Source organism: Aromatoleum buckelii, assembly GCF_012910785.2.
Lineage (GTDB): Bacteria > Pseudomonadota > Gammaproteobacteria > Burkholderiales > Rhodocyclaceae > Aromatoleum > Aromatoleum buckelii.
The window spans coordinates 1-55,295 of the sequence record NZ_WTVH02000007.1 but is presented as its reverse complement, the minus strand read 5'-3'; the positions used below and the strand labels follow the sequence as shown (position 1 = coordinate 55,295).

The 55,295-nt window shown below is 64.8% G+C and carries 44 protein-coding genes and 1 pseudogene; 10 read left to right on the top strand and 35 right to left on the bottom strand.

What is annotated here, in order from left to right; translation table 11 throughout:
* Window positions 1-208: 208 nt before the first annotated feature.
* The 6 genes and pseudogenes from GO608_RS01930 to GO608_RS01905 form a co-directional block, all read right to left on the bottom strand.
* Window positions 209-951 (bottom strand): annotated as a pseudogene (locus GO608_RS01930) (IS5 family transposase).
* Window positions 941-2,206, bottom strand: a complete 1,266-nt coding sequence (locus tag GO608_RS01925; protein WP_169199135.1) for a restriction endonuclease subunit S — start codon at window positions 2,204-2,206, stop codon at window positions 941-943. The pseudogene GO608_RS01930 and the gene GO608_RS01925 overlap by 11 nt, the downstream one beginning before the upstream one ends.
* Window positions 2,203-3,354 (bottom strand): PDDEXK nuclease domain-containing protein, encoded by a 1,152-nt coding sequence (locus GO608_RS01920; protein WP_169199136.1) that lies wholly within the window; start codon window positions 3,352-3,354, stop codon window positions 2,203-2,205. Before GO608_RS01920 ends, GO608_RS01925 begins: the two co-directional genes overlap by 4 nt.
* Complete coding sequence (locus GO608_RS01915; protein WP_169199137.1) at window positions 3,351-4,970, bottom strand: class I SAM-dependent DNA methyltransferase; 1,620 nt, start codon at window positions 4,968-4,970, stop codon at window positions 3,351-3,353. Before GO608_RS01915 ends, GO608_RS01920 begins: the two co-directional genes overlap by 4 nt.
* A 15-nt stretch (window positions 4,971-4,985) precedes the next feature.
* Complete coding sequence (gene hsdR / locus GO608_RS01910; RefSeq protein ID WP_169199138.1) at window positions 4,986-7,388, bottom strand: EcoAI/FtnUII family type I restriction enzme subunit R; 2,403 nt, start codon at window positions 7,386-7,388, stop codon at window positions 4,986-4,988.
* 56 nt (window positions 7,389-7,444) lie between these two features.
* Entirely contained in the window at window positions 7,445-8,608 is a 1,164-nt protein-coding gene (locus GO608_RS01905) for a hypothetical protein (protein ID WP_211159449.1), read from the bottom strand.
* Between GO608_RS01905 and GO608_RS01900 the strand changes: the two genes are divergently transcribed.
* Window positions 8,607-9,548 carry a competence protein CoiA family protein gene (locus GO608_RS01900; RefSeq protein WP_169199140.1) on the top strand — a complete coding sequence of 314 codons (942 nt, stop codon included), beginning with the start codon at window positions 8,607-8,609 and terminating at the stop codon, window positions 9,546-9,548. The genes GO608_RS01905 and GO608_RS01900 overlap by 2 nt on opposite strands.
* Window positions 9,549-9,613: 65 nt before the next feature.
* On the opposite strand, the gene GO608_RS01895 is transcribed toward GO608_RS01900, so the two are convergent.
* From GO608_RS01895 to GO608_RS01865, 7 genes are all read right to left on the bottom strand, one after another.
* Window positions 9,614-11,899, bottom strand: a complete 2,286-nt coding sequence (locus tag GO608_RS01895; protein WP_169199141.1) for a helicase — start codon at window positions 11,897-11,899, stop codon at window positions 9,614-9,616.
* Window positions 11,900-12,021: 122 nt separating this feature from the next.
* Window positions 12,022-13,038: a hypothetical protein gene (locus GO608_RS01890; protein WP_247002764.1), complete on the bottom strand. Its 1,017-nt coding sequence runs from the start codon at window positions 13,036-13,038 to the stop codon at window positions 12,022-12,024.
* 272 nt (window positions 13,039-13,310) lie between these two features.
* Complete coding sequence (locus tag GO608_RS01885) at window positions 13,311-13,655, bottom strand: hypothetical protein (protein WP_169199142.1); 345 nt, start codon at window positions 13,653-13,655, stop codon at window positions 13,311-13,313.
* 107 nt (window positions 13,656-13,762) lie between these two features.
* Entirely contained in the window at window positions 13,763-14,386 is a 624-nt protein-coding gene (locus tag GO608_RS01880; protein WP_169199143.1) for a hypothetical protein, read from the bottom strand.
* A gap of 175 nt (window positions 14,387-14,561) precedes the next feature.
* Complete coding sequence (locus GO608_RS01875) at window positions 14,562-15,659, bottom strand: DUF6094 domain-containing protein (protein ID WP_169199144.1); 1,098 nt, start codon at window positions 15,657-15,659, stop codon at window positions 14,562-14,564.
* Window positions 15,660-16,181: 522 nt separating this feature from the next.
* A complete protein-coding gene (locus GO608_RS01870; protein WP_169199145.1) occupies window positions 16,182-16,835 on the bottom strand; it encodes a DUF3275 family protein in 654 nt (217 codons plus the stop codon).
* Between the two features lie 392 nt (window positions 16,836-17,227).
* On the bottom strand, window positions 17,228-17,734 hold the full coding sequence (locus GO608_RS01865; protein ID WP_169199146.1) for a DUF3577 domain-containing protein: 507 nt from the start codon (window positions 17,732-17,734) through the stop codon (window positions 17,228-17,230).
* Between the two features lie 764 nt (window positions 17,735-18,498).
* Between GO608_RS01865 and GO608_RS01860 the strand changes: the two genes are divergently transcribed.
* The 4 genes from GO608_RS01860 to GO608_RS01845 all read left to right on the top strand — a co-directional run bounded on the left by GO608_RS01860 (window position 18,499) and on the right by GO608_RS01845 (window position 21,398).
* Window positions 18,499-18,861 (top strand): hypothetical protein, encoded by a 363-nt coding sequence (locus tag GO608_RS01860; protein WP_169199147.1) that lies wholly within the window; start codon window positions 18,499-18,501, stop codon window positions 18,859-18,861.
* A gap of 75 nt (window positions 18,862-18,936) precedes the next feature.
* Window positions 18,937-19,818, top strand: coding sequence for a DNA-binding protein (locus GO608_RS01855; protein WP_169199148.1), 882 nt, complete (start codon window positions 18,937-18,939; stop codon window positions 19,816-19,818).
* Between the two features lie 675 nt (window positions 19,819-20,493).
* Window positions 20,494-21,069, top strand: coding sequence for a hypothetical protein (locus GO608_RS01850; RefSeq protein WP_169199149.1), 576 nt, complete (start codon window positions 20,494-20,496; stop codon window positions 21,067-21,069).
* Window positions 21,066-21,398: a helix-turn-helix transcriptional regulator gene (locus GO608_RS01845; RefSeq protein WP_169199150.1), complete on the top strand. Its 333-nt coding sequence runs from the start codon at window positions 21,066-21,068 to the stop codon at window positions 21,396-21,398. Before GO608_RS01850 ends, GO608_RS01845 begins: the two co-directional genes overlap by 4 nt.
* A gap of 17 nt (window positions 21,399-21,415) precedes the next feature.
* On the opposite strand, the gene GO608_RS01840 is transcribed toward GO608_RS01845, so the two are convergent.
* From GO608_RS01840 to guaB, 3 genes are all read right to left on the bottom strand, one after another.
* On the bottom strand, window positions 21,416-22,639 hold the full coding sequence (locus tag GO608_RS01840) for a tyrosine-type recombinase/integrase (protein ID WP_169199151.1): 1,224 nt from the start codon (window positions 22,637-22,639) through the stop codon (window positions 21,416-21,418).
* 314 nt (window positions 22,640-22,953) lie between these two features.
* Window positions 22,954-24,519 carry a glutamine-hydrolyzing GMP synthase gene (gene guaA / locus GO608_RS01835; RefSeq protein WP_169199152.1) on the bottom strand — a complete coding sequence of 522 codons (1,566 nt, stop codon included), beginning with the start codon at window positions 24,517-24,519 and terminating at the stop codon, window positions 22,954-22,956.
* Window positions 24,520-24,576: 57 nt separating this feature from the next.
* On the bottom strand, window positions 24,577-26,037 hold the full coding sequence (guaB, locus tag GO608_RS01830; protein WP_169199153.1) for an IMP dehydrogenase: 1,461 nt from the start codon (window positions 26,035-26,037) through the stop codon (window positions 24,577-24,579).
* Window positions 26,038-26,118: 81 nt separating this feature from the next.
* Between guaB and GO608_RS01825 the strand changes: the two genes are divergently transcribed.
* The gene (locus tag GO608_RS01825) at window positions 26,119-26,607 is read left to right on the top strand and encodes a DUF4124 domain-containing protein (protein ID WP_169199154.1); all 489 of its coding nucleotides are present in this window, start codon (window positions 26,119-26,121) and stop codon (window positions 26,605-26,607) included.
* Between the two features lie 35 nt (window positions 26,608-26,642).
* Here GO608_RS01825 and GO608_RS01820 read toward each other — a convergent pair whose 3' ends face one another.
* The gene (locus GO608_RS01820; RefSeq protein WP_169118314.1) at window positions 26,643-26,966 is read right to left on the bottom strand and encodes an RnfH family protein; all 324 of its coding nucleotides are present in this window, start codon (window positions 26,964-26,966) and stop codon (window positions 26,643-26,645) included.
* A gap of 2 nt (window positions 26,967-26,968) precedes the next feature.
* Complete coding sequence (locus GO608_RS01815) at window positions 26,969-27,406, bottom strand: type II toxin-antitoxin system RatA family toxin (RefSeq protein ID WP_053421874.1); 438 nt, start codon at window positions 27,404-27,406, stop codon at window positions 26,969-26,971.
* Between the two features lie 108 nt (window positions 27,407-27,514).
* Between GO608_RS01815 and smpB the strand changes: the two genes are divergently transcribed.
* Window positions 27,515-27,961, top strand: a complete 447-nt coding sequence (smpB, locus tag GO608_RS01810) for an SsrA-binding protein SmpB (protein ID WP_169199155.1) — start codon at window positions 27,515-27,517, stop codon at window positions 27,959-27,961.
* 81 nt (window positions 27,962-28,042) lie between these two features.
* Here the strand turns inward: smpB and GO608_RS01805 are convergent, their stop codons facing one another.
* From GO608_RS01805 to GO608_RS01780, 6 genes are all read right to left on the bottom strand, one after another.
* Window positions 28,043-29,614 carry a protein adenylyltransferase SelO gene (locus tag GO608_RS01805; protein ID WP_169199156.1) on the bottom strand — a complete coding sequence of 524 codons (1,572 nt, stop codon included), beginning with the start codon at window positions 29,612-29,614 and terminating at the stop codon, window positions 28,043-28,045.
* Between the two features lie 25 nt (window positions 29,615-29,639).
* Window positions 29,640-32,393 carry a DNA ligase D gene (gene ligD / locus GO608_RS01800; protein ID WP_169199157.1) on the bottom strand — a complete coding sequence of 918 codons (2,754 nt, stop codon included), beginning with the start codon at window positions 32,391-32,393 and terminating at the stop codon, window positions 29,640-29,642.
* Entirely contained in the window at window positions 32,390-33,439 is a 1,050-nt protein-coding gene (ku, locus tag GO608_RS01795) for a non-homologous end joining protein Ku (protein ID WP_169199158.1), read from the bottom strand. The genes ligD and ku overlap by 4 nt, the downstream gene beginning before the upstream one ends.
* Before the next feature lie 171 nt (window positions 33,440-33,610).
* Window positions 33,611-35,041 carry an ABC transporter permease gene (locus GO608_RS01790; RefSeq protein WP_169199159.1) on the bottom strand — a complete coding sequence of 477 codons (1,431 nt, stop codon included), beginning with the start codon at window positions 35,039-35,041 and terminating at the stop codon, window positions 33,611-33,613.
* A 4-nt stretch (window positions 35,042-35,045) separates the two neighbouring features.
* Entirely contained in the window at window positions 35,046-36,023 is a 978-nt protein-coding gene (locus tag GO608_RS01785) for an ABC transporter permease (protein ID WP_169199160.1), read from the bottom strand.
* The gene (locus GO608_RS01780) at window positions 36,023-38,194 is read right to left on the bottom strand and encodes an ABC transporter substrate-binding protein (protein ID WP_169199161.1); all 2,172 of its coding nucleotides are present in this window, start codon (window positions 38,192-38,194) and stop codon (window positions 36,023-36,025) included. Before GO608_RS01780 ends, GO608_RS01785 begins: the two co-directional genes overlap by 1 nt.
* 339 nt (window positions 38,195-38,533) lie before the next feature.
* Here GO608_RS01780 and GO608_RS01775 point away from each other — a divergent pair, with 339 nt between their 5' ends.
* Together GO608_RS01775 and GO608_RS01770 are read left to right on the top strand one after the other, a co-directional pair.
* Complete coding sequence (locus GO608_RS01775; RefSeq protein ID WP_247002761.1) at window positions 38,534-39,286, top strand: hypothetical protein; 753 nt, start codon at window positions 38,534-38,536, stop codon at window positions 39,284-39,286.
* A gap of 180 nt (window positions 39,287-39,466) precedes the next feature.
* Entirely contained in the window at window positions 39,467-40,258 is a 792-nt protein-coding gene (locus GO608_RS01770; RefSeq protein ID WP_169199163.1) for an enoyl-ACP reductase FabI, read from the top strand.
* 97 nt (window positions 40,259-40,355) lie between these two features.
* Here GO608_RS01770 and GO608_RS01765 read toward each other — a convergent pair whose 3' ends face one another.
* Window positions 40,356-42,257, bottom strand: a complete 1,902-nt coding sequence (locus tag GO608_RS01765) for a SurA N-terminal domain-containing protein (RefSeq protein ID WP_169199164.1) — start codon at window positions 42,255-42,257, stop codon at window positions 40,356-40,358.
* Window positions 42,258-42,469: 212 nt separating this feature from the next.
* Window positions 42,470-45,052 carry an ATP-dependent chaperone ClpB gene (gene clpB / locus GO608_RS01760; protein WP_169199165.1) on the bottom strand — a complete coding sequence of 861 codons (2,583 nt, stop codon included), beginning with the start codon at window positions 45,050-45,052 and terminating at the stop codon, window positions 42,470-42,472.
* A gap of 285 nt (window positions 45,053-45,337) precedes the next feature.
* Here clpB and GO608_RS01755 point away from each other — a divergent pair, with 285 nt between their 5' ends.
* Window positions 45,338-45,847, top strand: a complete 510-nt coding sequence (locus GO608_RS01755; protein WP_169199166.1) for a phasin family protein — start codon at window positions 45,338-45,340, stop codon at window positions 45,845-45,847.
* Window positions 45,848-45,980: 133 nt separating this feature from the next.
* Here GO608_RS01755 and moaE read toward each other — a convergent pair whose 3' ends face one another.
* From moaE to lpdA, 9 genes are all read right to left on the bottom strand, one after another.
* A complete protein-coding gene (gene moaE, locus GO608_RS01750; protein WP_169199167.1) occupies window positions 45,981-46,457 on the bottom strand; it encodes a molybdopterin synthase catalytic subunit MoaE in 477 nt (158 codons plus the stop codon).
* Between the two features lie 3 nt (window positions 46,458-46,460).
* The gene (gene moaD, locus GO608_RS01745; protein WP_169199168.1) at window positions 46,461-46,715 is read right to left on the bottom strand and encodes a molybdopterin converting factor subunit 1; all 255 of its coding nucleotides are present in this window, start codon (window positions 46,713-46,715) and stop codon (window positions 46,461-46,463) included.
* Window positions 46,716-46,719: 4 nt separating this feature from the next.
* Window positions 46,720-47,925: a molybdopterin molybdotransferase MoeA gene (locus GO608_RS01740; RefSeq protein WP_169199169.1), complete on the bottom strand. Its 1,206-nt coding sequence runs from the start codon at window positions 47,923-47,925 to the stop codon at window positions 46,720-46,722.
* Window positions 47,926-47,928: 3 nt separating this feature from the next.
* The gene (gene mobB, locus GO608_RS01735) at window positions 47,929-48,426 is read right to left on the bottom strand and encodes a molybdopterin-guanine dinucleotide biosynthesis protein B (RefSeq protein WP_169199170.1); all 498 of its coding nucleotides are present in this window, start codon (window positions 48,424-48,426) and stop codon (window positions 47,929-47,931) included.
* Between the two features lie 43 nt (window positions 48,427-48,469).
* Window positions 48,470-49,810 carry a hypothetical protein gene (locus GO608_RS01730; protein WP_247002759.1) on the bottom strand — a complete coding sequence of 447 codons (1,341 nt, stop codon included), beginning with the start codon at window positions 49,808-49,810 and terminating at the stop codon, window positions 48,470-48,472.
* A gap of 32 nt (window positions 49,811-49,842) precedes the next feature.
* Window positions 49,843-51,798: a DNA repair helicase YoaA gene (gene yoaA, locus GO608_RS01725; protein ID WP_169199172.1), complete on the bottom strand. Its 1,956-nt coding sequence runs from the start codon at window positions 51,796-51,798 to the stop codon at window positions 49,843-49,845.
* 185 nt (window positions 51,799-51,983) lie between these two features.
* On the bottom strand, window positions 51,984-52,601 hold the full coding sequence (locus tag GO608_RS01720; RefSeq protein WP_169199173.1) for a class I SAM-dependent methyltransferase: 618 nt from the start codon (window positions 52,599-52,601) through the stop codon (window positions 51,984-51,986).
* 96 nt (window positions 52,602-52,697) lie between these two features.
* The gene (zapE, locus tag GO608_RS01715) at window positions 52,698-53,810 is read right to left on the bottom strand and encodes a cell division protein ZapE (protein WP_169199174.1); all 1,113 of its coding nucleotides are present in this window, start codon (window positions 53,808-53,810) and stop codon (window positions 52,698-52,700) included.
* Between the two features lie 88 nt (window positions 53,811-53,898).
* A partial coding sequence (gene lpdA / locus GO608_RS01710; protein WP_247002757.1) for a dihydrolipoyl dehydrogenase occupies window positions 53,899-55,295 on the bottom strand: 1,397 nt, incomplete at its 5' end.

The window sequence follows — 55,295 nt, the reverse complement described above, 5'->3', positions numbered from 1 at the left end:
ACGGCCGAAGAGCTGACTGACTTACCCCTCAACCACTAACCGCCGCAACTGCCCCGGATCTCGCAGGACTCAGCCCCCGGATCCACTATCGCAAACTGGATCTTCTGCCCCTGCATCACCACGGCCGCATCGACCACCTGCCTCATAGCGGGATGCAGCGGCCAGCCCGAACGAACGGTATTTTAGCTGCCCGGTTACTAGGGCGCGTTCACAGTAGCCGGATGTAGGCACATGCCAGTTGCAAGAAGGCGTTGAACCGATGAACGAGTTTGTCGTAGCGCGTGGCCAGGCGTCGGAACTGTTTGAGTCGGTTGAAGAACCGCTCAACGAGGTTGCGCGCCTTGTAGCGATGCCAGTCGACGTGCCGTTGAGAAGTCCTGTTTCGCCGAGGCGGAATAATGGCTTGTGCGCCGCTGGCTTCAATGGTCTCGATGAAGGCATCGCTGTCGTACCCCTTGTCGGCGATGACCGCGTCGGTCGCAATGGCTTCGATGAGGGCCGCCGCCTGGGTGACATCGGCAACTTGTCCGCCGGTCAGAATCAGCCGCAAGGGGTTGCCGAGCGCATCGACGCAGGCGTGGATCTTGGTGCTCAGTCCGCCCCGCGAGCGACCGATCGCCTGATCGCCAGCGTTTTTTTGGGCGCGCCGGCCGAATGTTGGTGCGCACGCACGACGGTGGAATCAATGAACAGCTCTTCCAGATCGGCCTCTCCACACAGGGTTTGGGCAACGCGATCCCATACCCCGTACTGCTCCCACCGCGAAAAGCGGACATACACCGAGTGCCACTTGCCCAGTTCCGGCGGCAGGTCACGCCAGGGACAGCCGGTTCGGGCGAGGTACAGCACTGCTTCGACAAAGCGACGGTTGTCGGCCGCACGGCCGCCTTTGTCAGTCGGTTTGCCCGGGAGCAAGTCTGCGATCCGAGCCCACTGCGTATCACTCAACATTCGTCGATCCATGGTCAACATCCAAAATCCCGGATGGAAACACAAATCGGCTACTGTGAACAGGGCCTAGGCTCGGACGATAATCCTCAGACGCCGACGGCTCGGCAGAGCTGAACACCCTCTCGAGTGTCGCGGGCACGAGCGCGGCGTTGGCTTCGCGGATGGCGGAGTGCTTGGCCTTGAGGGCCTGGGTCCGTCGATATGCCTCACGTAGCTTCAATTGCGTTTCCATCGACGGAACCGGCATTTCATAGCTCAGAAACGCCGATGGCTGTAGGCGGCGACGGCGAACGTTGGTGCCACCGCTCAGTTCTGCCAACGCAGGCCAGACTTCCGGAGTGCGGAAGTAGATATCTAGCAGTTCGGGCAGGATTTCCTCCGTGTTGACCGAGAACACCGGAAATTCCGGAGAGACAACCATGCCGTCGCATTCCGGCGGCACGACACCCAGCGCGCCCTCCCAGGCCATCAACTTTGGATATGTGAAGTCACCAGTTCGAACAGTTGAGAGCCGCTCGTAAGCAAACTCGCATCCGGCCTTGACGACACTTGGAAATACACCACGACCGAACGAGTAGACGCCTGCAAAACGGTATTGAACGGTTCCATCAACCGTCACGTCTGGCTGCCGCTGAGATAGCAGCTCCGACATTGGCCGCTTCGTCGGATGCTCACCTGGAGGATGAAAAATGTAGGCCCTGACAAGGCGCTCAGCGTCGCGCTCGACGGCTGCCAGATGCGCTTCGACCTGCCGGGTTTTCTCGGCCAACGCCTCGAGGCGGGCAACGAGGGCTTGTTGTTCGGCTAGCGGTGGGAGCGGAACCCGAATTCTCCCCAACTTCTCGACACCCAGCGTCCGATTTCGCCCTGCACCGCCGGGCGACGCTTTCAGCACCTGCTCACGTCCATCCGGAGACGCAGTCAAGTAGAGTTTGAGGAAGGTAGCATTCGCCCTGGCGGGATCAACAACGCAGGTGATGAATCGATGTGATCCGAATCGCCCGGCGTCAGCCGGAACTGCCACTGCAATGGCGCCTTCCCACGCAAAGACATTTGAGAAGAGCAAATCTCCCGGTTCGATCCGAAACAACCGTTTGCTCCCGACATCCGCTCCGGAAAGTGCGGGCTTGTGGAATGTCCCGCGACCAAAAGATCGAATTCCGAGCTCGGGATATGCCGCATCGTGCCTGATTTTGACCGGGCGGCGAACAATCGGCGCAATGTCGCCGAGTGCGACTTTGGGCCACGCCTTCATGCGCCGCCCTCCGCATCACCACTGCGCGCGATCTTCCGCGCCTCCAGCTCGCGCCGCGTCTTCTCCAACTCCGCTTGCAGCAGTTCCACGTCGGGCAGCACGGTCCGGTATTCTGCAGCCATGATCTTGTTCGGCAGCCCGTCCAGAGCGTAGCGAGCCAAGGCGGATTTGGCCCGTGCGCACAGGATCAGGCCAACCGGCGGATTCTCGCCCGGTAGGGTCCAGTGCTCGCGGGCGTAATTGCAGTACATGTGCATCTGGCCAACGTCGGCATGGGTCAGTTGGTTGAGCTTCAGGTCGATGATGACCAGGCAGCGCAGGCGACGATGGAAAAACAGGAGGTCTACCCGAAACCAGCTCTCGTCGATGCGGAGCCGCCGCTGGCGACCAACGAAGGTGAAATCGTTGCCCAGCTCCAGCAGAAAGTCCTCAAGGCGGTGAATGAGTGCATCTTCCAGTTGAGACTCGGAATACTCGTCCTTGAGGTTGAGGAATTCCAGGACGTAAGGGTCTTTGATGGCCTCGTCCGGCGTGACGATGTCGCCGTGCTGGGGCTGGCTGCCCTTTTCCAGCATGGCACGCTTGTTCGTGGACAGCAGCGCCCGCGTGTAGAACTGGCTGCTGATTTGCCGATCGAGCTGCCGTACACTCCACCCGCCGCGCAGGGCTTCGGCTTCGTAGAAACGGCGTTCCTCTTCGGAGCGGGTACGACGCACCAGATGCACATAGTGCGACCACGACAGCGGCAAGGCCTGCGCCAGAAGCTGCGGGGCGATATTCCGAGACACCGTCTCGGATTTTCCGTCGGAGGGCAGTTCGGTGGTATTCCGAGACAGCGCCTCGGAAATCAGCCGGGGCGGATACGCGAGGTAAAAGAGGCGCATCTGCTCCAGGTTGTCGACGCTGAAACCTCTGCCGAAGCGCTGCCCCAAGTCGGCTGACAGGCGCTGCAGCAACTGCTGGCCCCGCTCGGCACGGGCTTCGCCGCCCTGCTCGAACTCGACGATGCGCCGGCCGATCTCCCAGTAGGTCGCCGTCATCAGTGCGTTGACGCTGCGCGCCGCCGCGCGTCGGGCGGCCTCCAGCAGTGCGACGATGTCGCTATGGATAGCGCAGTATTCGGGCTCTGCAGGCGTCACTGCCGTCATCTCTGCACCTCAGCCACCAGCGCTTCGATCTCGCCCAGCAGTCGCATCACCTCAGCCTCGTGGCCGCGCATGGATGCGATCAGGTCCTTGGGGTCGGCATGCTCCAGACCTGCCCTGGCGTTGGGGTTCTTCAAGTCAAGGTTGTAGCCGCGCGCCGCGATATCGGCGGCACTCACCTTCCAGGCCTGCGGGCCTTCCTGGCGGTCGTTCCACCAGACAGTGATCTGAGCGAACTCGTCGAATTGCAGCGGCGCGGTCTTGCTGTACTTCTTGCGCCCCTCGGGCAGCGGCAGTTCGTAATACCAGATGGTCTCGGTCGAGCCGCTGCGCTCGAAGAACAGCAAGTTGGCGGGAATGTCGGTGTAGGGCGCGAACACGCCCTGCGGCAAGCGCACGATGGTGTGGAGGTTGAAGGACTTGAGCAGCTCCTCCTTGACGGCGGCACACACACCGTCACCGAACAAGGTGCCGTTGGGCACGACCACCGCGGCCCGGCCACCCCGTGCAGCCGGTTTGCCGCCAAGCACCGGGGCGCCCGCCACGCGCAGCTTGCGCATGATGAACTGCAGGAAGAGCAGCGCGGTTTCCGCTGTCTGCATGTTGGGCGGGAAGTTGGCCTTGATGCCGACCTCCTCCTCTCCGCCGAAGGGCGGATTGGTGAGGATGACGTCCACCCGCTCGCTGTGACCGATCTCCGCGATCCGGCGATCGAGCGTGTTGCCGTAGGCGATCTGCGGTGCCTCCAGGCCATGCAGCAGCAGATTCATCTGCGCCAGCATGTAGGGCAAGGGCTTGGCTTCCTGGCCGTATAGGGTGTCACGCTGCAGCGTGCGGCGCTCTTCCGGCGTGGTCACCTGCGGGGCGATGTGGTCGTAGGCTTCGACCAGAAAACCGCCGGTCCCACAGGCCGGATCCAGGACTGTCTCACCTAGCCGCGGGTCGGTAACCCGCACCATGAAGCGCACTAATGGACGCGGCGTGTAGAACTCGCCCGCATCACCAGCGGCATCGCGCATCTCGCGCAGCATGGATTCGTATAGGTGCGAAAGGGTGTGGATCTCCTCGCTGGACGAGAAGTGGATGCCGTTGATCTTGTTGAGGATGTCGCGCAGCAGGTAGCCGCTGACCATGCGGTTCTGCACGCCCTTGAAAACGTTGGCGATGACTTCGCGCTGACTGCCCTTCTCGCCCTCTCCGGCGAGGCCGCGCAGATGAGCGAACAGGCCCTTCCCGGATTTGCCGTCGGGGCGCACGGTAAGATCCTGCCCGATGAAGGCGAGCAACTCGTCGCCCGTGATGCCGTCTTCGCGCGCAGCCCAGTCGCGCCAGCGATATGGCCGCTCGATGATCGGCTGGTAGGGCTTGCCGTCGAGCTCGGCTTCTTCCTCGTGAATGGTCTCGAGATCGTCGAGGAACTTGAGGAACATCACCCAAGTGAGCAGTGGCAACCGGTCCACGTCGCCGTTGAGGCCCTTGTCCTTGCGCAGGATCTTGCGGGCGGTGCCGATCAGGGCGGAGAGGTTCTCTCGGGTGGTGAGGGGCGCCTTCGCTTTACGCGGGGCGCGGGTCTTCTTTTCGGTGCTGCTTGCAGCGGTCGATGCGGTGGAACGGGCCATCAAGTCGGATTCTCTTTATTGGTACAGCGCAGTCTGCAAGCGCGACACAGCATCCTTCATGCCGCGCACGCCGCCAAAGTGGCGGGCTGCGATTTCGCCAGGGTTGCCGTAGCGGTCGAAGGGTTGCACCTTCATCAGCTCGGATAGTGCGTTGAACTGGAGGATGCCACGCTCGATGTAGCGGTCGAGCAGCAGCGTCAAAATTTCTCGGGCGGTGTCACCGTACTGCGCGAACAGATCCGGCGCCTTGCGCCGCGCCAACTCGGCGCGTTGACAACGGGTGAGCAGCGGCGCATTCCAGGCCAGGTGACACAGCAGATCGAAGGGGTCAGCGTCGGCCTGATCGCTGGTGGTGGCCAGCTCCTCGAAGCTGATACCGCGCTCGGTAAGCTCGCGCAGCACTTCGCTGCGCGTATCGGGGTTGGCCCAGGCCGATTGCAGCGCCTCGCGAGTCGGATACAGCGCACGCACGGTGCGGCCCGAGTACTCGGTGTATTTAACCACCTGCAGCTTCTTGCCGTCGGTGTCGAGGTCGTACACCAGATGGCCGATCACCTCGACCTCACCGCCGTCGATGTAGAACTTCCGGGGCTCGGGCGGCGGCTCCTCGATCAGCATGCCCGTACCCGGTCCGATCTGTTCTTCGGGTAGCTCATACTCCAGCAAGGTCGTTTCGGTGGTCTCCGGCTCCGGCTCAAGCGTCGTCACGCCGAGCTGCTCGCCGGCCTCATCGATCGTCACTTCCTCGATGCGCGCTGGCTCGCCATCGAAGTCCGGATCGGCAAAGTGGTGCGTGGCCGTGCCGGTGAAATCGATGATGTTGAAGTACTCCTTGCCGTAGTCGACCTTGAGACGGGTGCCACGACCGACAATCTGCTTGAACTCCGAGCGCGAGCCCACGACGCGCGCGAGGACGACGTTCTTGACCATCTCGGCATCGACGCCCGTGGTCAGCAACTGCGAGGTCGTGAGGATGACCGGGGTAGGCTTGTCCACGTCCTGGAAGTTCGCGAGGTGGGTCAAGCCGATGGCGCCCTCGTCGGCGGTGACCCGGCACACATAATCCGGGTACTGCACAACCAGGTCGCTATTGAGGTTGAGAAGCTCCTGGCGCATTTCGGCCGCGTGCTCCTGATCGACGCAAAACACCAGCGTCTTTGCGAAGCGGTCCGTGCCCTTGAGGAAGTCGCTGAAATGTCGCGCCATCGCCCGCGTGCGGGCACGCAGCGCCACCACCCGCTCGAAATCCTTGGTCTGGTACTCCTCGTCGGGCACCTCGCGGCCGTAACGGTCGATCTCGTCCTTGCTCGGTCGCCAGCCCGCGGCATCGACCGTCGTGATCACCCGATGCACCCGATACGGCGCCAGAAAGCCATCCTCGATACCCTGGCGCAGGCTGTAGGTATAGACCGGGTTGCCGAAATATTCGTAGGTGTCGCGGGACTCCTCACGCAGCGGGGTAGCCGTCATGCCGAACTGCACGGCCGGCGCGAAGTAATCGAGCACCGCGCGCCAAGCGCTTTCGTCACGGCTGGAGCCGCGGTGGCATTCATCGATGATGATGAGATCGAAGAAGTCCGGACGGTACTGGCGGAAGACGTCCTCGCTGGCCGTGGTCAGCGCCTGGTAGATGCCGAAGTACATGTCCCGGCCCTGGCTCACGTCACCGCCGGCAATCTTGTGCCGGGCGTCGCCGAAGGGCGAGAACATCCTGGCCATCGGGTCATCGACAAGGATGTTGCGGTCGGCCAGAAACAGTATCTTCGGTCGCCGGTACTCCCCATTTTTGTTCCACCGGCTGTTCCAAAGTTTCCAGCAGATCTGGAACGCCACGCAGGTCTTGCCGGTGCCCGTGGCGAGAGTGGCGAGGATACGGTCCTGCCCCTGCAGGATCGCCTCAATCACCCGGTGGATCGCGACCTGTTGATAGTAGCGAGGAATCTTGCCGGAAACGAGGTTAAAGGGCTCCAGCAAGTGCGGTGCGGAGCTCTCGGATAGTTGCGCCGCGGCGGTCAGGCGGGCGAACAACTCGTCCGGCGTGGCGTAGCGCTCCACTTCGCGCTCGGTGCCAGTGATGTAGTCGATCTCGATGATGCGCTGGCCATTGGTCGCATATGCGAACTTGAGCCCGAGGATCTCCGCGTATTCACGCGCCTGTTGTACCCCCGTCTCCGCGGGCAGCCCCGCTTCCTTCGCTTCGACCACCGCAAGTGGGAAATCGCGACGGTAATACAGCAGATAGTCCGCACGCTTCTGCTTACCACGCCGCACCTTGCCGCCCGCTACGATGATGCGGCCGTTGGTGAAGCTGCGCTGCTCGCCGATGACATGGGGTGCAATACCCCAGCCCGCCTCCACCAGCCGGGGCGTGACGTACTCGCGGCATGTATCCGCTTCGGTAATCACGCCAGTTCGCATTGCCTCCCCTTTCGCTCGCTATCGAAAATTTTCGCCCGATTATCGCAGATAGGGCCTTACGACCGTGGTTGCCTCGTTTCACTCGTCATGGATCGCATGAGCGGGAGCCCCTCACGTCGAACATGGTCGAACGAAAAGACATGCGCCGCCGGCGCCTCCTCGCAACGCCCGATGAGGCTCCACACATGCTTCAAACCGCCCGAACGCGCTACGACCTTGCCGCCGCACAAGGGGCACGTCGCCGTGTAGCGAACGGCCTTGATGGACTTCTCTGGGTGCCGCGGAGGGCAGCGCCACTCAACCAGGCGGTCATCATCGACCGATTGCATCCACCACGGCGCCAGTGCAATACGCCACCGGTGCAGCATCAGAAGCGTGCCTAAGGTGCTCCAGAAAATGTAGCCGAAGACCCCCGCGCCGATCAGTGCATTCGCGCTTTCACTCACCGAACGCTTCGTCACCATTGTCAGAGGTACGATCAGCACGGCGAGGAAGACAACGAGGATGCCGGCAATGAAGACACTGCGAAGTGCGTGCCGCCTCCAGCCTGACAGCAGGAAGCCCTGTGCGAAACTTCGGGCCAGCCAGGATGCGTCTTCAACATCCTCGCAGATGTAACTAACGCCTTCGTCGCCGCTGGAAACGCTACCTGAAGGGCGCGGTGCGGGTTCGGCGAGTGGTCCCGGGTTTTCATCCTGCTCTTCGCCGTCCGAGACTTTCGGCAAAGGAACGAGGCGGAAGCAATACCGTGTCGGGTTGCCCTGCCCGCCGCCCTCGTCCCGCGACAACTCAGGGGCGACATCGAGCCCGAGTTGCAGAAAGCGCTGGCGAACACCTTCCTCTTTCGTTGGCCAGGTCTTCGTGACCAGGTTGCCCCAGTGGTCCCGAACCTTCCCAGCCGTGTCCTCCCAGATATCGCCCTTTACCCAGTTCCGGCCAATCACAGCTCCTACTGCCTCGGCGATCTCCAGAGCGTCGAATCCACCCTCAGCCCGTTCAGGATGACGCTGCGTCAGCAGCAACAGCGCCCTCAATACGGAAACATTTAGCAGCCGCGACTCGCGCCACCCTGCAGCAAGACCGTCAAGACACTTGGCTGCAAAAACAATCGCTTGCGTATTCACAAACCCCCTTTCAACCCGGTTTCCCGGGTGTTCTGGCAAAGCAGCCTGCGCGGTAATTCCACTCGTCACTGTCATCGACGAAGGAGCAATCAACATGGAAGCCACGAGTCTGCTGCAATCATTTGCCATTGCCAAGGACGGCCGGGTGGTCTCGGTAGAAGAGGTTGAGCGGGGACAGGCGTGCGAATGTATGTGCCCGTCCTGCCGTCGCCCACTCATTGCACGCCAGGGAGATGTCCGGGTCTGGCACTTTGCACATGCAACCGGCGCCGACTGCGAAGGAGGCGCCGAGAGCGCGCTGCATCTTGCCGCGAAGACCGCGATCGAGCGGGCCTGCGGGATCACCTTGCCGGGACTGTCCGTGCAGCGCTCCGTCACGCTGCCAGACGGTCGCCGCGGCACAGGCGAAGCCTCCATTGCGGAAACGTGGGTCGACTTCGCAACGGTCAGGATCGAAGTTAATCTCGGTCCGGTGGTCCCCGACGTCGTGGGGGCGACTGCCTCGGAGTCCTATCTCATCGAAGTTGGAGTGACCCATTTCGTCGATCAAGAGAAACTTGCCGTTCTACGCGAGCTCGGCCAGCCGTCGGTTGAGATCGACCTTCGTGGCTTTGATCGCGAGTCCTGGGACTGGGCCGCCCTTGAAGAGATCGTGATCCGAGGCGCTGGAGGCAAGCGCTGGCTGTTCTATCCCGCGGAGCAGGCGCTAATCGCGGCAGCGACCGAACAGGCTCGTTCTACCGCCGAATCGATGCCCGCACCAAAACCCATTCCGCCCATGCAAAAGGCGAAACCGCCGAGAACCCGCTATTGGCCGGATGGCCGGATCGTGGATCTGACGGATTTCCCGTTCGGGATCGCGCTCTGGAGTCCCTACGATGCTCAGTTCAACGAAGTGGTGAAGGCCTGGTGCCGGGTCTTCGGCGGGCGGTGGCAGGCTGCCCACAAGAACTGGCTCTTTCCCTTGGAGGCCAAGCCGTTCCTGGTCGCCGAGATAGCGAAGCGCCAGACCCGCTCGCCGGCAATCATTACGTGAGACGAGGTCGCATGCGAGAAGAAGGAGAATCCAGGACGAGGGCTGCCGCCCCCGCCCTGGATTCGTCAGGCCGCCAACCTCTTGGCCAGCGCCACCTCGATGCTGTCGCCGGTCTGGTTAAGGACGTCGAGGCCCGTCTCCGGCATGTCACCCGACGTGGATTGCGCCACGGCAATCTTCTGGGCCATGAGTGCAAGGCAGTCCATTTGGGCCGAATCCGCGTATCCGAAGAAGTGCACGGCCACGTCGTTGCGCTGCCCGATGCGCCATGAACGGCGCGAGGCCTGCTGCAGGGTGTAGCAGTTGTAGCCCGACTGCATGTAGGCGATGGTCGGAAAGTCGAGCAGGTCCAGCCCGGTTTTCACGAGTTCCGGGTTCGTGATCAGCACGTCGACGCCACGTTCGACCTGATCAGCCACCCAGTCCTCGCGTCGCGCCGCGTCGACGCTCGCGCGCAGCACAGCCACCTTGAAGCCGGTGCGTTCCAGGTGGGCCCGCAGGCGACTCGTGGTGTCCCGGGTTCCGGTGTAGATCGAGTAGGCGAGCACCTTGCGGCCCCTGCCCTTCTCGTGCCGGCAAAGTTCGATCAGCGCCGCTTCCTTCGGGCTCACGTCCCCGTCGGCGAAGATGGCCCGCTGATATGCAAGCTGGGCGCCCGTTCGAGGATGCCTGACGAGCTCGTCGCGGAAGCAGCAGTCAGGCCAGGCGAGCAGCACCTGGAGCACCACCCCGAGCAGCGTCGCGTCACCGCAGCGCAGTGCCTGGCGCAACTCGGCTGTCAGGACGGCGGCGAGCTTCGTGTAGCCCTCGCGCTGGGTCTCCGTCATCACCACCGATTCGAACACCTCGCGATACGGTGGAAGCACGTCGCCACCGATATCCTTGAGCTTCAGGAAGACCGTGCAGGGCAGCACGTATCGCATGATGCCCTTCGGGCCGAAGCCGGGGGCTTTCGCCGTTCGATGGCTGATCGTCTTGCCCTTCGCGGTCCGATGGGAGCGGCTTTCCAACTCGCGGTAGATGTCCTTCACGACACCGTGATCGCGCATGAAGGCCATTGCTGCCGGGCCCAGGCTGCGACGTACGTTCGGGCGGTAGCCGTCGTCGATCATCGCCCTCGGATTGAGACGCCAGAGGAGGTAGAACAGATCCTCGGCGTAGCCGCCCATCAGGGTGCCGGTCAGCAGGAGCGTCTTGCTGCATTTGGCGGCCAGGACGCCCATGGCTTGTCCCTGTGCGCTTCCGGCGTTCTTGTACTCGTGCCCCTCGTCGACCACCAGCAAGCCGAAGTAGCCTTGGGGCAAATACCGTTTGACGAATTCCGTCGCCTGGTAGTCGCCCTGGCCGAAGCCGATCTCAAGGGCAGCCATGGCGCGCTCCATGCGTGCGGCCTGGCGGTCGGAGAAGACGAGCTCGCCCTCCTCGTCCATCAGGTTGATGAACTCGTGCACGTTGTCCGCCAGCATGTCGCCGAGCATTTCCTCGCCGAATCGTTGGACCAGGTTCTCGGCGGTCTTCGCGCCGATGGTCGGCAGCTGCTGCAACGCGTCCACGACGAGCTCGCGGTGCGAGCGCTGCGGCTTGCCCTTGCGGGTCAAGGTCCACAGCCGCGCGCCGCAGTGCGGGCAAGCGGTTCGATTCTCGTCGAGCACCACCTTGGCCCGCGCCGCCGACATCGGCAGCTCGGCGTCATTGGCCTTGTCCGTCAGCCATTGCCCGCAGTCCGGACAAATGGCGTAGGCGGCGACGTGGCGCGCGCCGAGCTCGTCCCGATACACCGTTCTACGTACATTGAACGCGGGCCGCCAATGAAAGCCCATGCGCATCCGCACTCGCCCGAGCACGAAAAACTCCGGCACGGCGGGTGCGGTGCGCATCGCGCGCAGGGTGAGGAGCTTGTGCAGCGTGTCCGGCCCATTGAGGATCCAGACGCGAGCATCGGGCACGGTCAGCAGGATCTCCCGGCGCCACTTGTACACCAGGTGCGGCGGGGACAGTACCAGGGTGCGGCGCAAACCCGCCTCGTGCATCACGACGGACGCGGCGATCGCCATCATGGTCTTGCCGGTTCCCATCTCGGCGTTGAGGATCGCCGCGGGGTCGCCGGCGTCGAGCAGCAGTCGCGTCACGGCTTGGACGGCATCGCGTTGCGCCGGAAAGGGCTTTCGGGACAGCCGATCCATCAGCGCATCGCGCCGCGGGTCCGCCACGCCGTCATAGACGGGCGGATTCTGGCGTCGAACGGCGTCCAGCAAGCTGGCGCCGAAGTCGTCGACGAACTCGGCCAGCGACAGTTGGGCAGGCTCCGGAAGGACGAGAGCCGGCGCGAAGCCAGCATGTGCGAGATGCATGGAGGTCTCCTTCAGAAGGCGGAGACCGACCCCATGCGGGGTACGTGTCCCCGCATGGGTTTGAGATGAAAGAAAGGGGCGACAGCCGTCAGGCACACCGTATTCGCCGGTGAGCTTTTCGCTCAGTACTCGTCGGGCAGCAGCAAGGTCGTGACGCTGCGGTCCGCTTCGGTGATGATCCACAAAGTGTTGGCGCCGTAGCCCGCGCTCGGTCGAGCCGGATCGATCGGATATGCAGCAAATATGCGGCAGTCACCCAATCGAACGGCTTCGTCGTTCTGCTCAGGCTCGGAGCTCACACCCCAATCGCCCCGCACGTAGGCGCGGAGACAGCGGTCGACGAGGTCCGGATGACGTTCGAGGAGCAGTTCGACCCCTGCCGTCATAACCACGCGACCGAGTTCGAACAAGGGTTTGGCCGAAGCCTGCGCGCGCGGCAAGGCTTCTGCGATCACCCGGATTCGTTCCGCCGCGTCGGCGGCCAGGTCGTCCGCCTCGAGCGTCAATAGACCCTGCTTGACGGCCATCGAAACGATGTCCTGGAACCGCTCCTCGAGCGTGACGCGGACGCCCCGGACTTTGCCGAGTGGTGGGAACTTGAAGCGGCTCAGTGGCATGCAGAGCCGATCGCCCAGGCCGTCGAGCAGCGGATCGCACCAGTGTTCGAGGAGCGGCAGCGGGCTGAGGTCCTGGATCAGAGCCCATAGTTGGGAGCGCGGCACTTCGTGCTCGTCACTCACCAGCCAGGCGGTTGCCCCCGGCCGGTCGGGCTGAACCAGAACCGGGTCGTAAAGCCACGTATGGGTCAGGGATCCAAACAGGTTCCGGTCAGGGAAACGACCCGTGAACTTCTGCAGCCGTTCCGGCTCCGGGACGAAAACCGTGTGTCGTGCTCCCTCCTCGGTCAGGTTGAAGCTTGCCTGCCCCGCCTGGAGCAGGCCGCCCTGATCCCGACGCACCGAGAATGCCGACATGAACTGCAGCACGGAGGTGTCGCGTCCATACAGGGAGAGCAGCAACAGCTCGCCGTCTTCGCCGCGGACGCAGGCATCCGCGTACAGATCGGAGAAACCCTCGATCGACAACATGATGGGTTCCGCCTCAATCGCCCGTGGCGACCGGATTTCGACGTTTTCCATGACAGAGCTCCTCGTGAGATGGGGAGATGCCGCCCCCATCGGGGAAGCGGATCTTCCCGATGGGGTGGATGAATGGACGAAGACCCCGGGCCCCGAAGGGCCGTCGCTGTTTCAGGGGCTGACAGTGCGCGGCGCCGACTCAATCGAGTCGCCGGCAATTTCATGAAGTCGCTTTCTCCATTGCCTCGCTTTCTTCATTGCCGCATCGAGGCAGTGGAGAAAGGCCCCGCACCGACTGGCACGGGGGAAAGACAACTCCTTGGACTCGGTTCTCAATGCATGTGGACGGTCAGTCGAGGCGCCGCCGTGCGCGCAGGCAGCCACACCCGCCCGTTGTAACTCACGTAGGCGATCTGCTGGCCGCAGCCGTCGAAGACTTGTCCGCCCGCCCAATTGCCGCCGCCGACGTTGTGCTCGTCGATGAAGCGGCACACGGCGCGGCTCGCGTCTCCGAGCGTCGCGACCGGCAGCAGTCGATTCCGGACGCTGAGCAGTGGTTGTGCGGGATCCTGACCCAGGTCCGGGTTACCGGCCGTCATCAGGGCGACACGAAGCGGCTGAAGCTGCGCGAGCTCGTACTCGTCCGCCACGCGGTCGAAGTTTCGCGATTTGTGCATGATTCGCTCCTGAATGTCCCGTCGGAGGCCCCGCCCGCCGGGCGTGCGACCCGACGGGTGATAAAGGGGGCAGAGGACTTGCGGCGGCACAGCCGCCCCAGGAGAAGCTATCGATCGCTGATGCGCCGGACCGGAAGCAAGAGCAGTTCGCCTTGCGCCAGCGCCGACATCAGCACCTTGTCGCTCGGCACACGTACCGACCGCGCGATCGCATCGAAAAACGGCGACTGATCGGTGAGATGGTCCGACAGGAGGCGCGCCACGTCGCTCAGCACATGGTGGACGGCCCCGCCGGCAGCGGCGGAATCACGCGTGTCCTGCAACCGCTCCGCAACGTGCGTCAGAAGCGCGGCGCCCAACGGAAACAGGGCCTCCGACCAATCGATACCGCCGTCGCGCCCGATTGGGATCTCCATCTGGTCGGCGCCCGCCTCGGGGAGCAGTGCGCACAGGCGATTCAGGGTGCTCGCCAGCGCGTGGTTGAAGTTGGCCCGAACCACTCGGAGGGTCGACCAGAAGGTCTCGGCCTCGTCGGGCGCCCGGCACGCCAGCGGCCAGACGACCTCCGTCTGCGCAAGAGGGCCCGGGTGGCACAACAACGTGGTCTGAAGATACTCGAGGCACCCCGCTCGCCACTCGGGATCCGTCATCGAGCGCTTGCGGCCCGCGCTCGATGGCAGGGGCACATCACGGTGTCGCACGAGCACCCACATATCGATTTCCTGCTGCATCGCGTTTCTCCCAATGAATGATAGATGGCTGGAAGGCAACACCAAGGTGAGCTCGCCCCGGAGAGGGAGACCCTTCGGGTTGCCACGGTGGAGGTCAAAGTGCCGGCGCCGAGGGCCGGCAAGGCGAGGCGGAGCGGTGCTCCACCCGATCCAAGTGCAGCGCGTCTGCCCTGCCCTATTGGATCGTGACGACAGACCCGAACCTGGACCCTGGCGTGAAGTCGATCCCGCGTATCACGGGTACGAAACGGTCGGTGAGAATGACGGTTTCACTGACGGTCCCGTCCGGACTTTCCGCAAATTCGACGGAGCGGGCCTTGTCCTTGTACGTGTCGCCCTTGATCAACAGCGTGCGACCGCTGCCGGAGGTCACGATGCCGTGAGCCTGGCCCGCCGCCAGCGCCAGCGCCAGGTGCCATCGCCCCATTTCGGTCAAGGGCGGGCGGTGGGCGCATTTCGTACCACCGAAGTGGATCCGGAACTGCGGCCAGAGCGTGTGGGGGTGCAGTCGCGCCACCTCGGCCGCGAGCTGTGCGGCGTCGATGCGGACCGCGTGGAAGTGACCTTCCCCACCGGCAATCTCGGGCACGGCATACGGCTCGGCGGTCCAGCACTCGGGCAACACCTGGTCGAGCGCCTCGCCCTTGCCGGCGGCGATGAGCGCCGACACGGTGCGCGGTTCAGACCGGTCCGAGCGGCGCCGAACGCCGAACACCACGCACTGCTTGAACTGCTGCTCCGGCGCCATATGGAAGCGAATGCGATCGAAGTTGCGGGAGAGGAGGCCTGCGAACTCCGCATCGAGCACGTAGTAGGGCACGATAAGAACGAGGACGCCCCCGAACGCGAGGCTTTGAAAGGTCCGCCGGAAGAAGATCTTCTCGAGCCGGTCCGGTCCTTTGTCGCCGGTCTGCGCCCGATCCGCCACCGCATCTCCATAGGGCGGATTGAGGAACAAGAGCCCCATCGATCTGTGCGCTACGACGACGTCCTGAATGTCGGCATGAATCGCGAGGTGCAGGACGGATTTCGCATGCCAGGCCCGCTCGGCATCGAACTCGACGCCGAATGTCTGAACGGCGGCACCGCATTCTGCCAGCGCCTCGCCGACTCGGTGGAGTGCGGCGCCTTCTCCACAGCACGGATCGAGGATCCGCAGCGCATTGCCCGCCACATCGAGGGCGACAACGATCCGCTCGAGCGTCGCCTGGTCGGTCGGAAAGTAGCCGTTCTTGATGAAATTGCGCGCGAGGCGCGGGAATATCAGGGCCATGGAATCTTCTCCTCGGAGAGAACATGCGGGGGACGCAGACCCTCCACGGGTCGATCGCGACCCGCGGGTGGTGGTGGACGATGTCCCGGAGCGATAGGCTCGGTCCTGTTGCAGGGACTGACAGGCTGATGCATCAGGCAACACGCGCGGCGGGCCGATCGCCGCACGCTGCAAACGGACTCCCATCGTCGGTCTGCCCGGGCAGGCCGACGATGGGAACCCGCTGGTTCCGCTTGAACGAGACTTGAACGATGCCTCCGTCACACCCGCGGACCCAGGCGCATTGCCCTGGAAGCCCGTGGCTCGGGTGCGAGGCACCCCTGTGGAAGGCGTGGGTGCCGATGAAAGGGCGCGCGGGGCAAAACCGCCGACGCAAATGCCGCAACACATCGGGCGTGCTGCTGCCCAGTTGTTCATGGCCCCTCGCGGGCTTTCCGAAACGCACTGGTCCCGTGACGCAGTGAGCTCGATTCAGAAAGCCCGCGCGCGGGCGGGCGGCCGGCGTCGGCCGCCGGGATTGTTCTACGAGGAGCCCGCCTTCGCGGCGAGGTAGGCCTGATACCGGTCGGATTCCTCCGGATACCAAACCTGCTCTTCCGGCACAAAGCCGTATTGGAGTCCGGCTTTCAGGCGGTTGCGCTGCGCCCGAAAGCGCCGGCGATCATCGAGGGTCGGATCGAGCCTCACCGGTTGGCGCGCCGCGACCAGCGTGTGGAGTTCATCGCCGAACAGCGCGAGGTCGGGCGATTCATCCGGCCCCGTGGTGGGCGACGCCGGCGGCGCCCCATCGCCCTGCCCGCGTTCGATCGCGGGCGCATTGCTTGCCTCCAGCTCGCGATGCCCAACACCTGGATCACCGGTGTGGGCCGAGACCTCGTCAGCGGGGTCCGGTTCGATCGGCGCTTCCGGCAAGCTCCTTTCGGTGCCGCTATCAACGTGCAGATCGACGAGTCGGGCGCGGATCTCCAGCACGAGCCGGCCATTGCTGGCGTAGGACCAGGGGAAGATACGCTGGATGATATAGCGCCCCGCGTAGCTCCCTTCCTCGAACTGGTCGAGGATGGGATCCTTGACGCGAAACTCGCCGATGTCGGTCAGCAGGTCGCCGACACAGAACGGCCCATTGGCCCCCTTGATACGCTTGATGTTCAGGGTCCCTTCGACGGTAATGCTCACGATCGCGATCTCCGAATGTGACATCGGAGGCCTGCCCACCCGAAGGGGACGAGCGCCCCGATGGGTGGTTGAGAATCGGACACCGAATGGGTCAAGCCCTCGGCGCGTGCGACACAAGGGGGCCACCAACGTGATCGGTGGCCCCGGCTTTGAAACATGCACCGGGTTTCCGGACCGGTACAGGATCGAAGCGGACAGGCAAATCCCTGCCGACGGACCCCGGGCCTGACGGCCGTCCCAGTTTCAGGGGCTGACTGGGCGCACGACGCACGTTTTTGCCGAAACGTGCAAAACGGCTGGAAGACAACGAAAGCTTCTTTCTTCAGACCGTGGCCTGGAGAAAGAGCCCTTCTTGATGAAGGGCTCCGGGGTTGAAGCGGCTGACCGGGTGATCACCCGCTGGTGCCGTTGCGTTCCTGATGAATGCTTTCGGCCGATTCCTGAACAGCTATGGTCTTCGGGCGCTCGAAGACCGTTTCACCGTCCACCTTGACGTGCGTCAGCAGCAGCAGACGGCCCTTGATGATGACTCTCGGTTCCTTACCGGGTTCGCCGGTTTCTGAATCCTTGACGTCCGCATAGTAAAGATGTGGGTAGATATCGCCCACGCGGAATGACACGAAGACCTTGCGATCCTGCTGCACATCCGGCTTGAAGCGTTCAACGAGCTCGGTACACTCGGCGCCGACCACTCGAAGGTCAAAGTACGTGTACGCGGGTTCCGTGACGGATCCATGAACAGCATTGATCGCGCATGCGAGAAAGGGCTCGCCTCGACGACCACCGCCACGCGGTTTCACCCACCGGACCCGGCCCAAATAGCCGCATCCCTTGGTATGCAGATCGAAATGCTCCTTCTCGGGAGCGGAGTTGGAAGCAACTTGCTTGGATTCGGTCATGACGGTCTCCAGACGAAAAAAATCGGGAGACCACATCCCATGACCGGGAAGAGGATCTTCCCGATCGGGTGGGTGACACAAACGGAACCCCAGACCTGACGGTCGTTCCGGTTACAGGGGCTGACCGGACGCAGGACAACGGCCAAATGGCCGATTGCTGACGGTGATTCTACGCCACGAGCACGTCCCGTCAACGGGGCAACGCCACCGAACCCATGGCAGCGTGCCACTGCAAGTGCGCACACCCGCCGTATTGCGCCCTGACAGCGGCGCAGCGATGCGAGCGCACCTTCAGCCTGAGCAAGACGCCTGTCAAACCGCCTTGCATTTCGCCGTTTGATCAGCGATAGTCCCGCGGACGGAGATGATCTCTTCCGCCCGACGGCGACCTACGCGTACGATTGCGGCCAGCTTCCGATCGGACAAGACCCACTTCGGAACGTGTCCTGGGTACGCGGGGCCCCGATCGCCCCTATTCAGTCCGGCAACGCCGAACCACCCGGACGCCGCGTGCTTGCCTCGACCATCCCTTCTTCGGCCACACGACCTCTCGCCTTTGCGGCGGCAGCTGATGCGCCGCATTTGACGCCGCCCCCGCACGTTTGACGCCTCCAGACAGGGGGCTGGCGCCCCTTCCATCACGGGAAGGCCCGACGCGCCGATTGCTCTCCCCGATGGAATTCCTCTGCTCGAGGACCTGCACACAACCTGGCGCCCTCCGCGCCGTGATGACATGACATTCCCCTGACATGGAGGTGAGGGATATGAACGTCGTACACATCAACACCCATCCATCCCGCCTGCGACCGGGTGAGCTGGCGATCCATCGCGAGCACGGATGGGTCGAGATCCTCGAACGCACCGGACCACTGCTGCGCATACGCTGGATCGACTGTTCACCGGTCGCCCACGAGGACCTCGCCCCCGACGAGATCGACGGTGAAGTCCTCACCGCCTGGGAAGACTGGGTCGGGTGCGAAAGCCTAAGGCCGATGCCGAGACCGTCACTGGGCGGTAAGTCGGCGGCTCGAACACCCCTTGATCTGGCGGCCCGACGAACGCCACCGGCGGGCCAAGGACCTGAGACGTCCGCGAAATCGCTCCACCACGAGAATCAACGAGGCTGAATAGAGGATGGAGTGGAGCCTTGAGTCGTACCGTAACCAATCGTACGTAACGTATCGTACAGGAGACGACGAGACATGCCCCGGGAAGCCAGCATCACCTACGAGCAGGTGGCGGCCATCGCCGATCGGATCAAAGCCGCCGGCGGCAAGCCCACCCCACGCCAAATCCGCGAGCGTCACGGCAGCGGCAGTTTGGGCACCATCCACAAGCTGTTCCAACGATGGGAAGGCAGCGACCCCATCTCGACCGAAGCGGGTTCTGCCCTCCCCCCAGCGCTGCAACGGGCAATTCTCGATTTCGTGACGCAGGAACGGGCAACGGCGCGGGCCGACCTCGACGCCAAGTTGTCCGACGTGCAAGCGGCTGCCGACGAACTCGCGGCCGAGAGCGAGCGTCAGACCGACCACATCCAGACGGTGGAGGACGCCCTGCAAGCGTCGCAGGAAGAGAAGGCGGCGCTCGCCGGAAAGATCGAGCAGCTGGAGATCGACCGCTCCGCCGTCCGGGATGAAGCGACCCGTGAGCGCCAGGCAGCCGAGACCACCCGCACCGAGTTGGCCAAGGCACAGGTTCGACTCGACGCCATGCCCATCCTCGAAAGGGAGAACGAACGGCTACGCAGTGCCGTAGACGCCGAGCGCGCCGCCCGCACCGATGCCGAACGTCTGGCCGCGATCGCCGAGGCGAAAGCCGCAGGCCTCGCCGAGCGCCTGGCGGATACCCAGGCGCGCCACACGCATGAAGTGGCGACGCTCGACAGCCAGCTGCAGGATCACAAGCGCCGTGACGCGACCCTCGAGGCAGAGCTGTCGACGATGCGCAAGGAGTCCCGCGACCTGGCCGCTCGTCTGGCTCAAGCCCATGGCGAGTTGGAAGCGCTACGCGCCCAGAATGCCGGCCATCTGGACGTCATCAAGGGCATCACCGCGCAAAGCGCCGTGACGGGCGCTTCGTAAAGGTCCACGCGGCCGACGCTGACGATGTCGTGCGCACGGGGACCACTCCTTTGCCGCCACCCACCGACAGAGAACCGGACCTCGCAATCGCCACATTGTGAAGCGGCCCCTTGACGAGCCGGCGTATGGCGCCTACGAATATATTCAACGTCCGGTCAGCCCCTGTAACCGGAACGACCTTCGGGTCCGGGGTCAGCCTCACGATTCATGTCGATCTCGGTGGGAGACGCCTCTCCGACATTCTTCGAAGAGAGACCGATGTTCTCCTACTCCCCCGCCCTCCGGCTCCTTCCCCGAGCGCCTCTCCTACGGCCATACCTATCCTGAGGCGATTCAGGTGCCCACTTACATCAAAGATCGCACCAGGAACTTAGGCAACACCTCGGCAGCATCCCGTCTTGGGTAATTCGCCGGGACTTGCCAAACGGCGATCATGCCGGTATTTTTTTCTCTCGTCTCAAAAGCGCTACGCCACCCCTTGAGACGCGGCGGGGACGCCTCGCTCTCTCGCTTCACGCGACTCGCTCGCTCATTTCCTTGCTCGTCGATCGGCTCTCCACGCCGCTCTGACTTCGTCTCGTCCTGATTCCCCGCCTTGCGACCGCTGCAATCGCCGTCGGCCGGCCTTGGCATGCATCGACCATTCGGACAACGAACGCCAGCAAGGAGAAACAGATGAAACATGAATCCCAGGCGGCGCACGTCATGCGCCGAACCGCCGGCCGGATCGGTGCCGGTCAGGACCGTGGAGGAAACACAGCACCGGGCCAGGTAAGCATCGGGGACATCGCCCATGTCCTCGCGAGCACGTGCTGCTTCGCGGGGCGCGCGCACACCTTCTATTCGGTGGCGCAGCACGACTATCTGGCGAGCACCATCGTGCCGCCCGAAGACGCCCTGGCGGCGCTCCTCCTCCACGCCGGAGATGCGCTCAGGAAACTGCTCGCCGCGTGCCTCAATGCCGAGAGCCAGACGACCGCAGACATTCTGGCCGACCTCGGCGCCCCGCCCTGCCTGCCGCCATCGGTCAAGTACGCGGATCTCGTATTACGCGCCATCGCGCGGCGCGATCTCGACCCACCCCACGACGACGCATGGATCGGTACGACGCAGGCCTCGCCCCTCGCCCGCCCGATCCAACCTCTTGCGCCCATCGTAGCGAAGCATCTCTTCCTCGATCGTTACAACGAACTCACAACTCTCCGCCTCGGTGGCGCTGGAGATTCCGGCTGCAGGGAGGCCACCCCATGACCCATACTCACGAAGATTCTTCTATCGGGGAGCAAACCCCTGATCAGTGGCCTGCGGGCAGTCGTGCCCTTCACGAGGCCAAGGTGCTGCCCCTGAAACGCACCATCCGCCGCGACGAGCTACGCCGCATGGTTCCGCTGGCGGACTCAACGATCTATCTGCTGGAGAAGAAAGGTGAGTTTCCACAGCGCTTCAACCTCACGTCGCGCTGCGTCGTCTGGGACTACGATGAGGTCGTCGCCTGGATCGTCGCGCGGCGCGACGCTGCACTCGGGCCGGCTCCGGGACCCGATGTACGCAAGCGGCGGGCGCGACCCGTGAGGGCATGAAAAAGCCGATCGCGGGCCTATTTTGCTCGGGCACACGGCTCAGACTTACTGCGTGCCACCACCCAGCTATCGACCATATCGGCCCACTGCTGCAGCATGTCACGGCGCTGATCTGCATATTCGGCGCGGTTGTAGACCGCCCTCACCCCACGTTGCTCATGGGCGAGGCACTTTTCAATCCAATCCGAATTGAATCCCGCCTCGTGCAGCAGGGTCGAAGCCGTGCGGCGCAAGTCATGCACCGTGAACCTTTCCAATGGAAGTGCGCGTTCAATGGCCCGGTCGACTGCAACATCAATCACCCGATTCAAGGTCGCATTGGAGATCGGCTTGTCGACGTCATAACGGGAGGGTAATAAGTAGGACGACCCTCCCGCACAGGTTTTCAGCGCAACGAGGATGTCGAGAGCCTGCTGTGACAGATACACGTTGTGAGGCCGGCGCGCCTTCATCCGTTCTTTCGGAATCGTCCAGACCGCTTTCATAAAATCGACCTCATCCCAGGTCGCGGCCAGCAATTCGCCCTTGCGCACGAGTGTCAGCAGGAGCAGACGCAGCGCTAAGCGAATGGTTGGCAGCGTGGACACCTCTTCGAGGACAAGCAAGAAGATGCCGACTTCCTTTTCGGACAGAGCACGGTCCTTCGGCAAAAAGGTCGCTATCGAAGAAGGGCGAACGATCTCGGCAGGGTTCTTCACCCTCTGGCCGCGTTCGATCACCCAGCGATAGACCTGATTCACAACGTCTCGGGCGTGCACCGCGGTGGCTGGAGCGCCGCGCTTGAGCACTGCATCGCATAGGTCACGCACGTCGGCGTCAGTGATCTCCTCGAGTTTTCGCCGTCCGAATTTCGGCAGCACGTCGCGCTCGAGGACGCTTTGGCGCATTGCGCGGGTACTGTCGGCCATACGATAACCTTGGAGCCAGGCGCTCGCGGCGTCCCCAAAGGTCTTCGCCTCACGTGCCTTGCGCTTCGCCCTCCGCCTTTCTGCCGAAGGCGATACTCCCTCGGCCGCCAGGCGGCGAGCCTCCACCGCTTTCCCCCTTGCCTCGGCTAAGGACAATCCTTCAGGCCCATAGCGTCCAAGTGTCAAGGTCTCGCGGCGACCGTTGATGCGGTAGTCGAGCCGAAACGTGATGCCTCCTGTCGGCGCCACCACGACGTACATGGCGTCGCGGTCGGCGACTTTGTACGCCTTCTCAGCTGGCTTGAGGCTCTTCAGTTTGACGTCTGTGAGCATTGCGGCCACCTCTCATCGGTTTACCGTCACCCGACCTGAAGGTTTACCGTCAGATGGCATCGATCAAACGATAGACGGTAAACCCGCGCCATGAAAGGCGTTCAGCCGCAGTTTACCGTCAGGAGCGCCGATTACCGCTGACGGTAAACGCTGCTCGCGCTCGCAGCCCTTTCCAACAATACCGTCAAAAATACCGTCAAATTGAGTTGGCTGGCACCGATTGTCATCGATAGCAGTGAAGAGCAAAGTCCCATGAAATCAATGAGGTTATCGGTCTTAGCGATAGTCCGCGATAGTGGGTGGAGGACGCAGAATCATTCCCACTCGATCGTCGCGGGCGGCTTACCGGAGATGTCGTACACCACCCGATTGATGCCGCGCACTTCGTTGATGATGCGGTTCGAAACTTTGCCGAGCAGGCTGTGCGGCAGCTCCGCCCAGTGCGCGGTCATGAAGTCCTGAGTCTCGACCGCGCGCAGTGCGACCACGTACTCATACGTGCGGCCGTCGCCCATGACGCCGACGCTCTTGACCGGCAGGAACACCGCGAAGGCCTGGCTGGTCTTGTCGTACCAGTCGGCGGCGCGCAGTTCGTCGATGAAGATCGCGTCGGCCCGGCGCAGCAGGTCGGCGAACTCTTGCTTCACTTCGCCGAGGATGCGCACGCCCAAGCCCGGGCCCGGGAACGGGTGGCGATAGACCATCTCGTGCGGCAGCCCGAGCGTGATGCCGAGCTCGCGGACTTCGTCCTTGAACAGTTCGCGCAGCGGCTCGAGCAGTTTCAGGTTGAGCGTCTCGGGCAGGCCGCCGACGTTGTGGTGGCTCTTGATCGTGTGCGCCTTGCCGGTTTTCGAGCCGGCGGATTCGATCACGTCCGGGTAGATCGTGCCCTGCGCAAGCCACTTTGCATTCGGCAGCTTCTGCGCCTCGGCCTGGAACACTTCGACGAACTCGCGGCCGATGATCTTGCGCTTCGCCTCCGGGTCCGACACGCCTTTCAGGTGTCCCATGAACTGCTCGGTCGCATCGACGTGGATGACTTTGACGCCGAGGTTGCGGGCAAAAGTCAGCATCACCTGTTCGGCTTCGTTGAGCCGCAGCAGGCCGTTGTCGACGAACACGCACGTCAGCTGCTCGCCGATCGCGCGATGCAGCAGCGCCGCGACGACGGAAGAATCGACGCCGCCGGACAGCCCGAGAATGACCTCTTCCTGGCCGACCTGCGCGCGCACTTTTTCGATCGCCTCGTTCGCGTAGTCGGGCATGTTCCAGTCGTGCCCGCAGCCGCAGATCTCGTGCACGAACCGGGCGATCATCTCCTTGCCCTTGATCGTGTGCGTGACCTCGGGGTGGAACTGCACCGCGTAGAACTTGCGCACCTCGTCGGCCATGCCGGCGACCGGGCAGGATTCGTTGCTGGCGATGACCTTGAAGCCCGGCGGTAGCGCCGTGACCTTGTCGCCGTGGCTCATCCACACGTCGAGCAGGCCATGGCCTTCGTCGTTCGTCCGGTCCTCGATGCCGCGGAAGAGTTCGGAATGACCGCGGGCACGGATCTCGGCGTAGCCGAACTCGCGCTTGCCCGAGCTTTCGACGGTGCCGCCGAGTTGCTGGGCCATCGTCTGCATGCCGTAGCAGATGCCGAGCACCGGCACGCCGAGCTCGAAAACCGATTGCGGCGCGTGCCAGCCGACCGCTTCATAGACCGAGTTCGGGCCGCCCGAGAGGATCACGCCGGCCGGCGCGAACTCGCGGACGAAGTCGTCGGAGACGTCGAACGGATGGATCTCGCAATACACCTGCTGCTCGCGCACGCGGCGCGCGATGAGCTGGGTGACCTGGGAACCGAAATCGAGGATGAGGATTTTTTGGTGTGCCATGACGGGACCGGAAATGAGAAGGGCGGCCGCAGCCGCCCCAAGAACGTCTGAGCCGAATCAATCGACGTGGTAGTTCGGCGCTTCCTTCGTGATCTGCACGTCGTGCACGTGCGATTCGCGAACGCCGGCGGAGGTGATCTCGACGAACTGCGCCCGCTCGTGCATCGCGACGATGGTGTCGCAGCCGAGGTAGCCCATCGATGCGCGCAGGCCGCCGATCAGCTGGTGGATCACCGCAGTGACCGCGCCCTTGTACGGCACGCGACCTTCGATGCCTTCGGGCACGAGCTTGTCGGCGTTGCCGTCGGACTCCTGGAAATAGCGGTCGGCCGCGCCCTGCTGCATTGCGCCGAGCGACCCCATGCCGCGGTAAGACTTGTACGAACGGCCCTGGTAGAGCACCGTCTCGCCGGGCGCCTCCTCGGTGCCGGCGAAGAGGCCGCCGAGCATCACGACGTCGGCTCCGGCGGCGATCGCCTTGGAGATGTCGCCCGAATAGCGGATGCCGCCGTCGGCGATCAGCGGCACGCCGGTGCCGGCGAGTGCCGTTGCGACGTTGTCGATCGCCGTGACCTGCGGAACGCCGACGCCTGCGACGATGCGCGTCGTGCAGATCGAGCCGGGACCGATGCCGACCTTGACCGCGTCGGCGCCGCAATCGACAAGCGCCTTTGCCGCCGCGGCGGTCGCGATGTTGCCGCCGATCACTTCGACATGCGGGAAGTTCTTTTTGACCCAGCGGACGCGATCGAGCACGCCCTGCGAGTGGCCATGCGCGGTGTCGACGACGACGACATCGACGCCCGCCTCGACGAGCGCTTCGGCGCGCTCCTCGGTGCCCGCCCCGACACCCAGCGCCGCGCCGACGCGCAGCCGGCCGAGGTCGTCTTTCGCCGCCAGCGGATGCTCGGTCGACTTCATCATGTCCTTGACGGTGATGAGCCCGCGCAGTTCGGCCGCGTCGTTGAGCACCAGCACCCGCTCGAGGCGGTGCTTGTGCATCAGGCGGCGCGCTTCCTCGAGGCTGTCGCCCTCCTTGACGGTGACGAGACGCTCGAACGGCGTCATGATCGCCGACACCGGCTGGTCGAGATTGGTCTCGAAACGCACGTCGCGGTTCGTCACGATGCCGACGACACGCCTGTTCTCGACAACCGGCAGGCCGGAGAACTTGTGCAGGCGGGTCAGCGCCATCACATCGCGCACGCTCATCGTCGGCGGAATCGTGATCGGGTCTTTCAACACCCCGGATTCGAAGCGCTTCACCTTCGCGACCATCGCGGCCTGCTGCTTGACCGCGAGATTCTTGTGCAGGATGCCGATGCCGCCTTCCTGCGCCAGCGCGATCGCGAGGCGGGATTCGGTCACGGTATCCATGGCGGCGGAAACGAGGGGAATGTTGATCCGGATATTCCGCGTCAATTGCGCCTTGAGGCTGACATCGCGCGGCAGAACGGTCGAGTGGGCAGGCACGAGAAGGACGTCGTCGAACGTCAGCGCCTTCTGAATCACTCGCATGGCTTCTTTCCTTTCGGCCAAATCCGTATTATACAGATCGCGCCCGCGCGTTGTAAGCGGCGCTTCCACGGAGTCCGACCGATGCGCCGCATCAATCTCTTTGTCATCAGCCTGCTCGTCGCGCTGCCCGCCGGTGCGCAGATCTACCAGTGGCGCGATGCCGAGGGCCGGGTGCATTACTCCGACACGCCCCCGGCCGGCGAGAACGCGACGACGCTGCGCTCGGCCGTGACACCGACGGTTCAGCCGGGCAAGGATGCGGCGACCGGCACCGGAGCGGGCGGTAGCGCAGAAGCGGCAAAACCGGAGACGCTCGCGGAGCGGGATCTCGCTTTCCGGCAGCGCCGCGCTGAAGCGGCGGAAGCCGCCGCGAAGGCCGAGCAGGAACGCCAGCAGTCGGCCCAGCGACAGCGCGATTGCGAGCAGGCGCGCAACCAGCTGGTCGCGCTGGAATCCGGCCAGCGCCTCGCGCGCTTCAATCGCGACGGCGAACGCGAAGCGCTCGGCGACGAAGGCCGCGCCGACGAGATCGCGCGCACGCAAAAATTCGTCGAATCCGCCTGCAGGTAACGCTCGGCGACCTCGGCTTTACTCCTCCCTCGGCGTTACTCCTCGCCTGCCGGCCCGCCGCCTTTTTTCATGACCTTGCCTTCCTCGGCGCGCTTCTTGCGCACTGCCTTCGGGTCGGCGATCAGCGGACGGTAGATTTCGACGCGGTCGCGGTCACGCAACGGGGTGTCGAGCCGGGTCAGCTTCGCATAGACGCCCACCTTGTTCGGCCCGTCAAGGTCGATTTCCGGATGCTTGGCAAGAATCCCCGAGGCTTCGATCGCGTCGCGCACGGTCGCACCTTCCGGCACGCGCACTTTCAGCAATTCCTGCACCTGCGGCAACGCATAGGTGACTTCGACAGTGATCAGATCGGCCATGCTCAGCTCTTTGGATAGACTTGGTTCGCCCGTTTCACGAACGAATCGACGAAGGTGTTCGCGATGTGATTGAACACCGGCCCGAGCGCCTTTTCCAGCAGCCGGTTCGAGAATTCGTAGTGCAGGTTGAACTCGATCTTGCACGCGCTCTCGCCGAGCGGCGTGAAATGCCAGTTGCCGTCGAGATGCTTGAACGGACCGTCCCTGAGCCGGATCAGCATTTTCACCGGCGCGAGCTTCTCGTTCTGCGTGCTGAAATGCGCCTTGAGCCCGTGATAGTTGATGTGCAGCGTCGCGACAGTGACTTTTTCCGTGCGCGCATGCACCTCCGTGCCGCCACACCACGGCAGGAATTGCGGGTAGTCCTCGCAGCGATCGACGAGCTCGAACATCTGCGCAGGCGTGAACTCGACCAGGACCAGCTTCTTGACGTCAGCCATTGGGGATAGGGACGGCCTCGGCGCCGAACTGCTAAAATCCGCGATTCTACCGCAAGCCGCGCGGCCGGCGCCGGCTTGAAGCACACGCCAAGGATCCACGACAAGCCCATGAGCATCATCGACAACCGCAAGGCCTTCCATGACTACTTCATCGAAGAGAAGTACGAGGCCGGGCTCGTCCTGGAAGGGTGGGAAGTCAAGGCGATCCGGGCCGGGCGTGCGAACATCAAGGAAGCGTACGTGATCCTGCGCGGCGAGGAGCTGTTCATCCTCGGCATGCACATCAGTGCGCTGCAAAGCGCCTCGACTCACGTCAAGACAGATCCGGTGCGCACCCGCAAGCTGCTGATGCACGCGAAGGAGATCGCGAAGCTGATCGGCAAGGTCGAGCGCGCCGGCTTCACGCTCGTGCCGCTCGACCTGCATTACGCGAAAGGTCGCATCAAGGCGACGATCGGGCTGGCGAAAGGCAAGAAGCAATACGACAAGCGCGAGTCCGAGAAGGAACGCGACTGGGAGCGCGACAAGGCGCGGCTGATGCGCGCCAAGACCTGAACGTCGCGCGCGTTTCGCGCACCTCCGTACGACCGCCTTCGTCGACCTCCGCTCTGGGGAGCCGGGACGGAGCCCAGAACATCACGAGCTGCACGACAGCATCGAACAGCCGGCACGGTTGCGTGCCCAGTCCGGCCGCTTGGCGGCGAATCGCTCGCGCCCCGGCTGCTCGTCGTACGGATGGCGCATGACGTCGAGCAGCTCGGAAATCAACGCATAGTCCCCCTGTTCGGCAGCGTCGATCGCTTCCTGCGCGAGGTAGTTTCGCAGCACGAAGCGCGGATTGGCGGCGTTCATGCGAACGCGGCGTCGATCGGCAGGCGTCCGCTCCTGCTTCACCCGCTTCGCGTACGCGGCGAGCCAGCTGTTCATCTCGGGCTCGGCAGCGGCGGCTTTCTCCACCGAATAGAATGCGTCGCGCAACGGATCGATCGAAGGCGCCTCAAGATCGAGCGACGCGAGGCCGCGGAAGAAGATCGTCATGTCGACTTCGGCCCGCGTCAGCAGCGCGTGCAGCGTCTCGACGAGCGCGGCATCCTCGTCGCCGAACGCCTCGAAGCCGAGTTTTGCGGCCAGCATGCGGCGGTTTTCTTCGTCGAAGACCCGGGCGTAAAGGTCCAGCCCCTCGTGCAGCGGTTCGGCCGCGCCGAACACGGGATACAGCGCATTCGCGAGCTGGAGCAGGTTCCAATGGGCGATGTGCGGCTGGTTGCCGAAGCGGTAGCGCTTACCGCCGGCATCGGTCGTGTTCGGTGTCCAGCCCGGATCGAAATTGTCGATCCAGCCATACGGGCCGTAATCGATCGTCAGGCCGAGGATCGACATGTTGTCGGTGTTCATCACGCCGTGCACGAAACCGACGCGCATCCACTGAGCGATCATTCGTGCCGTGCGTTCGCACACCATGCGAAACCACTCGGCACGGCGCGTTGCCGGTTCGCCCCCGAACTCGGGAAAGTCACGCGCGATCGTGAAATCGACGAGGCGCGTCAGCAGCGCCTCGTCGCCGCGTGATGTGAAGATCTCGAAATTGCCGAAGCGGATGAACGACGGCGCGACGCGACACACGACCGCTCCCGGCTCGGCTTTCGGTCGGCCGTCGTAGAACATGTCCCGGACGACTTTTTCGCCGGTGCCGACGAGGCACAGCGCGCGCGTCGTCGGCACGCCGAGGTGGTGCATCGCCTCGCTGCAGAGAAATTCGCGGATCGACGAGCGCAGCACCGCCCGGCCGTCGGCGTGGCGCGAGTACGGCGTGGGGCCGGCACCCTTGAGCTGCAGCTCCCAGCGCCCGCTGCGCCCGTCGCCCTGCGTGGGGACCGTTTCGCCGAGCGTGATCGCGCGGCCGTCGCCGAGCTGGCCCGCCCAGTTGCCGAACTGGTGGCCGCCATAACAGGCGGCATACGGCTCCATTCCCGGCATCAGCGCGTTGCCGGCAAAGACCGCGGCGAATTCGGGCGAGCGCACGTCCGACTCATCGAACCCGAGCAGCGCCGCGACTTCGGGCGACCATGCGATCAGATGCGGCGCGCTGACCGGCGTCGGCATTACGCGCGAGTAGCAGGCGCCGTGGACCTGGCGCACATCCGGCGACGGGTTCGGATCACCGGGCAGTTCGTGGACGAAACGGTTGTCGAATACGAGATTTTTCATGGGCCTTGCGGTTCCGCGGAGGGTTTCAGTCAGAGTCGCGCTGCTGCGCTTGGTTCGGGGTCTTGCGCGGCGGCGTCTCGCCGAGTGCCTCCCACATTTTGCCGGTCAGCACGAAGCGCTGCTGGGCGTAATCGCGCCACGGATCCTCGCGCAGCCGGGCGAGCCGGTCCGCAACGGTGAGGATCGTGAACGCGCCTGGTTTCAGTTCCGGCCCGAGCTCGTCCCACGCGAGCGGGGTCGATACCGGAGCGCCCGGGCGCGCCCGCGCGGCATACGCGCAGATCGCCGACGCCCCCGCGTCGTTGCGCAGGTAATCGACGAAAATCCTTCCAGCCCGCTGGTTCTTGGCCATGGTCGCGGTGAAGCGGTCCGGCAGGATGCGTGCGAGGTGAGTCGCGAAGGCTTTCGCAAAGCGCTTGACGTCGCCCCATTGATGACCGCGGCGCAAGGGCACGACGACGTGCAGACCTTTGCCGCCGGTCGTCTTCACGAAACTGGCGAGCCCGAGCTCTTTGAGCAGCCCGCGCACCAGCTGCGCCGCTTCGACGACTCGCGCCCACGCCAGTTCCGGCCCCGGGTCGAGATCGATCGTGATCCGGTCCGGCCGGTCCGCGCGCGGCATCGTCGAGCCCCAGGTATGGAATTCGACGACGCCGCGCTGGACCATGCCGATCACCCCTTCGAGATCCGTCACGTACAGATAGCTGCGGCGGTCTTTCGAAGACTCCCAGATGAAGCTTTCGACTCCGCCGGGCCGCTCCTGCCCCATGTGCCGCTGGAAAAAACACTCCGCCTCGCTGCCATCCGGACAGCGCAGCAGACTCAGCGGACGGCTTGCGACGTGCGGCAGCAGCCATGGCGCGATGTCTTCGTAGTAATGCGCGAGATCGGCCTTCGTCAGGCCAGCGTCCGGCCAGACGACGCGCTCGGGGTGCGTGATGACGATGCCGGCAACGCGCACTCCATCCGGGGCCGAAGGCGTGTTCGCCTTCGCCTTCGCCTTCGTCTTTGCCGGCCCGCCAGGCTCCTTCGAGGTTTTTTTCTTCTGCCGCGACGACTCCGCCCGCGACCACGGTTGTTCCGCCTGCGCTGTCACATCGGAACTCAGCGGGACCTCGTCCTGCACCGTATGGGCGGGCTTGTCCTCGCGCAATCCGACGAATGCTGCCTGGCGCAACAGGTTGTCACGCGTCCAGCCGGCGTATTCGACTTCGGCGACGAGCGTCGGACGCACCCAGTGCTGGCCAGCGCCACGCGGCTTGCGGGCGAACGGCGAGTCGTGGCGCTCGAGCGCGGCGAGCTGGCGGGCGAGCCCTTCGAGCGTCTCCCGATCGAAGCCCGTGCCGACCTTGCCAGCATAATTCAGCGCGCCGGCGTCGTCGTACAGCCCGACGAGCAGCGCGCCGAAGCCTTCCCGGGCGCCTCCCGGCTCGGTGTAGCCGCCGATGACGAACTCCTGCCGCGGCCGGCATTTCAGCTTGATCCAGCTGCGACTGCGGCCCGCGACGTAACGCGCATCGCCGCGCTTGCCGATCAGCCCTTCCATACCGAGGTGGCAGGCCTGCTCGAGCGCGGCCCCGACGTCGCCGGCGAAATGCTCGCTGTACACGATCGGCCCGCCCTCGCCGCCGGCGAGCGCAGCGGCGAGCCGGCGCTTGCGCTCGACGAGCGGCAGGGGCGCCAGCTCGTCTCCGGACAGCCACGGTGCGTCAAACAGGTAATAGACGATCCGGCCGGACGCACCCTGTGCGAACGCGTTCTGCAGCGCCTGGAAATCCGGCAAACCATCATCGCCATTGACGACGATCTCGCCGTCGAGCCAGCTGTCATCGAGTTGCAGCGCCGCGAGCGCCTTCGCGAGCTGCGGCATGCGGTGCGTCCAGTCCTGGCCGTTGCGCGTGTAGAGCGTGACGGTTCCCGCCTGGAGACGCGCCAGGATGCGATAGCCGTCGTACTTGATCTCGTACACCCAGCCTTCCCCGGGCGGCGGCTCGTTCACAAGGCTCGCGAGCTGCGGTGTGATGAAAGCGGGCAGCGCGGCGTGGCCGCGTTTTGCCGGTTTCGCCATTTTTCCTTCGGCTGCGGTTGCGCCTGCCCGAGGGGCCTTGCGCATTCGTCGACTTTCGGCGGGGGCAGACACGGGCTTTGTCGCCCCCGTTTCGCGCCGCCCGGCCCGTTCGTCGACGTGCTTCACGCTGCCCGGCCGGGTCACGGTGATCTCGGCCTCGTCGCCGACACGGGCCTCGTCGTCGTCCTCCTTGATCAGCAGCCAGTTGTGAGGACCTTCGCTGTCCTCTTCACCTGCCTTCGCGCGCATCCTCACGAGCGTCCAGCCTCCCTGCAGCTTCTCGCCGTCGAGACGGAACTTGAGCTTTCCGCGAGCGAGATCGGCGGCCGGATCGGGCGAGTCGGTCGACCAGCACCCGCGATCCCACAGGACGACTTCGCCTGCGCCGTACTGTTTGGCCGGAATCACGCCTTCGAAGTCACCGTAGTCGAGCGGATGGTCCTCGGTTTCGACCGCAAGCCGGCGCTCGGACGGGTCGAGGCTCGGACCTTTCGGCACCGCCCAGCTCTTGAGCACGCCGTCGAGTTCAAGACGGAAGTCGTAATGCAGCCGACGCGCGGCGTGACGCTGCACCGTGAAGGTCAGCGCGTCTTCGGCCTTGCCCGGAATGGTATTGCCGCCCGGCTCCGGCGTCGCGCCGAAGTCGCGCATCGCGCGGTAGCGCGCAAGCGGGTCACCTGCGCGGGCCTTGCCGGACTCGCTTCGCTTCATGCGCGCCGACGCCGCGTTTCACCCGCTGCCCGACCTCCGCCGTCCTTGCCCGGCTCGCCGGCAGGATTGCGGGACGCGGTCTTCCCGGCACCAGTGCTCCGTCCGGGAGGCACCGGTTTCCTCGCCGATGCCCCGCTCGCCGCGGATTTGCGCCCAGCGCTGCGCGACGGTCGCCGCGCAGAATCCTCGTCGGCGCCCGCCCCCTCCTCTTCATTTTCGCTGCGCGCCTTACCACCCGCGCGCCTGGGGGAGCGTCCTTCGAGGCTGCGCTTGAGCAGCGCCATCAGGTCGACGACCTCGGCCCCGGCCTCGGCTGGCTCCTTCGCCGGCGTCTCGGCGAGGACGTGCGTGCGCCCGGACTCGATCTTGGCTTCGATGCGCGCCATCAGGTCATCGCGGTAGGTGTCGCGGTACTGTTCGGGCGCCCAGTCCTCGACCATGTCTTCAACGAGGCGCTCGGCCATCTCGAGCTCCCGTGCGGTCACGCCGAGCTTCTTCAGGCTCTCGTCCGGCAGCTTCAGTTCGTCCACCGAGCGGATCTCGTCGGCGAAGCGCAGCGTGTTCATCAGCAGCACCGCGCCGACCGGGATCACCGCGGCCAGATGCTGGCGGCTGCGGATCACGACCAGCGCAAGCGCGACTCGGCGGGTCGCGCGCATGGTCTCGCGCAGCAGCGCATAGCCTTTCTCGCCACGGCGCCCGGGTTCGAGGTAGTACGGCGTATCGAAGTAGTAAGGCGGGATGTCGTCCTGCGACACGAAGCCGACGATCTCCACCGTCTGCGTCGCTTCGACGTTCGCCTCGCGGAAGTCCTCGTCGGTAACGACGACGTACTGGCCGTCCTCGTACTGGTAACCCTTGACGATGTCCGACGGCGACACCTGCTCACCAGTGCGCTTGTTGATGCGCTGGTAGCCGACCGGGGCGAAATCGCGGCGGTCGAGCAGATCGAGATCGAGCCGGTTTGCGGTGCTCGCGGGGTAAAGAGCGACCGGGACATGAACCAGACCGAAGGCGATGGCGCCTTTCCAGACCACCCTGGGCATGATTGCTCTCCTGCATGCCGGCGAAGACGTGCGGCCGGCGAAAGCCGGATTGCGCGCCCCGGGACCGGGAGTACAACGAAGCAATCGACGTTCCCCGGAAGCCTGGATCACCGCGGCGTCGGCAAGAAAAACGGGGCGGCGGCGCTGCGAACTTCAGCCGCGCTGCGAACCTCAGCCGCGTCGCGGATCGAAGGCGTCGCGCACGACATCGGCGAACAGGTTCGCCGACAGCACGAGCACGAACATGAATGCGAACGCCGCGAGCAGCGACCACCACACCATCGGCTCGCGCGCGAGCTCGGCGCGCGCCATGTTGATCATCGTGCCGAAGCTGATCGTGCCCGGGTCGACGCCGATGCCGACGTAGGACAGCACCGCCTCGGCGAGCACCAGCCCGGAGAAATCCATCACGAGGGCGATCATCACGATGTGCATGACGTTCGGCATGATGTGGCGGCGTAGGATCGCGGCCGTGCCGACGCCGAACGCGCGCGCGGCATGCACGTAGTCGAGCTCGCGCAGCTTCAGCGTCTCGCCGCGCAGTAGCCGGCACAGCCCGGTCCAGCTGGTGATGCCGAGAATCAGGCACAGCGCCAGCAGCCTCGCGTCGGCGCGCTCGGCCGCGGTCGCGAACCACTGCGGGTTGGTGTCGATGACAACCTGCATCATCAGCACCGCCGCGGCGATCAGCAGCACGCCGGGGATCGCGTTGAGCACCGTGTAGAGGTACTGGATGACGTCATCGACCCAGCCGCCGAGATAGCCCGCCATGATGCCGAGCGCGACCGCGAATGGCAGCATCACGAGCGTCGTCAACGTGCCGATGATCAGCGCCGTGCGCACGCTCTTCAGCGACAGGTAGAGCACGTCCTGGCCGACCTTGTCGGTGCCGAACACGTGGTAGTGCGAGCCGAGCGCAACCGCAGCGCCGGCCACGAGCAGGATCGCGCCGAACGTGACGAGCGCGGCGCGCCACGCGAGCACCGTTTCGCCACGGACGAGTGCGGAGGCGGCTTCGGTCCAGCCTCGACCGCGACGCCGCGCGAGCGAAGCGGTCACTGCGAGCGCGGCGACCAGCCACACGCCGAACGCGGCAGCGGCGCCGTTGCCGAGACGGCTAGCGATGTCCTGCGCGCGCTCGGTTTCGGGATCGTCCAGGTGCGCGGCGCCGTATGTCAAACGGGGATGAATGCGCGTCTGTTCCCCATCCGGCAGCTCGACGGTTTCACGTGCGTACAGTTCGCCGGCGAACGGCGCGGAGTAGGTTTTTTCGAGGCGGGTGCGCAGCGGCGCGAGCAGCGCATCGAGCGCGCTCAGGACTTCGGACGAATAGGCAGCTTCCCGGGAATCCGCAGGCGCTTCCCCGCCATCGACTGCGGCGGCCGGCAGCGCCGGGCGGTAGTGCAGGCTGTCGGCGAGCCCGATCGCGAGGAACGCGAGCAGGATCGTTGCCGTCGCCATCCCCGTCGCGCGGCTGCCGACCTTGCGCCACGCGGCGCGCAATGGCTGGCTGCGCCGCACGTAGACGATCGTCACGAGCCCCAGCGCAAGCAGCACGAAGAACAGCGCATCGGTCCACAACAGCACGAAACGAAAATCCATGCGCCTACTCCAGCCTTACGCGCGGATCGACGAGCGTGTAGGAAATGTCGGTCAGCAGCAGGCCGACGATGTACAGCACCGAACCGATGAACACCATCGCGCGCACGACGGCGAAGTCCTGCGCATTGATCGCGTCGATCGTGTAGCTGCCGAGGCCGGGAATGCCGAAGAACGACTCGACGATCAGGCTCCCCATGAACAGCAGCGGAATGACGACGACGACGCCGGTGAGGATCGGGATCATCGCGTTCTTCAGCACATGGCGGAACAGCACCGCCAGTTCCGACAGGCCTTTGGCGCGGGCGGTGCGCACGTAGTCCTTCGAGATTTCCTCGAGGAAGATCGTGCGATACCAGCGTGCGTTCGCGCCGATGCCGGCGACGACGCTGATCAGCACCGGCAGCACGAGGAAGCGCGCCGCATCGAGCCCCGGCGCGTAGCCCGAGATCGGCACCAGCGCCCACACTTTCGACACCAGCCACTGCCCGCCGATGATGTAGAACAGGCTCGATATCGACATCATCGCGACGCACAGCACGACGCCCCAGAAGTCGAGGTAGCTCGCGCGGAAAAACACCAGCATCAGCGCGAACGACACCGAGACGAACAGCCCGAGGACGAAGGTCGGCAGCGCGATCGCGAGCGACGGGCGCATGCGGTCGCGGATCTCCTGCGCGATGTCGCGGCCGTCGTCGGCGCGGCCGAAATCGAATGCGAACATGCGCAGCGACTCGTCGAAGAAGATCGTGTCGGTGAGCTTCTCGCGGCCGTCCGCCTGTGTGTTGACGAACAGCGGCCGGTCGTAGCCGCGCTCGGCCTTCCAGCGTTCGATCGCCTCCGGCGTCACGCGCTTGACGCCCAGGTGCATGCGCGCCATGTCGTCCGGCGAATTGACGACGAAGAACAGCGCGAAAGTGATGAGATTCACGCCGATCAGGATCGGCAGCGCGTACAGCAGGCGGCGGACGATATACGCAAACATCAGGCAGCGCCTCCGACGCCGGTCGCGCGTTCGCGCCGGCGGTAATGCAGGAATGCGGGCGCAACGATGACGACGAACAGCAGCGCGACGAGCCCGAGCGGCCACACGACAGGCTGGTTCCACTGCGCGCGCAGCGCTTGCCGGCGTTCGAGGTCGACGCGCTGATACTTCAGCGTGTTGCGGATCATGCTGCCCGGCTTGCGGTTCTCGACCCAGCCGTGCTGCAGCGAGTAGGCCTTCGGATGAAAACCGAAAATCCACGGCGCATCGTGCTGCAGGATCGCGACCATGCGGTCGATGATCTTCTGGCGCTCCGGCCCGTCGGGCATCCCCTTCATCTGCTCGAAAAGGCGGTCGTACTCGGCGTTCTGGTAGTTCGCCGCGTTCTGCCCCGACTCCCTGACTTTCGCTTGCGGGCCGTGCAGCAGGAACAGCATGTTCTCGGGGTCGGGATAGTCGGCGTTCCAGCCGAAGAAGAACAGCTGCGCGTTGCCTTCGCGGATCTTGTCCTGGAAGCGGTTGTAGTCGGTCGGGCGGACGACGAACTGCACGCCGAGTTCGCGGAACTGCTTCGCGAGCCAGTCCGAACGCGCCTTGTCGCCGAGCCCGCCCGGCGTCGTGTCGAGGTTGATGATCAGCGGTTCGCCGGTCTTCGCGTCCCGCCCGTCCGGATAGCCGGCTTCGGCGAGCAGCCGCCGCGCGACGTCCTTGCTGCGGCGCACGGCCTTGCCGCCGCGCCATTCATAGACGACCGGGTTGATGCCCGCCTCGCCGTCGCGTGCGCCGAAAATGCCCGGCGGGATCGGATGCATTGCCGGCACGCCGCGGCCGTTGAGGAAGATCGACACGAACTCCTCCATGTCGAGCGCGATCGAGATCGCCTGACGCAGCTTGCGCGCGCGCTCGCGCCCCGCCGCCGTGTCGCCGCCGCCAACGACCGGGTCGAGCATGTTGAAGCCGAGGTAGAACACCGACGGCGACACCGAAGTCAGCAGCTCGATGCCGCGCTCGACCATGTCGTCCGACAGCACGACTTCCCCCTGGCTGCTCATATTGACAGCCTGGTCGAAGTTCTCAGACGACACGCCGGAGGCGTCGTAATAGCCCTGCAGGAATTTGTTCCAGTACGGAATTCCTTCGCGTTCGCGCGAGAACACGACTTTGTCGAGGAACGGCATCGGCTTGCCGCAATCGGCCAGCAGTCCCGCGTCGCGGTCCGCCGGATCGCCTTCGCACGGGTAGGGATCGCCGCGGTAGTTCGGGTTTCTGACCAGCACCATGCGCGCGTTCGGGTTGTTCTCGGCGAGCATGAACGGGCCGGTGCCGATTGGCCACCAGTCGAGCGTCAGGTTGCGCTCGGCCATGCCCGGCTGACCGAAAAAGCGATCCGCCTCCGGCGGGACCGGCGCGAAGAACGGCATCGACAACCAGTACAGGAACTGCGGGTAGGCGCCTTTCAGCGTGATGCGATAAGTGTGGCGATCGACGACTTCGACACCCGGCAGCGCGTGCGCGGTGAGGTCGATCCAGCCGGGGTTGCGCTGTACCTCGTCGGCAAGGCGCTTTTGCAGCACCTTCAGGCCGGGAATGTACTCGGCCATCAGCTCGAAGATCGGCGAGTGCAGGCGCGGGTGCGCGAGGCGCTTGATCTGGTGGACGAAATCTCCCGCTTCGAGCTCGCGCGTGCCGGTTTCGGGAAAATCCGCGAGGCCGCGCACGCCTTCCAGGTCATCAGGGCCGAGCTCGAGGTAGCGCGGGCTGCCGTCGTCCGCTTTGGCGAAAGCCGGGTGAGGCTGATAGAGAATCCCGGGCGCGATGCGGATCTCGTACTCGCTGCGGGCGACGCGCGCGGCCGGAGCATCGGCGGGAAGCTCGCGGCCGCGCGCGTCGTAGCGGCGCATGACGGGCAGCTGCGCGGCACTTCCGGGGATCAGCGTGTAAGGCCGCTTGAGGTAATGGTATTGCAGCGGCGGTTCGTAGATCTGGTACAGGAAGGCCGCCTCGTCCTCGCTGTATGACTGCACCGGGTCGAGGTGTTTCGGGCGATCGGTGAACGCGGTGTACATGACGTTCTGGTCGCGCTCGGCGACGGGATAGGGGTCGTTCCACACCTGCCCGCACGCGGCGAGCAGGACGCATGACAGCAGCAGTAGGCAGGCGCGCGAAAACATGGGCCGATTCTACCCGTTGCGGCAGGCGCGCCGCTCGTGTGCGCGTGCCGGCAACGGTACGAGAGTGAAGTGACACTCCTGCGGTGGTGCGTCACGGGCTTTGGGCCTCCCGATCACCGGCCCCTGCGTGGTCACGGATCTGGAGGTGCTTTGCCCGCGCAGCGACTTGCAAATACGCCAGTCTTTGCCACAGTTGTTTCATGGGCATTACGCGCGCCCTTCTTTTCCGCCCAACGCGCCCAAGTTCTCCGCCGACTCCGGGGGTAAATAATGGCGAATCCGTCCCGCTCACCCTTTACCCCGGACACGCTTGGGCTTCCCCCGCCAGCGCAGGACGTCATGCCCGACCCACTGCTCGCGAAGAATCCCTCGTCCTGGTCGGCGAAGGCGGGCGCGATACTGCGGCACCTCGTTTCCGTGGCAAAGCCGAAACGAAAATGCGACTGGCGGTTCCTCGCGATCGCGCTGGTCGCCGACTTCGCCTTCATCGGTATTTTCATCGCATACGCCTTCGCCGAGCACTACGGTCTAGAGGCGAGCCCGCTCCGCGGCAACGTGAAGTTCTCGTTCGTCGACGGTGGCTATCCCGAACGCTACGGCTATGCCCAGCAGGTCGTCGCGGTGCTGCTGCTGCTCGCGACCTATTCGAAGCGCAGGCAACCGGTGTACCTGATGCTGGCGCTGCTGTTCGCAGTGTCCGTGCTCGATGATTCGATGGCGCTGCACGAGGCAATGGGGGACTATTTGTCGATGAACACCGGCATATCGGCGGCGACAGGAGAGCTCGTCGGCTGGAGCGCTCTCGGGTTGCTGCCGATGCTTGCCGTCCTGCTCGGCTATCTGCGCAGCGATCCACGAAGCAGGCGCGACGCACAGGTGTTCTTCGTTGCCATAGTGCTCCTGCTCTTCTTCGCCGTTGGGATGGACATCGTGCACAGCGTCATCCATCAGCAGCTGGGCCGCTTCCAGACCGTGCTCACGGTTGTCGAGGACGGTGGCGAACTCGTCACCTTCACGCTGATCTGCGCGCTGTCCCTGGGCATTTTCCGGCTTCAACAGGAGCCGCAAGAATCGTTCACCGATTCGCGATAAGACAGCTTTCACGACACCCCGCTCCCGCTCGCCATCCGCCGGCCGGCTCAAGCCTGCCGCCACGCCAGCACCCGACAGGCCGTTCGGGCCACAACGCCAGCCCAGGCGGCTGCTCAAGCACACGTGCAGCGACGGACCCAGCTATAATCGGGCGCTCAACAAGACGGAGCATTACCAAAAATGGGCTTTCTCGCCGGAAAACGGATTCTGATCACCGGACTGCTCAGCAATCGCTCGATTTCCTACGGCATTGCAAAAGCGATGCACCGTGAAGGCGCCGAGCTCGCTTTCACGTACCAGAACGAGCGCTTTCAGGAACGTGTGGCGAAAATGGCCGCCGAATTCGGTTCCGACCTGATTTTTTCATGCGACGTGCAGAACGATGCCGAAATCGCCGGCCTGTTCGAACAGCTCGGGCAGAAATGGGACGGCCTGGACGGTCTGGTACATTCGATCGCGTTCGCGCCGAGCGACGCACTCGAAGGCGATTTCCTCGACGGGTTCTCGCGCGAGGCCTTCCGCATTTCGCAGGAAGTCAGCGCAGGCAGCTTCCCGCTGCTCGCGAAAGCGGCCCGCCCGATGATGAAGGGCCGCAGGGGCGCCCTGCTGACCATGTCCTATCTCGGCGCAGTGCGCACGATGCCCAACTACAACATCATGGGCCTGGCGAAAGCGAGCCTCGAAGCTGCGGTGCGCTACCTCGCGGTCTGCCTCGGCCCGGAAGGGACGCGGGTCAACGCGATCTCCGCAGGCCCGATCAAGACGCTCGCCGCATCGGGCATCGGCAACTTCAGCAAGCTGCTGTCGTTCAACGAGCACAACGCCCCGCTGCGCCGCAACGTGACGATCGAGGAAGTCGGCAACGCGGCCGCGTTCCTGTGCTCGGACCTCGCCAGCGGCATGACCGGCGAGATCATGTACGTGGACGGCGGCTTCAACACGACCGCGCTGGGCAATTCCGAACAAAACTGATCACAGGCTCGCGGAGCAAAATCACAGGTTCGCGCAGCAAAAAAACCCGGCCAGATCGCGCCGGGTTTTTTTCGCGCCCGAAAGGGCTCTCCTGCCGTTACGGCTGCTGTGCCGTCCGCAGCGCCGCTTCGTTGATTTCAACCTCGTACCGCTCCCGCAGCGACGCGAGGAAAGCGTTGAAGTCGCGCTCCGCGATCAGCCGCTGGTACTGCTGCGACACCGCCTGCAGGCGCGGATCGTCCTTTGCGAGTTCCGGGCGCGTCACGCTCTCGATGCGGAATACCGAATACCCGCCTTCCGGCATCGCGACCCCGGCGTACGCCGGCAGCTTGCTCTCCGCGGCCCCGAACACCGCATCGATCGCCGCCGGAGCGAGTTCCGGACTTCCCCGGCGCACCACGCGCGCTTCGCTCCACGCCCCGCTCGCCTGCTCACCTTTCGCGAGCGCCGCCAGCGCAGCTTCACCGCGAGTGACGGCGAGTTTGCTCGCCTCCTCGGCACGCAGCTGCTTCTCGATCGAGGCCTTGACCTCGTCGAACGGCAGTCGCTGCGCCGCTTCGAAATCGCGCACCCGCGCCGAGACGAGCGTGCCGCGCGACACCTCCACCGCCTCGACGTTACGGCCGTTCTTCACCGCTTCGTCCGAAAACAGCCCATTGAGGAGTTTTTCGTTCTTGAACCCGCCGATCGATCCTTCCTCGCGGGAGATCCAGTCCGTCTGGCGAATCTCGAGGCCCAGCGCCTCCGCGGCCGGTTGCAGGCTGTCCGCCTGCTCGTAGACGAGGTTGGCGAAATGCTCGGCCTGCTCGGCGAAGCGGCGGCTTGCCGCCTGTCGCTTCAGCTCCTCGGCAATCTCGTCGCGGACTTCTTCGAACGGACGGGCTTTCGCGGGCTTGATGTCGACGACCTGGATGATGTGAAAACCGAAATCCGAGCGGACCACGTCGCTGATCTGGCCTTTTTCGAGGCTGAACACGGCGTCCTCGAACGGCTTGACCATCGCCCCGCGGCCGAAGAAACCCAGTTCGCCCCCACCCGCGGCGGACCCGGGATCCTGCGACTCGGCCTTCGCCAATTCTGCGAAGCGCTCCGGGTTCGCACGCACCTGCGCGAGCAGCGCCGCCGCCTTTTCACTTGCCTTCGCAACCTCTTCGGCCGGCGCATCGGCCGCCGCCTCGATCAGGATATGGCGTGCGTTGCGCTCTTCCGGCTGGCCGAAGCGTGCAGTATTCGCCTCGTAGAACTTGCGGATTTCATCGTCGGACACCGAAACCTGGTTCAGCAGCGCGTTTTCGTCGAAGACGAGATACTCGGCGCGCAACCGCGCCGGGCGTTCGAAACGCTCCGGGTTCGCATCGTAATATTTCTTCGCTGCATCGTCCGGGAGCTCGACCTGGGCAAGAAACGCGTCGGGTAAGAACTTCAGTTCGCTGACTTTGCGTTCTTCGAGCTGTGCCTCGAGGAAGCGCTGCACAGACGCCTGCGCCGTGAAAGCGGATTGACCGACCGCCAAGGCGATCTGCTGGACGCGCAGGTCCTGCCCGAGTCGCGCCTCGAACATCGCCGGCGTCATCCCCTGCGCCCGCACCGCGGCCTCGTAACGCTCGAGCGAAAAACGTCCGTCCTCCTGGAACGCCGGCACCGTCGCGATGACCTGCTGCAGCTGCTGCTGCGTCACGACGAGGCTGCTGTCCGCAGCGTGCATGGCGAGCAGGCGCTGATTGACGAGGTTCTCCACCACCGACCGGCGCATTGCTTCCGATTCGAGCATCGCCCTATCGACCTGTCCGCCCATCGACTGACGCAACCGGTCCTGCTGATCGCGCAGCGCCTGGTCGAATTCATTCGTCGATATTTTCGACCCGCCCACCGTGGCCACCTCGTTCCCGCCGGGCCCGTCGGTAAAGTATGAATCGAGCCCGAAGAAAGCGAACGGGACGATCAGCAGCGCCAGGATGATTTGGGCGATGCGCTTGTTGTTGCGGACTGCATCAAACATCGTGTTTTTCCGTGGAAACCAGGGGAAGGGCGTTCGGCCTGCGCCGAAAACGCAAAGGCGGCATTATCGCATCGCCGCGGGCAGCAGGCCACCGCGGCGGCCGGCGTGGCGGCCTACCGGTGATGAATGCCGGAAATCTGTCCTTCCCGGAACGGCGCCGGCGGGCGACGAGAAAACCCCGCCGCCCGCCGATACGAGAGCACTGCGTTTTGTCAGTCGCCCTTCGCAAAGACTATCCGGCCGCCTTCGACATCGACGAGCACCTTGTCCTTTGCGCCGAACTGTCCTTCCAGGATCGCCTTCGCAAGTGGATTTTCGATGCGCTCCTGGATCGCGCGCTTGAGCGGGCGCGCCCCGAACACCGGATCGAAGCCGGCCGACGCAAGCTCCGCGAGCGCCGCGTCCGACACCTCCATCGACATATCCAGCCGCGCCAGCCGCTTGTCGAGGTACTGGAGCTGGATGCGCGCGATGCTCGCGATGTGCTTCTCGTCGAGCGCGTGGAACACGACAACCTCGTCGATGCGGTTGACGAACTCCGGACGGAAGTAGGTCTTGACTTCGGCCATCACGGCAAGCTTGATGACTTGATAATCATCGCCTGCCATTTGCTGGATCATCTGGCTGCCGAGGTTCGATGTCATGACGATGACGGTGTTCTTGAAGTCGACGGTGCGGCCCTGCCCGTCTGTCATGCGGCCGTCGTCGAGCACCTGCAGCAGCACGTTGAACACGTCCGGGTGCGCCTTCTCCACCTCGTCGAAGAGGATCACGCTGTAGGGCTTGCGGCGCACCTGCTCGGTCAGGTAGCCGCCTTCCTCATAGCCCACATAGCCCGGCGGGGCGCCGATGAGGCGGGCAACCGAGTGCTTTTCCATGAACTCGCTCATGTCGATGCGGATCAGGTGCTCTTCCGAATCGAACAGGAACTCGGCGAGCGTCTTGCACAGTTCAGTCTTGCCGACGCCGGTCGGGCCCAGGAACAGAAACGAGCCGTACGGGCGGTTCTCGTCCGAGAGGCCGGCGCGCGAGCGGCGGATCGCATCCGCGACGAGCCGTACCGCTTCGTCCTGGCCGACGACGCGCTGGTGCAGCCGCTCTTCCATCTTCAGCAATTTCTCGCGCTCGCCCTGCATCATTTTGCTGACCGGGATTCCGGTCGCCCGTGACACGACTTCGGCGATCTCCTCGGTACCGACCTCGGTACGCAACAGCTTGAACTTGCGCTCGCCGCTGCCGGCCGATTCGGCCGCTTTCAGCTGCGCCTCGAGCTGCGGGAGCTTGCCGTATTGCAGCTCCGCGAGCTTGTCATACTGACCCTTCCTCTGCATCTCGGCCATCTGCGTGCGCAGCGCCTCGATCTCTTCCTTGATGTGCTGGCTGCCCTGCACGCTCGCTTTCTCCGAGCGCCAGATCTCGTCGAGGTTCGCGTATTCGCGCTCGAGCTTGTCGATCTCGTCGCGGATCAGCACGAGACGTTTCTGCGACGCCTCGTCGGTTTCCCGCTTCACCGCTTCCTGCTCGATCTTGAGCTGGATCAGGCGACGCTCGAGCTTGTCCATGACTTCCGGCTTCGAGTCGATCTCCATCTTGATTCGCGCCGCGGCCTCGTCGATCAGGTCGATCGCCTTGTCGGGCAGGAACCGGTCGGTGATGTAGCGATGCGACAGCTCCGCCGCGGCGACGATCGCCGGGTCGGTGATGTCGACGCCGTGGTGCAGTTCGTATTTTTCCTGCAGGCCGCGCAGGATCGCGATCGTCGACTCCACGCTCGGCTCGTCCACCAGCACTTTCTGGAAGCGCCGTTCGAGCGCAGCGTCCTTTTCGATGTACTTGCGATATTCGTCGAGCGTCGTCGCGCCGATGCAGTGCAGCTCGCCGCGCGCAAGCGCCGGCTTCAGCATGTTGCCGGCGTCGATCGCGCCTTCGGCCTTGCCGGCGCCGACCATCGTGTGCAGCTCGTCGATGAAGACGATGATCCGCCCTTCTTCCTGCGCGATCTCCTTCAGCACGGCCTTGAGCCGTTCCTCGAATTCGCCCCGGTATTTCGCCCCCGCCAGCAGCGCCGCCATGTCGAGCGACAGCACGCGCTTGCCCTTCAGCGTCTCGGGCACCTCGTCATTGACGATGCGCTGCGCCAGGCCTTCGACGATCGCGGTCTTGCCGACCCCCGGCTCGCCGATCAGCACCGGATTGTTCTTCGTGCGGCGCTGCAGGATCTGGATCGCGCGGCGGATCTCGTCGTCGCGGCCGATCACCGGGTCGAGCTTGCCTGCTCGCGCGCGATCGGTGAGGTCGAGACAGTATTTATTGAGCGCTTCGCGCTGCCCTTCGGCATCCTGGCTGCCGACGCCGGAGCCGCCTCGCACCGCGGTGATCGCCGCTTCGAGCGGCTTGCGCGACAGGCCGTGCTCCTTCAGCAGCCGCCCGGTCTCGCCCTTGTCCTCGGCGAGCGCGAGCAGAAACATCTCACTGGCGATGAACTGGTCGCCGCGCTTCTGCGCTTCGCGATCGGCGATATTCAGGAGATTCGAAAGATCGCGCCCGATCTGCACCTCGCCGCCGTGCCCTTCGACCTTCGGCAGCCGCGTCAGCGCCTTGTCGAGCGCAGCCTTGAGCGGCGGCACGTTGACGCCGGCACGCTGCAGCAGCGAGACGATGCCGGCATCCTCCTGGCCGAGCATCGCCAGCAGCAGGTGCTGGGGTTCGATAAACTGCTGGTCGTTGCCGACTGCGATGCTCTGGGCATCCGAGAGAGCCTGCTGGAACTTCGTCGTGAGCTTGTCGAAGCGCATGGTGGGCGTTCCTGTTCTGAGTGGATTGCCATCGAAGATGGGGGCACGGACAACAAAGTCAACGGTTTGCCGAAACCGGTAACCACGTCCAGCCAATGCCAGAGGGAAGCGTGCGGGCGACTGTTGCTGCAGTTGCAGTGCAACGGGTACAGGCAGTGCGGTATTACGCCGACTCCATCCTCCTGTAATATATCCGGATACCGGGGCGAGGGAACGGCGGCGCACGTACGGCGCCCGCAGCGCTTGGTAGTTCCAGTGTTCAAACTTTGCGCGTGGAGAAGGAATATGGCAACCAAACAGGACCAGATCAACGAGCTTCAGAAGAAAAATCTCGAAGCGGCGGTGCGTCTGGCGCAGATGTCGATCGAAAACTCGCAGCGCATCATGGAACTGCAGGTTGCAGTGGCGAAGAGTCTGTTCGAAGAGGGGGTGGAGAACGCCAAGGCGCTATCCAGCGTCAAGGATCCGAAACAGGCGATCGAACTGCGCACCCAGTACGCGCAGAGCACGACGGAAAAGATGCTGTCCTGCGCACGTGAAATGGCGGAACTGACGAACCGCACCCAGGCCGAAGTCGGAAAGCTCGTCGGCGAACAACTGTCCACCGGCGGCAAGGACATGTTCGAGGCGATGCAGAAGATGTTCACCGGCATGCCGATCACCGACCAGAATGCGATGACCGCGCTCCAGACCGCAATGGACACGACGCGCTCGGCCTTCGAGCAGATGACGCGGGCTTCGTCCGAAGCGTTCCAGATGTTCACACAACCGGTTACCACCAAGACCAAGAAGTAAGGCCGGGCCGTTTTGCGACAACGGCGCCCATGGGCGCCGTTTCTCCGTCGTTTTACCGCCGTTTTCCCGCCGTTTCTCCGCTATTTTCAGACTCCACCTGCGGCCTCCTTCCCGCCGCGAAGGCGCAGGCGGGTCAGTCCCCCGGGCGCGGCTCGGACTCCGTATCCCAGCGCGCCGCTGCGCTGTCGTCGCTGTCCCGCGCATCGACCCAATGCGCACCTTCGGGTGTTTCCTCCAACTTCCAGAATGGCGCGCGGGTCTTCAGATAGTCCATGACAAATTCGCATGCGGCGAACGCCTCGCCACGGTGGGCCCCGGCGACGCCGACGAAGACGATGCGGTCTCCCGGCTCGAGCCTGCCATAGCGATGGATCACACGGACGCCATCGAGTTGCCAGCGCCGGCGGGCTTCGCCGACGATGTCTTCGAGCGAGCGCTCGGTCATTCCCGGATAGTGCTCGAGGGTCATCGCCGCGACTTCGGCACCGGCGCTGACATCCCGCACCAGCCCGACAAAGCTCGCCACGGCCCCGACTTCGGGGCGCCCCTGCGACAGCGCGGCAATTTCGGCACCGACATCGAAATCTGCTTGCTGGACGCTTACCGACATGTTTCAGCCTCCGGTGACGGGCGGAAAGAATGCGATTTCGTCGCCGGGTCCGACCGGGTCAGTCGGGTTCGCCATGCGCTGATTGCGGGCGGCGCGTACATTGCGCCCTTCTGCGAGCGCGTCCCACTTGTCGCCCCGCTCGGCAAGGAAAGCGCGCAGATCGCCGACCGTGGCGACTCCAGAGGGCAGCACGAACGATTCTTCGGCACGCCCGACCGTGTCCCTGAGCGACGCGAAATAAAGGATTTTGATGTTCATGATTTCAGTATAACAACTCGCCGTAAGGCAGAAAGCGGACCGTCTCGCCGCGCGCGATCGGCGTGTCGGCCGGCACATCGACGAGCCCGTCGGCCCACACGATCGACGACAGCGCTGCAGCACCCTGGTGAGCATACAGCTCGATGCCTCCCGTGTCGTTGAAGCGCGCACGCAGGAACTCGCGGCGGCGATCCGGCCGCGGCCAGTCGAAATCCGCCCGCAACGCGACGCCCCGGGGTATCAGTGTGCTTGCCCCCTGCGTCGCGAGGATGAAAGGCCGCACCATCATCAGAAAGGTCACGAAGCTCGACACCGGGTTTCCCGGCAGGCCGATGAACGCGGCGGCTCCGACGCGCCCGTATGCGAGGGGCTTGCCCGGTTTCATAGCGATCTTCCACAGGTCGAGCGAGCCTTCGGCCTCGACTGCGGGCTTCACGTGATCTTCTTCGCCGACCGAGACGCCGCCGCTCGTGAGGATCAGCTCGTGTCCTTGCGCGGCATCGCGCAACACTGCGCGCGTTGCCTCGAGACGGTCCGGCACGATGCCGAAATCGGTGACTTCGCAACCGAGCTGCAGCAGCAGCGCACGCAGCTGGAAGCGGTTGGAGTTATATACGCCACCCGGTGGCAGCGGTTCGCCCGGCATGACCAGTTCGTCGCCGGTGGAAAACAGCGCGACGCGCATCCGTCGTACGACCGGCAGCTGCGCGATGCCGACCGAGGCGGCGAGTCCGAGTTCCTGCGGGCGCAGCCGCGTGCCTGCCTCCAGCACCGTATCACCCCGGGCGATCTCGCTGCCCGCTAGTCTTACCGCCTCGCCGGCGCGGGGTTGATGGTTGATCACCACTGCCTCGCCCTGGTGCTCGCACATCTCCTGCATCACCACGACGTCGGCGCCGGCGGGCAGCGGCGCTCCGGTGAAGATGCGCGCGGCGGTGCCCGGTTGAAGCGGATGGCCGACGCTGCCCGCGGGAATCCGCTGCGACACCGCGAGGGACACTCCCGGGGCCGTAACGTCGGCCGCGCGCAGCGCGTAGCCGTCCATCGTCGAGGTGTCGAGCGCAGGCACCGAAACTGGCGAATGCAGATCGGCGGCGAGAACCCTACCCTGCGCGACGAAGGTGTCGGCCATGTCGATTTCGCGGATCGGCTGGGTCTTGCGGGTCAGCATTTCGAGCGCTTCGTCGAAGGAGAGCATATTGGCGTTCATGATTTACGTGGCTAGACGTGAGTGAGCGAGAATGAATTCGGCAATCGCCGCGCCGTCGTCGAGCGCGAGCGTCGGCAGCGGACAATCGATCCCGGCGTTGGTCGCGACCGCGACGACGTGGGGATTGTCGGTCCACAGCGGCGGCTTTCCATGCGCCGGACGATGCACTTCGATCTTCGGCACGGCGGCGGCCTTGTACCCCTCGATCAGCACGACGTCGCACGGCGACAACAGACGCAACTGCTCTTCGAGCGTCGGCTCGGGCGCACCACGAAGCTCGTGCATCAGCACCCAGCGATCGTTCGACAACATCAGCACCTGGCTGGCTCCCGCCTCGCGGTGGCGAAACGAGTCCTTGCCCGGGCGGTCGAGGTCGAAGCCGTGGTGGGCGTGCTTGATGACGGAAACCGAGATCCCGCGTGCGGTGAACTCGGGAATGAGCTTTTCGATCAGCGTGGTCTTGCCACAACCGGACCAGCCAGCGATGCCGAATACGATCATCAGTGATTCGCTCGATTCAAATGTTGAGGAGCATACAACATGCTCAGGATTGTGCGCAGGGAAGCGCCACCACCGCGGCGAAGCCGCCGCCCGGCGTGCGGAAATTCGTCGTCTGGCCACGATACAGCCGCGCAACAAGGAGTTGCACGCTGCCGCGGTACACGTAATTTCGCAGGTCCATCTTCAAGTCGGTCGCCGTACCCCCGACTGACAGGCGCCGCGCGCTGGGGGGCACGAGTCGCTGTGCGATGTAGTCGCCGGCGAGGATTTCGTCGAACACCCGGCGCGTCAGCTTGTCCCCGCGATACGTGGCCCGGCTGCCGAACCCCGAAGCGGGCTTGAAGAACAGTTCCCGGCGGTCACGCCACAACGCTTCGGCGTCCTCCGCCCGGACCTGGCGCGTGGCCGGGATGCCGGCGGCGAGCACAGCGCGCGTGCCGCCATCGACGCCAATCCCCCGCAGCACCGCGTCGTCGGCGAGCAGCGCCAGATTGCGCTTGTCGGCGTATAGGGCATGGGCGCGCGGGTGTGGGGTGATCACCGCTGCCTGGGCTGCCCACGCGCGGGCAAGCGACGCGCTTTCCGGCTCGCTCAACGCAAAGTCGGTGAGGCGGTTATAAACCAGATCGACGACGGTTTCACCGAGCCACAGGCGCCCGTCTGCGAATTCGAGCTCGGCCGGATCGCAGATGTACGCAGCGAGCCCGTGGCGTTCGAACAGGCGCTGGAACAGCACGAATTCAGGCAGCAGGTACTGGGACTGCGGTTCGCGGTCGACGATCACGACCGTGCGCAGCGCCTGTTCACCGCGCATCGCGCGCCATTCGTTGCGGAACATATCGATGAACGCGGCTTCCGGATCGTTCGGCCCGCCCGCGGCGACGGCCGCTTCAAGCGGTGCGACCTCGGCACAGCACGCGCGCTGGGCGCGGGCCAGCGCAACATTGAGCAGCGCGCCGCCTGCGTTGGTGTTGATCTCGATGAGCTGCGGCCCTTCCGGCCCGAGGTGAAAGTCGTAGCCGAGAAACACGCCCGCTGCCGCGGTCGGCAGCTTCGCGGCCGCCGGCGCGTGATCGAACGCGAGCGCCTCCCAGCCGGGCAGCGCGACCACGCGCTCGACTGCGGCGATGATCTGCGCCATGCGCGCTTGGTGATGCGCCGCGACGAAGGCGACCGAATCGGCAAACAGGTGCGGGCGGGTCGAGACGATCATCGACAGGAGTGCGCCGTCGCGCGCGTCCCGTTCGAGTTCGCCGCGCAGGCGCTCGTGGTCGAGCGAGACGCACTGGCAACCGCGATTGAGGCGTTCGGCGACGTCCAGGCCATCGCCCTCGGACAATGCGCGCAGCAACGGGTCGAGCCCGGCGTCGACGGCTGTGCTCATCGGTGTCTCCATCGTGTGCGCTATCTTCCGGCTCACATTGCCGGGGGTGGCGCGAGTTGTTCGAGAAACGCAACTGCCTCGGCCTCGACGCGGGTGCGACGCATCGGCGGCAGGCTGCGCCAGATGACCTTGCCATAGGGCTTGCCGATCATCCGCGGGTCGCAGATGCACAGCACGCCGCGGTCGCGTTCGCTGCGGATCAGGCGGCCGGCGCCCTGCTTCATGTTGATCACCGCGCGCGGCAACTGATAATGCATGAACGGGTTGCGCCCGCTCTTCTGCAGGTGCTCGACGCGTGCCGCGAGCACCGGATCGTCCGGCGGCGCGAACGGCAGCTTGTCGATGACGACCAGCGACAGCGCGTCGCCCGGCACGTCGACGCCTTCCCAGAAGCTCTGGCTCGCGACCAGCACCGCGTTGCCGAGCCGGCGGAAACGTTCGAGCAGTTCCGTACGCGAGCCTTCACCCTGCAGCAGCATCGGCAGCTTGTCGCCGGCACGCTCGAGGCCGTCGGCAAGCTGCCCATGGATGCGCCGCATCGCGCGCAGCGAGGTGCACAGCACGAACGTCCGTCCCCGCGCCGCCCGTATCAGCGGCAGCGCGGTCCGCGCGACGGCTTCGACATAGTCCGGATGGTTCGGGTCCGGCAGGCCGGCCGGCGCATACAGCAAGGCCTGCTCGGCGTAGTCGAACGGACTGCCCCACACTTCGGTCAACGGCGGCGGCTCGAGCCACGACAGCCCGAGTTCGTCGCAGTAATGGCCGAAATCGTTGCCGACCGCGAGAGTCGCCGAAGTGAAGACCCACGCTCGCGGATGGCTTTCGAGCTGACGGCGGAACACCTGCGACACGTGCAGCGGCGTCGCGTTCAGCGCGGCCGACTGGGTGAACACTTCGACCCAGCGGATCAGCTCGGTCGAATCGGGTGTGCGCCAGCGCCCGAGGCGTTGCCGGATTTCGTCGGTGCGGCGCAGGCAGTTCGCGAGCCCTTCCGAGCGCTCGGCCTGCGTGCCGAGGATCGTGGCGAAGCGGCCCAGTTCGTCGTCGAGCGCCTTCAGCGCATCGTCGAACTGCGGCAGCGCGGCGGCCTGCACGGCCGACAGGCGCGCAGGCTCGGGACCGAACACGAGGCGCAGGTCGCGCGCGGCCTTCTCCAGCGCCCGGCTCGCGTCGATCAGTTCGCGACAGTCACGCGCGCCGGCGAGGGTTTCGGAGCGCGTGTCGCGCGCGAGTTCGAGGAGCTGCGCGGTCGACACGTTCTCGCCGAAGAACAGGCTGGCGGTTTCCGGCAGCTGGTGCGCTTCGTCGAAAATCACTGCGTTGCACGCCGGCAGCAGCTCCCCCATGCCTTCGTCGCGCAGCATCACGTCGGCGAAGAACAGGTGGTGATTGACGACCACGACATCGGCGTCCATCGCCGCACGCCGCGCCGAAAGCACGAAGCATTCGCTGACGTTCGGGCATTCCTGGCCGAGACAGTTGTCGCGCGTGGAAGTCGCTGCCAGCCACGCCGCCGAGTCTTCGCGCACGTCCGTGCATTCGGCCTTGTCACCGCTGTGCGTCGTTTTCGCGAACCGCGCGATCGCGCGCAGGTCGGCCGCATCCTGCGCCGTGAGGAAGCGGCCATCCTGCGAATTGCGTTCGAGGTGGTACGGGCAGACGTAATTCGCGCGCCCTTTCAGCAGCGCCACGGTGACAGGCACTTTCAGCGCGGCACGCACGGTCGGCAGGTCGCGATTGAAGAGCTGATCCTGCAGCGTCTTCGTGCCGGTCGACAGGATCACCTTGCCGCCGGACAGGAGCGCCGGCACCAGATATGCGAATGTCTTGCCGGTGCCGGTGCCGGCTTCGGCGACGAGGACGCGGTTTTCCTGCAGGGCTTCGGCAATGCGGCGCGCCATCTCGAGCTGTTGCGGGCGCGGCCGGAACGACGGCACTGCCGCGGCAAGCAGTCCATCGGGAGAAAAGGCGGAATCGAGATCTGGCATGGCGCAAAACAGGAGCAGTCGGCAATGCTATCACCTGTGGATGGCGCACGACGGCTTTCGCTGCCGGCCGCTTCACCACGAGCGCCCCAGCCGGCGGCCGATCGCTCGATGACGGGCGATTGGCATTACGCCAGCGGCCTACGAATGGCGTCAACCGTCGTTAACGATCGCCTGCCGCCCCCGGCTCAGGCGCGATTGCGAAAACGCAGCAGCGTCCAGTATCCGAACGCGTTCACCGGCGTGGTTTCGGTCAGCTCGAGATGCGTCAGGCCGATGAACGCATCGAGCGGAAACAGCGGCCGGAACCCGAGCGAACGCGCGAGCGGCGCGAGGCCGCGCTCGATGCGCGACGCGAAGCCGTTGCTGCGGGTGAAATGATTGACGACGACGACTTCGCCGCCGGGCCGGCAGACCCGCTCGAGTTCCTGCATCATCACTGCCGGATCGGGAACCACCGATGCGACGTACAGGGCACTGACCTTGTCGAAGCTCGCATCCGGAAACGACAGCCGCTGCACGTCCATCGCCATCAGCGCGACATTGCGCAGATCATGGCGCTGCACCTGAAGGCTCGCGCGCGCGAGCATGTGGGGGGAAAGATCGATGCCCGTGACGCGGGCGTAGCGGGGGTAATGGCGCAACGACAGGCCGGTGCCGACGCCGACTTCGAGGACCTCCTCGCCCGGCCGGCAGTTCAAGGCCTGCACCAGCCGCCGCCGACCGGGCTCGAAAACCGGGCCGAACAGGATGTCATAGACCGGGGCATAGCGACGGTAGGCGGCGGTAATGGCTTGCTGGTCCATGTCACTCGCAAGGGGTCGGATGATCAGCTCATGTTAGCAGCCGCCCGCAGATTGTGCGCGCTCGAAGCTGGCGAAAGACGGGCGCGTTTGTCCACGTCACTCCGTTCGATGGGCCTCGGCAAGGTAATCGCGGCTACGCATTTCCATCAGGCGGCTGACGGTGCGGACGAATTCGTGCGCGTTGTGGCCGGTGGTGTACAGCTCGGGCGCCTCGACTTCGGCGCTCATTACGAGCTTGACCCGGTGATCGTAGAGGACGTCGACGAGCCACGTGAAGCGCCGTGCTTCGGACGCATTCCCGGCGCTCATGCGCGGCACGCCGGAGAGCAGCAGGGTGTGGTGCTCGCGGGCGATTTCGAGATAGTCGTTCTGCGACCGCGGCCCCCCGCACAGCGTCGTGAAGTCGAACCAGATGACGCCGGGGGCGCGGCGCACCACCGGCAGCTGGCGGCCGAGCAGGTCGATCGCGCCGGTTTCGCCGTCGCTCGCGGCCAGGCGGCGGAAATCCTCGCGCATCTTGCGCTCGGCTGCGTCGTCGTCGGGCACGAGGTAAATCTCGATCTTCTCCAGCGTGCGCAAGCGGTAATCGGTGCCATGGTCCACCTCGATGACGTCGAAGCGGCGCTTGATCATCTCGATCGCCGGCAGGAAATTGATGCGCTGCAGCCCGTTCGGGTAGAGGCCTTCGGGCGGATAGTTCGAGGTCATGACGAAGATCACGCCGCGCGCGAACAGCGCGTCGAGGAGGCGCCCGAGGATCATCGCGTCGGCGATGTCGGAGACGTGAAACTCGTCGAAGCACAGCAGCCGCGTCTGGCGCGCGATGCGGTCGGCGACGCGCTGCAGCGGATCGGGCGCATCGTTGAAGTTCTTCAGGTCGTTCTGCACTTCCTGCATGAACGCGTGGAAATGCACGCGGCGCTTGCGCTGGTACGGCACCGCGTCGAAAAAACAGTCCATCAGGAAGCTCTTGCCGCGCCCGACACCGCCCCAGAAATAGACGCTGCGTGGCAACCGCGGCCGGGCGAGGAGCTTGCGCAACGTCCCCCGACGTGCGGCCTTGAACCCGATCAGGTCGGTATAGAGCTGCTGCAGGCGCTGCACCGCGGCGCGCTGCTCGGGGTCGGACTTGTAGCCGCGGACCTTGAGCTGCGCCTCGTAGGCATCGAGCATTCCGTGCTGGGCGACTTTGAGAACACGATGGGGCATGGAGGCACTGAAAAGGCGAGGTTCCGAAACGAAATCAGGGGTGGCCAGGATATTCCCGCGCCACCCCTGTCTTGCGGCAGGCCGACGATCAGAAATGCAACGGCCGCTTGTCTACCGCCAGCGCCGCTTCATGCACGACTTCCGACAGCGTCGGGTGAGCGTGGCAGATGCGCGCCAGGTCTTCCGCAGCGCCGCCGAACTCCATCGCGACGACCGCCTCGGAGATCAGCTCCGACGCATTGGCGCCGATGATGTGCACGCCGAGGATGCGGTCGGTGTTGGCGTCGGCGAGCATCTTGACGAAGCCGGTCGGGTCGCCGGAACCCAACGCGCGCCCGTTCGCCATGAACGGGATCTTTCCGGCGCGGTAGGCAACGCCTTCGGCTTTGAGCTGCTGCTCGCTCTTGCCGACCCAGGCGATCTCGGGCGACGTGTAGATGACGCCGGGGACGGTGTCGAGATTCGCGTGACCGGCCTGCCCGGCGATGATCTCGGCGACCATCACCGCCTCTTCCATCGCCTTGTGTGCAAGCATCGGGCCGCGCACGACGTCACCGACCGCGTAGACATTCGGCAGGTTCGTGCGGCAGTGCCCGTCGACGACGATCTGGCCACGATCACTGACGTCCAGCCCGACCGTGCTCGCGTTCAGACCGTCGGTGTTCGGAACGCGACCGACCGAGACGATCAGTCGGTCGCATTCGAGCGTCGCTTCCTTGCCGTCCTTGCCGGTGTAGGCAAGCGACACGCCGTCCGCGCCAACCTTGGTCTCGCCGATCGTCACGCCCGTCCGGATGTCCAGCCCCTGCTTCGTGAAGACTTTCAGCGCCTCCTTCGCGACGTCCATGTCGGCGAAAGGCATGAAGTCCGGCAGCGCTTCAAGGACCGTCACTTCCGCGCCGAGGCGGCGCCACACCGAGCCCATCTCGAGGCCGATGACGCCCGCGCCGATCACGCCGAGCTTCTTCGGCACCGAATCGAAGTCCAGCGCGCCGACGTTGTCACAGACGATCCTGTTGTCGACCGGAATGCCCGGCAGGTGACGCGGCTTCGAGCCGGTCGCGATGACGACGTGCTTGGCTTCGACGGTTTCCGCGCCGACCCTGACGACATACCCTGCCGGCCCGTTGCCTTCGAAGCTGCCGTGTCCGGCGAGGAAAGTGACCTTGTTCTTCTTGAACAGGCCTTTGATGCCGCTGGTGAGCTGGTCGACGACCTTGTTCTTGCGACCGATCATCACCGGCACGTCGATGCTCACCTTGCCCTCGAGCCTGATGCCCTGGGTCGGAAACGCGTGCTCGGCTTCCTCGAACAAGTGCGAGGTGTGCAGCAGCGCTTTCGACGGGATGCAGCCGACGTTCAGGCACGTGCCACCGAGGCGCGGCTCGCCTTTCGGGTCAGCATACGGGTTGGACTCCGCGCACGCGGTCTTGAAGCCCAGTTGTGCAGCGCGGATCGCTGCGACGTATCCGCCCGGTCCGCCAC

Coding starts and splice junctions, on each gene's coding strand:
- GO608_RS01925 (WP_169199135.1), bottom strand. CDS start 2,206: ATGAAGGCGTGGCCCAAAGTCGCACTCGGCGACATTGCGCCGATTGTT.
- GO608_RS01920 (WP_169199136.1), bottom strand. CDS start 3,354: ATGACGGCAGTGACGCCTGCAGAGCCCGAATACTGCGCTATCCATAGC.
- GO608_RS01915 (WP_169199137.1), bottom strand. CDS start 4,970: ATGGCCCGTTCCACCGCATCGACCGCTGCAAGCAGCACCGAAAAGAAG.
- hsdR (WP_169199138.1), bottom strand. CDS start 7,388: ATGCGAACTGGCGTGATTACCGAAGCGGATACATGCCGCGAGTACGTC.
- GO608_RS01900 (WP_169199140.1), top strand. CDS start 8,607: ATGGAAGCCACGAGTCTGCTGCAATCATTTGCCATTGCCAAGGACGGC.
- GO608_RS01905 (WP_211159449.1), bottom strand. CDS start 8,608: ATGTTGATTGCTCCTTCGTCGATGACAGTGACGAGTGGAATTACCGCG.
- GO608_RS01895 (WP_169199141.1), bottom strand. CDS start 11,899: ATGCATCTCGCACATGCTGGCTTCGCGCCGGCTCTCGTCCTTCCGGAG.
- GO608_RS01890 (WP_247002764.1), bottom strand. CDS start 13,038: ATGGAAAACGTCGAAATCCGGTCGCCACGGGCGATTGAGGCGGAACCC.
- GO608_RS01885 (WP_169199142.1), bottom strand. CDS start 13,655: ATGCACAAATCGCGAAACTTCGACCGCGTGGCGGACGAGTACGAGCTC.
- GO608_RS01880 (WP_169199143.1), bottom strand. CDS start 14,386: ATGCAGCAGGAAATCGATATGTGGGTGCTCGTGCGACACCGTGATGTG.
- GO608_RS01875 (WP_169199144.1), bottom strand. CDS start 15,659: ATGGCCCTGATATTCCCGCGCCTCGCGCGCAATTTCATCAAGAACGGC.
- GO608_RS01865 (WP_169199146.1), bottom strand. CDS start 17,734: ATGACCGAATCCAAGCAAGTTGCTTCCAACTCCGCTCCCGAGAAGGAG.
- GO608_RS01860 (WP_169199147.1), top strand. CDS start 18,499: ATGAACGTCGTACACATCAACACCCATCCATCCCGCCTGCGACCGGGT.
- GO608_RS01855 (WP_169199148.1), top strand. CDS start 18,937: ATGCCCCGGGAAGCCAGCATCACCTACGAGCAGGTGGCGGCCATCGCC.
- GO608_RS01850 (WP_169199149.1), top strand. CDS start 20,494: ATGAAACATGAATCCCAGGCGGCGCACGTCATGCGCCGAACCGCCGGC.
- GO608_RS01845 (WP_169199150.1), top strand. CDS start 21,066: ATGACCCATACTCACGAAGATTCTTCTATCGGGGAGCAAACCCCTGAT.
- GO608_RS01840 (WP_169199151.1), bottom strand. CDS start 22,639: ATGCTCACAGACGTCAAACTGAAGAGCCTCAAGCCAGCTGAGAAGGCG.
- guaA (WP_169199152.1), bottom strand. CDS start 24,519: ATGGCACACCAAAAAATCCTCATCCTCGATTTCGGTTCCCAGGTCACC.
- guaB (WP_169199153.1), bottom strand. CDS start 26,037: ATGCGAGTGATTCAGAAGGCGCTGACGTTCGACGACGTCCTTCTCGTG.
- GO608_RS01825 (WP_169199154.1), top strand. CDS start 26,119: ATGCGCCGCATCAATCTCTTTGTCATCAGCCTGCTCGTCGCGCTGCCC.
- GO608_RS01820 (WP_169118314.1), bottom strand. CDS start 26,966: ATGGCCGATCTGATCACTGTCGAAGTCACCTATGCGTTGCCGCAGGTG.
- GO608_RS01815 (WP_053421874.1), bottom strand. CDS start 27,406: ATGGCTGACGTCAAGAAGCTGGTCCTGGTCGAGTTCACGCCTGCGCAG.
- smpB (WP_169199155.1), top strand. CDS start 27,515: ATGAGCATCATCGACAACCGCAAGGCCTTCCATGACTACTTCATCGAA.
- GO608_RS01805 (WP_169199156.1), bottom strand. CDS start 29,614: ATGAAAAATCTCGTATTCGACAACCGTTTCGTCCACGAACTGCCCGGT.
- ligD (WP_169199157.1), bottom strand. CDS start 32,393: ATGAAGCGAAGCGAGTCCGGCAAGGCCCGCGCAGGTGACCCGCTTGCG.
- ku (WP_169199158.1), bottom strand. CDS start 33,439: ATGCCCAGGGTGGTCTGGAAAGGCGCCATCGCCTTCGGTCTGGTTCAT.
- GO608_RS01790 (WP_169199159.1), bottom strand. CDS start 35,041: ATGGATTTTCGTTTCGTGCTGTTGTGGACCGATGCGCTGTTCTTCGTG.
- GO608_RS01785 (WP_169199160.1), bottom strand. CDS start 36,023: ATGTTTGCGTATATCGTCCGCCGCCTGCTGTACGCGCTGCCGATCCTG.
- GO608_RS01780 (WP_169199161.1), bottom strand. CDS start 38,194: ATGTTTTCGCGCGCCTGCCTACTGCTGCTGTCATGCGTCCTGCTCGCC.
- GO608_RS01775 (WP_247002761.1), top strand. CDS start 38,534: ATGCCCGACCCACTGCTCGCGAAGAATCCCTCGTCCTGGTCGGCGAAG.
- GO608_RS01770 (WP_169199163.1), top strand. CDS start 39,467: ATGGGCTTTCTCGCCGGAAAACGGATTCTGATCACCGGACTGCTCAGC.
- GO608_RS01765 (WP_169199164.1), bottom strand. CDS start 42,257: ATGTTTGATGCAGTCCGCAACAACAAGCGCATCGCCCAAATCATCCTG.
- clpB (WP_169199165.1), bottom strand. CDS start 45,052: ATGCGCTTCGACAAGCTCACGACGAAGTTCCAGCAGGCTCTCTCGGAT.
- GO608_RS01755 (WP_169199166.1), top strand. CDS start 45,338: ATGGCAACCAAACAGGACCAGATCAACGAGCTTCAGAAGAAAAATCTC.
- moaE (WP_169199167.1), bottom strand. CDS start 46,457: ATGTCGGTAAGCGTCCAGCAAGCAGATTTCGATGTCGGTGCCGAAATT.
- moaD (WP_169199168.1), bottom strand. CDS start 46,715: ATGAACATCAAAATCCTTTATTTCGCGTCGCTCAGGGACACGGTCGGG.
- GO608_RS01740 (WP_169199169.1), bottom strand. CDS start 47,925: ATGAACGCCAATATGCTCTCCTTCGACGAAGCGCTCGAAATGCTGACC.
- mobB (WP_169199170.1), bottom strand. CDS start 48,426: ATGATCGTATTCGGCATCGCTGGCTGGTCCGGTTGTGGCAAGACCACG.
- GO608_RS01730 (WP_247002759.1), bottom strand. CDS start 49,810: ATGAGCACAGCCGTCGACGCCGGGCTCGACCCGTTGCTGCGCGCATTG.
- yoaA (WP_169199172.1), bottom strand. CDS start 51,798: ATGCCAGATCTCGATTCCGCCTTTTCTCCCGATGGACTGCTTGCCGCG.
- GO608_RS01720 (WP_169199173.1), bottom strand. CDS start 52,601: ATGGACCAGCAAGCCATTACCGCCGCCTACCGTCGCTATGCCCCGGTC.
- zapE (WP_169199174.1), bottom strand. CDS start 53,810: ATGCCCCATCGTGTTCTCAAAGTCGCCCAGCACGGAATGCTCGATGCC.